Genomic DNA, 47,267 nt, shown 5'->3' on the forward strand with positions numbered 1-47,267 from the left:
CCCTTCAAGCCCCATCTGCCGCCCGGCCAATACGTCCCTTGACACCCCTCCGAAGCAGATGTGTGCGCACGCTAGCCCCATTCCGGGTAGGGGTGAGGGGCAGCGTAAACGTCGAATATGATCACTCCAACGCTCGTGCTGCCCCTCATCCGCCTGCCGGCACCTTCTCCCCGTGGAACGGGGAGAAGGGATACTCTGGCAACCTTCCCGCTCTTCGGTTAGCCTCCGCGAATTCCTTGGCGGAGGATGAACCTTTTTGGGCTGTTCAGCGACAGAGCAGGCAGGAGCCAGGCGGCTCGACCGGCCATGACGGCGGCGACGGAGACCGATCGCGCGCTTGTCGACCGGGTCGCGAAGGGCGACCGGGCCGCCGTGCGGCTCCTGTTCATGCGTCACCACGCGCGGATCTACCGCTTCGTGGCGCGCCAGACGGGATCGGAGATGATGGCTGACGATATCGCGAACGAAGTGTTCCTTGAATTGTGGCGCCAGGCGCCGGGTTTCGAAGGACGCTCCGAAGTCTCGACGTGGCTGCTCGGCATCGCCCGGTTCAAGGCGCTGTCGCTGCTGCGCAAGAAGAAGGAAGACTGGATCGACGATGAGGCCGCAGCCGCGGTGCCCGACAGTGCCGACACGCCGGAAGTCGTCACCATGAAGGAAGACAAGGCCGCCGCCTTGCGGCGTTTCATCGACGCCTTGCCCGAAGAACACCGCACGGTGATCGACCTCGCCTATTTTCATGGACAGTCGGTGACCGAGATCGGCGAGGTGCTCGGCATCCCGGGGGCGACCGTCAAGACCCGGATGTTCTACGCCCGCAAGAAACTCGGCGAGGCCCTCAAGGCCGCCGGTTACGACAGGGGGTGGCCATGAGCGCCGCTGAAAAGATGTCGCGCCGCGACGAAATGGAAACGCTGCTGCCGTTCTATCTGAACGGCTCGCTGGAAGGGGCCGAACTGGAGGCCGTCGAGGAATGGCTGGCCAGCGATCCGGCCGCTCTTGCCGCCCTTGGCGAGGCCGAGGCCGAATTCTCGGGCACATCAGCCGCCAATGAAGCGATCCGCCCGCCCGCCGACGCGCTCAGCCGCTTCGCCAAGACGCTCGAGGCAGAGGCAGGACCGGCGCGGATGCCGGCCGGCTCGTCCTGGCTGGCGCAGGCCTGGGGCCGCTTCATGGCGGTGCCCGCCGGTGTCGCCTGGGCGGCGGCGGCGGTCCTGCTGGCGCTGATCGTGGTGCAGTCGCTGGTGCAGCCCGGCGGCAAAGGCAAGGATTTCGAGATTGCCGGCGCCGAGGACGATCTGGCGAAGATGCCGTTCGCGCTGGTCAAGTTCAAGCCGGATGCGAAGATGTCCGACGTTTCCAGCTTCCTCGGCGGCAAAGGGCTGAAGATCATCGGCGGACCGACCGCCGACGGCGTGTTCCGGCTCGCCATTCCCGCAGCCAACACGGCCGACTACACCAAGGAGCTCGGCCTTATTGCCGCCCAGCCTTTCACCGAGACTGTGATCGAGGGAAGGAAACCGGCTGATGGCGGCTGAGGCGGTCATTCGATTTGCGGCGATCCTGGAGCGGTTCACCGTTTCACCGAAACGTCGATCCGCTCCATCCGCTTTCCTTTTCGCAATTCCGGACGGAAAACCACTACGCACTTTTGCTGGAATTGCTTTGGCGGCGGCGGCGACAATCGCGGCCGTGCCTGCCTCGGCGCAGACCAGCGGGACCAATCCGGACGGCACGAAAATCGACTGTCGCAACGGGGCCAACGCGGCCGGTGCCGATTGCGCCAAGGACGGCAATGGCGCCAAGAACAGGGCCGGCGACGCGGGTCCTGGTCAGGCGGTCTTTCTTCCCGCCCTGATCGTCGATCTTTTTCCCAACCCTGCGCCGGTGCCGGCCCCACGGCCGCAGCCGGCGACGCCGCCGGCCAACAACCAGGCCGGTCCGCCGCCGAGCGGGCCGATCGTGTCGCCGACCGATCTCATCGCCGTTCAGCCGCCGCGCGCCGTCGCCGGTGACTTCGTGCCCGACGAGGTGCTGGTGACGGTCGATGGCGATGCCGGCGCCGTGCAGCAGATCGCCGCCTCCTTTGGCCTCGAAGTGCGCTCGCAGCGCCAGTCCCGGCTGCTCGGCACCACTCTGGTCCGCTTCGGCATTCCTGACGGCCGCCCCGTCGGCGTGGTATTGGCACAGCTTGCCGCCGACGGCCGCACGCAGCGGCGCGAACCCAACCACATCTACTCGCTGCAGCAGGCGGCCGGCATCATAAACTATGCCTTTGACCGCATCGCGCTCGATTCCAGACAGGCCAGCGGCGAGAACGTCCGTGTCGCGGTGATCGATACCGGCATCGACGACAGCAATCCTGCGCTGGCCGGCGTCATCGCCGCGCAATTCGATGCCATGCCCGATGTGCCGATCGAAAAGCGCGACCATGGCACCTCGGTCGACGGGCTGATCGCCGGTGTCGGCGCGCTGGAGGGCATGGCACCGGGCGCCCGCATCTATCACGCCCGCGCCTTCGAAGGCGGCAAGTCGACGATGGACGTCATCCTGTCAGCGCTCGACTGGGCTGCCGAGCAGAACGTCAGCATCATCAACATGAGCTTCGTCGGCCCGAAGAACGACCTGCTCGGCACCGCCTGCCGCAATGCGTGGGCGCTCGGCATGGTGCTGGTCGCCGCCGCCGGCAACAACGGGCCGAAAGCGCCCTATGGCTATCCGGCCGCCTTCGACGGCGTCATCGCGGTGACCGCTACCGACGCCAAGGACGCGCTGATGCCGCAGGCCAATCGCGGCGCCTACGTCTTCATCTCGGCGCCGGGCGTCGAGATGGTGGCGCCGAGCGGCGCCGGTTCGGACGTGGTTACCGGCACGTCATTTGCCGCCGCGATCGTCTCCGGCGCAATCGCCAACCTGATCCATGCCGCGCCCGACCGCTCGGCCGACAACATCGAGAAGGCGCTCGCCACGACTGCCAGGGATCTCGGCCCCAAGGGGCGCGACAACGACTTCGGCTATGGGCTGCTGGATATCAAGGGAGCTGAGGCGGCTAAGGAGTAGTGTGCTGCTTTTAGGAATCCCGGCTAAATCCTTGCCAGCATTGCGAACTGGAATCGGTCGGCAATTAGTATGAGTAGCGAAGACGTGAAATTGATGTGAGCCTCCACATCCATAGTTGTGAGGTCGGGAGAGTCTCCATGAGCGACCGCATGCCGCCAACCGACCAGTTCCTTGTCTAGTCGATTTCGGACCTTTTGCATTGTGGATAGATCGAAGTTGGGAAGGCCGTAGTTTTCAGACAGCCTCGCGAAGTCCAAATTGGAACGAGCTTCGACGATTTTGCCATCAACCGAGTCGAACCCACAGTCGATGCGGGCTTGCAGATTCTTGACGAAAGCCTGGCGCGAATCGAGCGAATGGTTTCTGTCTCGCATGCTTTCAAAATCCGCATGAAACGCGCTGACCAAAAGCATCCAGTCCTGGTCCCGAACCCTACCGCCTTTCTCAACTAAAAATTTCAGGTAAGCGCGCACACATTCATTGTAGAAACCCTCCCAATTGGCATAGGCGAGCACGACAACCGCCTTGGACGCAACGCCGTAGACATCATTGCCCGCGAGTCGGCCGAATGATCTCTTGACCTCGGAGAGTTCCTTCGCTCGTCGCACCCTTGCAGCGTCGATCTCATCAAAGAAGTCGTCCAGTTTAGGCATTCGGGCTGAACCATTGCTCCCCAAATGGAATGGTTCGTTGTAATCTTACGGTCCCGCGTAGCCCGGATGCGCTCATGTCAGCGACCTCCGGCCGTTGCCAGAAGCGCTGGATTCTTTCGGCAACAAACTGGTCTGGATGTCCATGATTCATAATTGCAACCTTGTTCCGACCGATCCCCACCGCAATGGCTTCAAGCGCCCGCAAAGAGAACCGATTGGCGATGCCTTCACCGGCATCTTGCGGCGGGATCAACGCTCCGTTGCCAAGCACTCTATGGAGGGTCTCCACTGTCCAAGTGATCGTTTGCATAACTTCTACGCGATCCTTCCCGGCCAATATGTCAACAATCGTAGCATCAAGGAATTCTTGCACGTCTAAGCTGCGGTCGTAGTCAGCAAACGTATGCACGATTAGCCGCACTATGTATTCCACATCACGTTGCGTGCCCTTTTGTTCATTGGTAATTTGGAAAATGCCCTTAACATCATCCCGCTGCGCGAATGTGCGTATCGCCTGAGTGAACTCGGCATTGGCCAAGACCATGGAACAAGTCCTAACCTCTTGCTCGTTGGCATAAGCACCGCCTCGGTTGAGGCGCTGAAAGAGATCGAACTTGGTCTTTGGATCGCTGGGATGCTTGAGAATCTGGAAATCCACTCGAGCTCTTCGGAAGAACAATTGCAATGCCTTATCGAGCGGCACCTCGTTATCTTCCTTATGCTCCCAAACCATCCCTTCAAGCGATGGCAAATACTTGGTCTTTTGAAGTTTGGATCGACGACTTTCACCGGAGTCGACATCCTTCAACACGCCCATGAACTCGAGGAGAGTGGAAATTCGCTGAAGGCCATCAATCAATTCCCACGTACCATCCTCATTTTCATACACAAACACCGGCGGCACCGGGATCCCGATTAATATTGACTCGACAAAATTAGATTTTCTCTCGTTAGTCCATCGAAACAATCTCTGAAAATCTGGTAGAATATTTAATTCTTTTGAAGTGTACACATTACCCCACTTCTCCGATTGTAATCTGAACAGTGTCTGTATTCACTGCACGCTTTGCGTCGTCAATTTCTTCTTTAAGCATTCGAGTCCCCACTATTCTTAGTCCAAGGGTCTTAGGCGAAAATTCCGAGAAAGGCGATAGTTGGCTGCAGGCTCAGAACGAGGGCGTTCAGGGCGATTTGCGGATCTGCAATAGGTTGCCCTCACTCATTCAAATGATTGACCTTTTGGCACCTAGACCGGCGCCCCGGCGACCGATCCCCTGACCACCAGGTCGACCGGCCAGATCTCGCCACGCGCGCCCTCTTCCAGCCCCGAGATCCGCGCCGCCAGCCGCTCGGCGACACGGGCGCCGGCGAGACGGATGGAGGAGCGCGTCGTCGACAGCGGAACGGAGAAATTTTCGGGTCTCAGCCAGGGAAAGACGTCGTCATGAGCGATCAGCGAGACGTCACCGGGAATGCTGAGGCCAAGGTCGCGCACCGCGCGCACGACGCCCAGCGCCATGATCAGGCTGGAGCAGGCGATCGCGGTGGGCGCGCCATCCTGTTCGAGCAGGCGCCTGGTGGCGCGATAGCCGTTCTCCTCGGTCATGGCGAGGGAGCAGACATGGCGGTCGCCCAGGGTCAACCCGCTCGCGGCGAGCGCGCGGCGCACGCCGCGCTCGCGGTGGATGGCGAAGGTCTCGCGGTCGTCGCCATTGATCAGCGCCAGCCGCCGGTGACCGAGTTGAACGAGCAGCCGCGCCGCCTCGTGGAAGGCGCCCTCATTGTCGATGTCGAGATAGGGATAGTCGAAACCGAAGCCTTCGCTGCGGCCATGGACGATGAACGGAATGCCGAGTGTGTTGACCAGCGCCACGCGCCGGTCGGCCGGCCGTGGCGAGGAAATGTAGACGGCGTCGACCTGCCGGTTGGCGACGATACGCCGGTAGGTCGTCTCCTGGTCGTCGGCGTCGGCCGGCGACAGTACGAGGTCGAGTTCGTGCGCGCGGGCATAGTCGCCGAGGCCGGAGAGAAATTCGACGAAATGCGGATCGATGTCGACGGCCGCACCCGTCGGCAGGACGTAGCCGATCATCCCCGACTTGCCGGTCGCCAGCCGGCGCGCGCTCGGGTTGGGGCGATAGCCATGCCGCTTGGCTGCGTCCATGACGCGCCTGCGCGTCTCCTCGTTGACCTCTGGATAGCCGTTCAGCGCACGGCTTACCGTGGTCTGCGAGAGCGCCAGCATATGCGCGAGTTGCTTGAGATTCACGAGAGGCCTCCTCGCCTCAAAGCGCTTTTAAATTGAATCGACCCAAGCACTGCAAGTGCGCGGCCGTGAGATGATAACCATAAGCGCGCGAGGCGTGAGTTTGAAACAAAAATTGCTGCTGCAGCGCCAGAAACTATGCTGCGGCGCACTTTTGGACTCCAAGCGGCCGAGATTAAATCGACTAGGCTGCCGCCCTCTTGACTTCCGGTCGATTCAATGGCGAGATCGAAGTAGCCAAAGCGCTTTGGAAGACTCTTCGAAAGGTTGCGGTTCCCTTGCGACTGAGTCACAGTCCTGCGGCGTCGGCGGGCGGAATGGAGGTTCCGTCCGGTGCATGTGACCCACTGGGAGGGAATACCGATGAAGAAAATGCTTTTGCTGGGTGTAGCGTTTGCCACGCTTGCCCTGAGCGCGCCCGCGCAGGCCGAACTGAAGTTCAAACCAGGCGAGGATCCGCGTTTTCACTGGGCGAATTACGAAGACCTCAAGAAGGTCGATCTCAAGGGTGAGACCCTGTCGATCTTCGGGCCATGGCGTGGCGAGGACGAGACGCTTGTCCGTTCGGTACTCGATTATTTCTCCGAGGCCACCGGCGCGGAGGTCAAATATTCCTCGTCCGAGAACTACGAGCAGCAGATCGTCATCGACACCCAGGCCGGCAGCCCGCCCAACATCGCCGTCCTGCCGCAGCCGGGCCTCATCCAGGACCTTGCTTCCAAGGGCGTGCTCACCCCGCTGGGCGACGACGTGGCCGCCTGGATCAAGGAGAACTACGCCGCAGGTGACTCCTGGGCCAAGCTCGGCACCTACACAGGCAAGGACGGCAAGTCCGGCTTCTACGCCTTTCCCTACAAGATCGACGTGAAGGGGCTGGTCTGGTACTCCCCCGACAATTTCCAGGAAGCCGGCTACAAGGTGCCTAAGACGCAGGAGGAACTCGCCGACCTCGAAAAGAAGATCATCGCCGATGGTGGCAAACCGTGGTGCATCGGGCTTGGCTCCGGCGGCGCCACCGGCTGGCCGGCGACCGATTGGGTCGAGGACATCATGCTGCGCACGCAGCCGCCGGAAGTCTACGACAAATGGGTGAAGAACGAGATCCCGTTCAACGATCCGGCTGTGGTCAACGCCATCGACATTTTCGGCAAGATCGCCACCGACGACAAGATGGTGGATGGCGGTGCCAAGGCCGTGGCCGCGACCGACTTCCGTGACAGCCCGAAGGGCCTCTTTACCGTACCGCCGAAGTGCTACATGCACCATCAGGCGTCGTTCATCCCTTCCTTCTTCCCGGAGGGCGTGAAGCTCGGCCAGGACGCGGACTTCTTCTACTATCCGCCTTTCGCCTCAAAGCCGGAACTGGGCACGCCGCTGGAAGTGGCCGGAACGCTGGTGATGATCACCAAGGATTCCAAGGCATCGCGCGAATTCATCAAGTTCCTGCAGATGCCGCTCGCGCATGAATTGTGGATGGCGCAGAAGAGCTTCGTCACCCCGTTCAAGGCGGCCAACAAGGACGCCTATGGCAGCGAGGCGCTTAAGAAGCAGGGCGAGATCCTGATCGGAGCGACGACGGTGCGGTTCGACGGCTCCGACCTCATGCCCGGCAAGATCGGTGCGGGCTCCTTCTGGACCGGCATGATCGACCTGGTCGGGGGCAAGTCCGCGCAGGACGTCGCCACCGATGTCCAGAAGAGCTGGGACGCAATCAAGTAGGCCGCTGCGACGCGACCTGAACCTTCCAGATCCTCCTGCTGGATCCGGGCTACGGCCCGGGTCCGACCGGCGCCGCACACCGGATGCCTTAGCGTTTCGATTGTTCCGAACAACTGAAAGTCGGTGCATCCGGTCGCCAGCACTGCCTGGCCGATCATGCGCAGGGAGAGGGACCCATGGCGACTCAGATCTTCTCGGCCATATTTGTCATCATCATCGGCGTCGGCGGCTGTGTCGCCTATTTCTGGGGCGCCAACAAACTGCTCGACCTGATATTCCCCTCGCGCGGGGTCTCCGGCACGGCTGCCGTCAACAATCTGCGCCGGCAGGGATTGGTGCGGCCCTGGCTGTTCGTCGGCCCGGCTCTGATCATCCTGACCATCTACCTGATTTATCCGGTGATCGCGACGCTGTGGCTCTCCGTCTTCGACCGTGGCGGCACCAGTTTCATAGGGCTTGCCAACTATGAATGGGCGTTGCGCGATCAGGATCTGCGAAACTCGATCCTGAACAACATCCTGTGGCTGGCGGTGGTGCCGGCGGCCTGCACCTTCCTTGGCCTGATCATCGCCGTGCTCACCGACAAGATCTGGTGGGGCACGATTGCCAAGAGCCTGATCTTCCTGCCGCTGGCCATCTCCTTCGTCGGCGCCAGCGTGATCTGGAAATTCATCTACGAATATCGTGGTGAAGGCCAGATCCAGATCGGCCTGCTTAACGCCGTCATCCAGCATTTCGGCGGCCAGCCGCAGGTGTGGATATCGCTGCCGTTCTGGAACAATTTCTTCCTGATGATCATCCTGATCTGGATCCAGACCGGCTTTGCCATGGTTATCCTGTCCTCGGCGCTGCGCGGCATTCCGGAAGAAACGCTGGAGGCCGCGGTCATCGACGGCGCCAACCCGTTCCAGATCTTCTGGAAGATCATGGTGCCGCAGATCTGGGGCACCATCGCGGTGGTGTGGACCACAATCACCATCCTGGTGCTGAAAGTGTTCGACATCGTGCTGACCATGACCAACGGCCAATGGAATAGCCAGGTGCTGGCCAATCTGATGTTCGACTGGATGTTCCGCGGCGGCGGCGATTTCGGCCGCGGTGCCACGATCGCCATCATCATCATGATCGCGGTCATTCCGATCATGATCTGGAACATCCGTCAGGCCAACAAAGAGACGGGAGGGCACTGAGATGGCCGTCACCACCGGAAAGTCCTTTGTCGGCCGTTTCGGCGTCCACATCGCGGTGCTCGTCTTCGTCGTGATCTGGACCATCCCCACGCTCGGTATCCTCGTCTCGTCGCTGCGCGACAAGGATCAGATCGTCGCCTCGGGCTGGTGGAATTCCTTTGCCAGTTCGAGCCAGACTGAGGCCGGACGATTGCCGGCCGCCTCGACGCAGACCCAGAAGGACGGCAAATACGTCATCGAAGGCAACATTTTCGGCGATGGCGCCAAGCGCGCGATCAGCGCCTTCGGTGTCAAGGCCGCCGCGCCGACACAGTATCCGGCCGGCACGCCAGCGGATCTCGGTGACGGCGTGACCCTGCAGGTCAACGCCGACGGCAGTTTCGTGCTTGCCTCGCCCAAGCCGTTCGAAGGCGATCGCGGCCAGCGTGTCTATTTCGCCTCCTCGGCTCCGCCGAAATTCACCACCGACAACTATCAGACCGTGCTGTTCTCGGAAGGCATCGGCCGCTCCTTCGTGAACTCGCTGACGGTCACCATCCCGGCGACGGTTATCCCGATCCTGATCGCGGCTTTCGCGGCCTATGCGCTGGCGTGGATGCGCTTTCCCGGCCGCGCGCTTTTGATCGCGGTCATCATCGGCCTGCTAGTAGTCCCCCTGCAGATGTCGCTCATTCCACTGCTCAGGCTCTATAATGGCGTCGGCACTTTCTTCGGCGTGCCGTCAAAGACCTATCTCGGCATCTGGCTGGCGCACACCGGATTCGGCCTGCCCTTCGCCATCTATTTGTTGCGCAGCTACATTGCCGGCCTGCCGCGCGAGATCATGGAATCGGCGCGCATCGACGGCGCCAGCGACTTCGAGATCTTCGTCAAGATCGTGCTGCCACTGTCTTTCCCAGTGCTTGCCTCCTTCGCCATCTTCCAATTCCTGTGGGTATGGAACGATCTCCTGGTGGCGATGGTTTTCCTCGGTACGGCGCCCGACCAGATCGTGCTGACGGCCAAGCTCAATGCGCTGCTCGGCTCACGCGGCGGCAATTGGGAGATCCTGACGACATCAGCCTTCATCACCATCATCGTGCCGCTGATCGTCTTCTTCTCCCTGCAGCGCTATTTCGTCCGCGGGCTGCTGGCCGGCTCGGTGAAAGGAGGTTGAGACAATGCAATCGGCTTTGAAGGCGACTTCGAGACCGGATCCCGCCATCGACCGTGACTGGTGGCGTGGCGCGGTCATCTATCAAATCTATCCGCGCTCCTACCAGGACTCCGACGGCGACGGCATCGGCGACCTGAAAGGCATAGTACGGCGCCTGCCCTACATCGCCGCGCTTGGCGCGGACGCCATCTGGATCTCGCCCTTCTTCAAATCGCCGATGAAGGATTTCGGCTACGACGTGTCGGACTATTGCGACGTCGACCCGATGTTCGGCACGCTTGCCGATTTCGATGCGCTGGTTGCGGAATCGCACCGGCTGGGCCTCAAGGTGATGATCGACGAAGTGCTGTCGCACACCGCCGACATCCATCCGTGGTTCAAGGAGAGCCGGTCGAGCCGCACCAATCCCAAGGCGGACTGGTATGTCTGGGCGGATGCCAGACCCGACGGCACGCCACCCAACAACTGGCTGTCGATCTTCGGCGGATCGGCCTGGCAGTGGGACACCAGCCGCCAGCAATATTACATGCACAATTTTCTCGCCGAGCAGCCGGACCTCAACTTCCACAACCATGAGGTCCAGGACGCGCTGCTCGACGTCACCCGTTTCTGGCTGGGGCGCGGCGTCGACGGCTTCCGGCTCGACACCATCAATTTCTATTTCCACAGCCAGGGGCTGGAAAACAATCCGCCGCTGCCGCCCGAGGAGCGAAACGACCAGACCGCGCCGGCGGTCAATCCCTACAATTACCAGGACCATATCTACGACAAGAGCCGCCCGGAGAACCTTGGTTTCCTCGAGCGTTTCCGCGCGCTGCTCGACGAATATCCGGCAACCGCCGCGGTCGGCGAGGTCGGCGATTCGCAGCGCGGGCTGGACGTGGTCGCGGCCTACACCGCCGGCGGCAAGCGCGTGCACATGTGCTATTCCTTCGACTTCCTGGCGCCGGAGAAGATCAGCGCCGCCAAGGTCCGCTCGGTATTGGAAGCCTTCGGCAAGGTCGCCAGCGACGGCTGGTCGTGCTGGGCGTTTTCCAACCATGACGTGATGCGCCCGGCCTCGCGCTGGGCCGCCAACGAGGCCGACCCGGTCGCCTATCTCAAGGTCATTTCGGCATTGCTGATGTCGCTGCGCGGCTCGGTCTGCATCTATCAGGGCGAAGAACTCGGGCTCGGCGAGGCCGACCTGCGCTTCGAGGACCTGCAGGATCCCTATGGCATCCGCTTCTGGCCGGAATTCAAGGGCCGGGATGGCTGCCGCACGCCCATGGTGTGGGACGGCAGCGCCAAGAATGGCGGCTTCTCCCAGGCAAAGCCATGGTTGCCGGTGCCGGCCAAGCATCTGTCGCAGGCGGTCAATGTACAGCAGGGTGACGAGACGTCACTGCTCGAGCACTACCGGCGCTTTCTCGCCTTCCGCCGCGCCCATCCGGCGCTGGCCAAGGGCGATATCAATTTCATCGAAAGCCAGGGCGACACCGTCGCCTTCACGCGCCGGGCAGGCAATGAGCAGATCGTCTGTGTCTTCAATCTGGGCGCCAAGCCGGCCGAGGTTGACCTTGGCGACCGATCGCTGCAACCTTTGCCGGGACACGGATTTTCGGAGAAGGCAGACACAGGCACCGTCCGCCTCGGCGGCTACGGCGCCTGGTTCGGGCGCATAGACTGAATTTCAAATCACCGGGAGAAAATCATGGCCGATGTCACGCTGCGACAAGTGAAGAAGTCCTACGGCAATCTCAACATTCTCCACGGCATCGACCTCGACATCAAATCGGGCGAGTTCATCGTCTTCGTCGGCCCGTCGGGCTGCGGCAAGTCGACCTTGCTGCGGTCCATCGCCGGGCTCGAGGAGATCACCTCAGGCGAACTCAGGATCGACGGCGAGGTTGTCAACGACGTGCCGCCGTCGAAGCGGGGCATCGCCATGGTGTTCCAGTCCTACGCCCTCTATCCGCACATGACCGTCTACGACAACATGGCCTTCTCGATGAAGATCGGCAAGGAAAGCAAGGCCGAGATCGACAAGCGCGTGCGCCAGGCGGCGGAAATCCTGCAGCTGACCAAGTATCTCGACCGTCTGCCCAAGGCGATGTCGGGCGGTCAGCGTCAGCGCGTCGCCATCGGCCGCGCCATCGTGCGCAATCCGAAAGTGTTCCTGTTCGATGAGCCGCTGTCGAACCTTGACGCCGCGCTGCGTGTCGCCACGCGTATCGAGATCGCCAAGCTCAAGGAATCGATGCCCAACACGACCATGATCTACGTCACCCACGACCAGGTCGAGGCGATGACGCTGGCCGACCGTATCGTGGTGCTGAAGGAGGGCCATATCGAGCAGGTCGGAACACCGATGGAACTCTACAAGAGGCCCGGCAATCTGTTCGTCGCCCAGTTCATCGGCTCGCCGGCCATGAACATCCTGCCGGCGACCGTCGACAGGACCGGCAGCCCGACCGTGATCAGTCATGTCGGCGGACGCAAGGCGACGGTGCCGATCGCGACACCGGCTTCGGCGAAGGGCGCGGCGGTAAGCTTCGGCGTGCGCCCGGAAGATCTCGCGATCGCCAGCGGCACGGACTATCTGTTCGAAGGGACGGTCGACTATATCGAACAACTCGGCGAGGTCCAGCTGGTCTATGTCGACATCGGCAGGACCGACCTGCCCCTGGTGACCAAGCTGCCTGGCAATGTCGAGGTCAAGCGCGGCTCGACGCTGCGGCTGACCGCCGATGCCGGCGACCTTCATATCTTCGACGCGGACGGCCGCTCCTTCGCGCTTCACGAGGTAGAGGCAAAGGCGGCCTGAAACAGGGTTCTGGTGATAAAAAAGAGCCGCAGGCATCGGCCCGCGGCTCTTTTTGTATTCCACATCGGCTATTAACGGCCGAAGAGATTCCGGTCGCTGCCCTGTGGGGCGGACTTCTGTGCGTCACCCGAGGAATTGAGCAGCTTGTAGACAGGCGATCCTTCATTGCGGATCGAGCCGGTATGCGAAGTGTCGACATTGGCGGTCGTCGCCTGCTTGTTGATGTCGGTGCCGCCAACATTGTCGTTGGCCGCATAGGCGCTGCCGGCGGCAATCAGAAGAGCGGCGGCGGTAAGAACAATCTTTTTCATTTCGGGTACTCCGGTATTCGCGAATCCAAGCGGCGGGCAAGCCCGCCGGTTGTCGTTGATATTAGTTGTTGCCGAACAGGTTGCGGTCGGCACCGTGCGTAGGCGTCTGAGCCGCCGGTTCGGACTTCTTGATCGAAGCGGTGTATGAGTTGTCGGTCGACGTGGCGGCCGGCTGGCTAGCGCCATTCGAACCATAATTGTCACTGCCGGCGAAAGCGCTGCCGGAAATGGCCAGAACGGCGACGGCAGCAAGAGCGATCTTCTTCATTTCAAGTCTCCTGAATTCTTCGAATGTCGCCAGGACGGCAGGCCAAACCCGCCGCCTGCTGGAGATCGGCTGTTAGTTGTTGCCGAAGAGGTTGCGGTCAGCACCGTGGGTGGGCGTCTGAGCAGCCGGTTCCGACTTCTTGATCGAAGCGGTGTAAGAGCTGTCGGCAGCAGTGGCCGCGGGGCCATTCGCACCATAGTGATCGCTACCAGCGAAGGCGCTGCCGGAAATGGCCAGAAGGGCGGCGGCAGTGAGAACAATCTTTTTCATTTTGGGTACTCCAGCATTTTTCCGTCCGTCTAGCGGCGTGTCTTGGGATTGAAATCGCGTCGTTCGGACGACCCCGATGTGGGAGAGCCAGCTAGCCGTTTCCAATCACGAAGATGTTCAACGTGGACCATGAATCCACTACTTGAAATTGTACCAAGATCTTCCACGTGCGATTTTTCCGTTGCAATATCAACGCGTTAATTAAAGTCGGTGTCGTCATCACCGACTCTATCGGAGGCTCGGCGTTCACACCGTCCTGCACGCACCGTCAACAGAAACGAACCGTTCGGTTCGATTTTAGAATCTGCTAATAGTCACTTTTCGAAACCGTTAACCCTTTTTGCTTCCACTCCGGGCCGATTCCGACGCCCGGCGCGGCCGTCACCGCGATGATTTTCGCTGTCGCTGCTCGTGACCAGATCGTTGCGCATGGGTGTCGCGCCACATGGATGCAATGTCGCTTTCATGCCGATGTCGCAAGCGCTGTCGTGATTAGATCATGTCATCTCAGGTGCCGCTTCGTGACGACGGGGCGGAGAATTGGGAAGCCGGTCAAAGTCCGGCGCTGCCCCCGCGACGGTGGTGGAGTTCAAGTCGCAACGGGAGACCACTGGGCGCAAGCCTGGGAAGGTGTCGCGACCGTCCGCAAGGACACTCCAGAGCCCGGAAACCAGCCAGAGATCGTAGAACTCGACTGATCGCGGTGGGCGGTCAAGAGGCGGATGCCGCATGCCCGGCGCTTGCCGGCATGCAGCCTTGTCCTTCCTCTCATCCCCTCCGGTTCAGTCATTAGAGCGACGCGCGTCCGTTTGGACGGGCCGATGCGATGAATGCGAGGACAGGACATGGATGCGCGCAACGATATGCTGAGGCTCTTGAACAGCCGCAGAGAGGGCTTTTCGCTGGAACAGCCCTTCTACACCGACCCGGACTACTTCAAGCTCGACATGGAGCTGATCTGGTATCGCGACTGGCTGTTCATCGGCCATGATTGCGAATTGCCGAAGCCGGGAAGCTTCATCACCGTGCAGATCGGCGACTATCCGGTCGTGCTGGTGCGCGACCAGCAGGGCAAGATCAATGCCTTCCACAACTCCTGCCGCCATCGCGGCAGCCGCGTCTGCAACACCGACAAGGGCTTGGCGGCCAAACTGGTCTGCCCGTATCACCAGTGGACCTACGAGCTCGACGGCCGCCTGCTGTTCGCCCGCCAGATGGCCGACGGTTTCGACAAAGGCCAGTTCGGCCTGAAGCCGGTCGCCTGCGAGAGCGTGGCCGGCTACGTCTTCATCTGCCTGGCCAGGGAGCCCGCCGACTTCGCACCGATGCGGGCGATGATCGAACCCTATCTCAAGCCGCACCGGCTGAGCGAAGCAAAGATCGCTTTCCAGAGCACCATCGTCGAGAAGGGCAACTGGAAGCTGGTCTGGGAAAACAACCGCGAGTGCTATCATTGCGCCGGCAGCCATCCGGAGCTTTGCAAGACCTTCCCGGAGGCGCCGACCGTGACCGGTGTACAGGGCGCCGACAGCGATCCTGAGATGATCGCGCACTGGGCGAAATGCGAGGCCGTTGGCCTGCCGAGCAAATTCCGCATCGATCCGGCCGGGCAATATCGCGCCACCCGCGCGCCGCTGCTGCGCGACGCGGTCAGCTACACGATGAGCGGCAAGCGGGCGGTGAAGAAGAACCTCTCCGACAGCGTCTCGGCCGACCGCATCGGCACCCTGATGCACTATCACTATCCGACCACCTGGAACCACATCCTGATCGATCACGCCGTTACCTTCCGCGTGCTGCCGATCAGTGCCACGGAAACGGCGGTAACGACGAAATGGCTGGTGCACAAGGATGCGGTCGAGGGCGTCGATTACGATCTCGCCGAACTCACCCATGTGTGGACCGAGACCAACGATCAGGATCGCCGTATCGTCGAGGAAAACGCCTTCGGCATCCTGTCGCCGGCCTACGAACCAGGCCCGTATTCGGAGCTGCATGAGGGTGGCGTCATCCAGTTCGTCGACTGGTATGCGCGTTTCATTGGTCCGCGCCTCGCCGAGGATGGTCGACCAGCGCTCCGCAGTGTCGCCTGAGAGGCCAAAGGATGAACGCGATGACTGATCTTGGCCTTTACCGCCATCTCGACCAGATGGCGCCCTGGAACGACCGGCTCCAGGTGCTGGAAGTGATTGGGGTCAGCGACGAGTCTCCTGACGTCAAGACCTTCACCTTCCGCTCCGACAACCAGACCTGGTTCCGCTACAAGCCGGGCCAGTTCGTGACGCTGGAACTGCCGACAGATGACGGGCCGCTGATGCGCACCTATACATTGTCATCGTCGCCATCGAGGCCGTTCTCGATCGCGGTGACGGTGAAGGCACAGGCCGGCAGCATTGGTACGCGCTGGATGTTCGATCATCTGGTGCCTGGCTCACACGTCAAGGCCTACGGGCCGGCCGGCGACTTCTCGCTGCACAGCCATCCGGCAGCCAAATATCTGTTCATCTCGGCAGGCTCGGGCGTGACGCCGATGATGTCGATGCTGCGCTGGCTGAACGACTGCGCGCCATGGACCGATGTCAGCTTCGTCAACTGCGCGCGCCGACCCGAAGAGATCATCTTCCGCAAGGAACTCGAACTGCTCGGCGGCCATATGCCCGGCCTGTCGCTCGGCTTCATGATCGAGGAGCGCTCAAGCCGTGAGGGCTGGTACGGCCATATGGGCCGTATCGACGCCATAAGGCTGCCGCTGCTGGCGCCCGATTTTCGCGAACGCGAGATCTTCTGCTGCGGTCCGGATCCTTTCATGCGGGCCGTGCGCGGCATGCTGGAAGCCGCCGGCTTCGACATGACGAAATACCACCAGGAGAGCTTCGCCGCGCCGGTGGTGGAGGAAATCCCGGCGCCGTTCGCAGCGCCCGCACAGGACGGCGCCCCTGTTCCCGCCGAAGCCGCGACAGCGATTCGCTTCGCGCTTTCGGACGTCGATGCCGAATGTGTCGCCGGCCAGACCGTGCTGCAGACGGCGCGCGCCTCGGGCGTGCGGATACCCGCGGCCTGCGAATTCGGCCTGTGTGGAACCTGCAAGGTCAAGAAGGTCTTCGGCGATGTCGAAATGAGCCACAATGGCGGCATCCTCGATCACGAGATCGATGACGGCTTCATCCTGGCCTGTTGCTCCAGGCCGCTGTCGGCGTTGGAAATCGAGGCATAATCGGTTCAAGGCCTCAACCGATCCGGGAAACAGTCGGTGCCTTGCCGGCCCTGGTTGCCTGCGACGCGGTGCCACCGAAAATCCGGCTGAACCGCGCAGACTGTAATGGCGCGATTAACCGCACTTTAGGCAATCCCGGCTAGCTTTCGGTGTCAGTTCCAGTGGCGGGAGCAGCCGGTGATCGATGTCAGCACTGCCGCTGGGCGAGCGGCGCGAGCACCGGTCGTGCCCATTTCGACGCTGCTCGACACAGTGGGCGCGCACGCACGATCGGCTTCTGCTTCCGACCATATTGGCTTGTATTCCTCAGAACCGGATCAACTGCCACCCTTGGCACTGAGGCCGGCACAGCTGTGTTCCCGTCCATGATTTCGTCATTCTGCGTAAAAGTCATCTTTGTTGGGGCGGTCCGATGAGCATGGGAAATGTAAGAAACATCAGTACTGCGACTGGCTTTGCGTCCGCGGTTGGAAGCTTGTCGCCGGTATGGCTTGTTGCGACCGTAGTGGTGTTCTCTTTTTTTATGCCGTGGACCGCCGGCGACAATACCGACGTCAGCTGGCTCATCGTTATCTGCGAAAAGGTTCTGGATGGTCAGAGGCTCTATGTCGACATTCTGGAAACCAATCCGCCTTTCTCCGTGGCCCTCTATATTGGGCCGGTATGGCTGTCCCACAGGCTCGGCATCTCGCCGGAATCCGCAATCGAGTGCTTCATCTATCTGATCTTCTTCGTTTCGATTGCGCTGTCGGCTGTCGTCATCGAGCGAAGTCGAATCTTCGTCGATCTGAAGACGCAATGGATCTATCCCGCATTAGCGGTTTTGCTTCTCATCATGCCTGGGAATGTTTTCGGCCAGCGCGAGCATATCGGTACGATGCTGTTCATGCCGATGCTGTTCCTGATGATGTGGCGGATCGACAACCGCGCAGATGCGCCGGTTCCTCTTGGCCTTGCCGCAGCGGTTGGCTTGGCTGGAAGCGTACTGCTTCTGGTCAAACCACATTGGGCAACTGGTATCATACTGCCCTATTTCTACATCGCTTGGCGCAAACGCTCGCTGACGGCGTGCCTGACGGCTGAAAACGTCGTCATCTTCACGGTTTGCACTGCCTATCTCGTCAGTGTGTATGTATGGTTTCCCGAGTTTTTCGGCACTTTCCTGCAATTGCTGATGCGCTACTATGTCAGCTTGCGAGCCAACATCAACATTTTCGCGGCATTGCCGACTTTCGCCGTCTTCGTCGTTTTCGTGGTTTTCCAGATGCGCAAATCTGTCTGGCGAGACGGCGTTGCGCTGGCGGTGGCGAGTGCCGCCGGCTTTTTTGTGTCCATGCTGTACCTCGGGAAATACTGGCCCAATCACCAGTATCCCTACCAGGCTACGATGCTGGTCGCGATGCTGCTGGCGGTGGCATCACGATGGCGAATAGCGGTTGGCCTCGCAAACCCACAGGCCGCCTCTGAGATCGCCAGTGTCAGGCTCCATGCGGCAGCCGCGCTGGCCGTGGTCGCCGCACTTTCGGTGACGCATCACCAGTTCTACCAGCTGCCTGAGAAAGGTCTGGTCGATGCCATCAACAGCCGTTACGCCTCGCCATCGATCGTTCAGGTCAGTTCCGACCTTTCCGTCGGCAATCCGCTGACGAGAATGGCCAATGGTCGCTGGCTGTCGGCCTATGCCCATGATTGGCTTGGCACCTATGCGCTTTGGGGTTTGATGCGGGGTAAGTATCAAGGCGAAGACGAGCGCATCGCGCGGCAAGACCTTGATAATTATACTCGCTACGTCAATTCCCTGATCCGTGACAACAGGCCCGATATCATCCTGATGGACCGGATGAACAAGAAAAAGTCGACGTGGTCGCTCACGGCGGACTTTCCGCCAATTTGGATCGTGTGGATGCGTCGGAATGCGGATTTCCAAACCCTGATGGACGACTACGTGGAAATCGCGACTGGGGACTACATTGAAGTCTATGCGCGGCGCTCGGATGCCCGCAACTCGCTCACTGAGCTTTCGTCACCCGGCGCAGCGTCAGATTGATCCTGCCGCCGTTTTTGAGCAAAGCCGAGGTTGAAGGATAGATGCGGTCGACGCCGTGGAAGGCGAGGCGGCCCTCGCCGCCAAGCACGACGACGTCGCCGCTCTTCAGCCTGAACGATTTGGTGGCGCCGTCGCGTGTCGTCTGGCCGACCCTGAACAGGCAGTCGTCACCCAGCGAGACGGAGACGACGGGGGCGGAGAAATCGACCTCGTCGCGATCCTGGTGCAAACCCATCTTGGCTTCGGCCGTGTAGAAATTGATGAGGCAGGCCTGCGGCGGATGCGGATAGCCCGACACCTGCTGCCAGAGATCGAGCAAGCCTTCGGGGATCGGCGGCCATGGCTCTCCGGTCACCGGATGCATCGGCTGGTACCGATAGCCCCCTTCCTTGTCGGTGACCCAGCCGAGCGGGCCGCAATTGGTCATGCGCACGCTCATCTCCTTGCCGGTGCGCGGCATGGCCGGCACGAACAGCGGCGCCTGCTGGACGATGCGCCTGACATCCTCGACCAGCGCCTCCTGGGCGATGCGCGGCAGATAGGCCGGCATGTGGCGGACGCCCTTGGGCAGAACGAGCATGGGTTGCCTCGCATGGCGATGGTTGATCGCCGCAACATGCCACTCTCAAACGCGAACGGCGACCCGAAAGCGTCAAACAACGCGACCTTGGTGTGGTGCTTAATCGTTCTCCACCCGGCCGCGCAGTTTCTTGATCGTGCCGCGTCCGGCCTTGCTCTTCAGCCGCCGCTCGACCGCGCCTTTCGAGGGCCGCGTCTTCTTGCGCGGCGGCGGCGGCGGTTCCGCCGCTTTGGCGACCAGCGCCGTAAGCCTTGCCCTTGCATCCGCCCGGTTCTGCTCCTGCGTGCGGAAGCGCCCGGCCTCGATGACGATGACGCCGTCCTTGGTGGCGCGCTGGCCGGCGAGCTTGATTGTCCGCGCGCGCACGCGTTCCGATAGCCCCGCTGCGTTGGCCGCGTCGAAGCGCAGTTGCACCGCCGTCGCCACCTTGTTGACGTTCTGGCCGCCCGGACCGGACGAGCGGATGAAATCCTCGTGCAAGTCGCCCGGGTGGATCACGGCTTCGTCCGATATGATGATGTTGTCGTCGGTCGGCATGCCGCAGTCATGGCGCGGCGGACCGAAAAAGAAAAGGCCCGATCGAAACCGGGCCTTCAATGGTGCCGAGCGGCAATGATGCTCAGCGATTCGGCGGTTACTCCGCCGCTTCCTGCATGCGGGGCGCTGCCCCCATGACGGTTGCATCGACGTGCTGCTCGAATTTCTCGAAATTGATGGCGAACATGCCGACCAGCCTTGCCGCCTGCCGGTCATAGGCTGCCTTGTCCGCCCAGGTCGCCCGGGGGTCCAGAATCATCGGATCGAGAATGGCGCTGTCGACGCCAGGCACGGCTACCGGCACCTCGAAGCCGAAATTGGCGTCGGTGCGGAACACGCCTGTCTTCAGCGAGCCGTCGAGTGCCGCGGCAAGCAGGGCGCGCGTCGCCTTGATCGGCATACGCGTGCCGGTGCCGTAGGCGCCGCCGGTCCAGCCGGTGTTGACCAGCCAGCAATCGGCGCCGTGGCGGGCGATGAGCTCCCGCAGCAGATTGCCGTATTCCGAGGGATGGCGTGGCATGAAGGGTGCGCCGAAGCAGGTCGAGAACGTCGCCTCGGGCTCGGTCACACCCTTTTCGGTGCCGGCGACCTTGGCCGTATAGCCGGAGAGGAAATGGTACATCGCCTGCGCCGGGGTCAGCCGCGCGATCGGCGGCAGCACGCCGAAAGCGTCAGCGGTCAGCATGATGATGTTTCTGGGATGACTGGCGCGCCCGGTCTTCGAGGCGTTGGGGATGAAGTCGAGCGGGTAGGCGCAACGGGTGTTTTCGGTGAGCCGGCCGTCGTTGAAGTCCGGCACGGCTTCGGCATCGAGCACGACATTTTCCAGCACCGTGCCAAAGCGCTGCGTGGTGGCGAAGATCTCCGGCTCGGCTTCCGCCGACAGCTTGATCGTCTTGGCGTAGCAGCCGCCTTCGAAGTTGAAGATGCCGTGCGGACCCCAGCCATGCTCGTCGTCGCCGATCAGCGTACGCGACGGGTCGGCCGACAGCGTCGTCTTGCCGGTGCCCGACAGGCCGAAGAAGATGGCGGCATCGCCGGCGGGGCCCTCATTGGCCGAGCAGTGCATCGGCATCACGCCGTTTTCCGGCAGCAAGTAGTTGAGCATGGTGAACACCGACTTCTTCATCTCGCCGGCATAGGACGTGCCGCCGATCAGCACGATCTTGCGGGTGAGATCGACCGCGATCACAGTTTCGGTGCGGCTGCCGTGGCGAGCAGGGTCGGCGCGGAAGGACGGCAGGTCGATGATCGTCATCTCGGGTACGAACTGCTCGAGTTCGGCGCTGTCCGGGCGGATGAGCAGATTGCGGATGAACAGCGAGTGCCAGGCGAATTCGGTGATCACGCGGGTGGGCAGCTTCAGCTCCGTATCAGCGCCGCCGACCAGGTCCTGCACGTAGAGGTCCTTGTCCGCGGCATGGGCGCGGAAATCGGCGAGCAGCGCGTCGAACTGGGCCGGCGCAATCGCCTTGTTGTTGTCCCACCAGACATGCGGTTCGGTGGCGCTGTCGCGGACGACGAACTTGTCCTTGGGCGAGCGGCCGGTGTGCTGCCCGGTTTCGGCGACCAGTGCGCCATGGGCGGTCAGCCGGGCCTCGTTGCGCCTGATCGATTCCTCATAAAGGGCGGCCGCGCCGAAATTGTAGCGCACCACGCCGGAGGTTTTGAGACCGATACGATCGATCGCACAGGCAGGATTGCGTTGGCCGACTTCCGACATTGATGACCCTTCTTCGAGTTGCCGCATCTTGCTGAAGTATTCCAGCATGCCCGCTGTCCGGGCAAGATGGAAAACCAGAAAAGCCAAATGATATCAAATCATTAATCGATTTAAAAAATTTGAAAGTTGTTTAAATCGTTTATATGTGCAAAAAGTTTCGTGGTTGCCCAAAGGATTGGCCGTGTTCGTTCGTCCAATCCCTGTCGAGGTAGGATTGTGGCCGCCGGCCGCCGCCCGTGACAGCGGACAAGGCCTATGCCACATTTTGTACCTAATTTGTCCTGCAAAAGCCCCTTCTCTGCGAAAGAAGGGACAGCTCATGAGGGAGCCGCTTGAAATGGCAACAATCGCGCTTGTCGATGACGACCGCAACATTCTGACGTCGGTGTCGATCGCCCTCGAATCCGAGGGGTATCGCGTCGAGACCTACACGGATGGTGCGTCCGCGCTGGAAGGCCTGGCGGCGCGACCGCCGAATCTTGCCATCCTCGACATCAAGATGCCGCGCATGGACGGCATGGAGCTTCTGCGCCGGATGCGCCAGAAATCCGACCTGCCGGTGATCTTCCTGACCTCCAAGGACGACGAGATCGATGAATTGTTCGGCCTCAAGATGGGCGCCGACGACTTCATCCGCAAACCGTTCTCGCAGCGCCTGCTGGTCGAGCGGGTGCGCGCCGTGCTGCGCCGCGCCAGTGCCCGCGAGGCTGCGGCAAAGGCGCCTAGCCAGCAGGCCCGCTCGCTCGAGCGCGGCCAGCTCGTCATGGACCAGGAACGCCACACCTGCACCTGGAAGGGCGAGCCGGTGACGCTCACCGTCACCGAATTCCTGATCCTGCATTCGCTGGCGCAGCGTCCCGGTGTCGTAAAAAGCCGTGATGCGCTGATGGATTCGGCCTATGATGAGCAGGTCTATGTCGACGACCGCACCATCGACAGCCACATCAAGCGGCTGCGCAAGAAGTTCAAGGCCGTCGACGACGACTTCGAAATGATCGAGACCCTTTACGGAGTCGGATACCGGTTCCGCGAAGCGTGAATAGGCGGTAGGCAGTAGGAAATAGCCGGTAGTCAGTTTCGAATGGTGCGAGCGGTCACGCGATCCCAGGCATCCATTTCTCCAATCCCTGCTGTCTACCCACCACTTGCTAAGCAGGATCTGCTATTCGATGGCAGTTGAAGCACAACGAAGCAGACCGACGGGCGCCACCAGGCGGCCGTCGCGTATCATGCCGTCCTTCGTTTCGAGGATCACGGTGCCGATGCGCCGCTTCCTCGGCCATCACATCTTTTCCAGCCTGACGCGGCGCATCCTCTTCCTCAACCTCGCCGGACTGGCTGTTCTCGTCACCGGCATCCTTTACCTCAACACCTTCCGCGACGGGCTGATCGACGCCCGTGTCGAAAGCCTGATGACGCAGGGCGAGATCATCGCCGGCGCGATCGCGGCGTCGGCGACCGTCGAGACGGATTCGATCAGCATCGATCCGGAAAAGCTGCTTGAGCTGCAGGCCGGCGAAAGCCTGGGGCCGGGCTCGGACCAGCTCGACAACCTCGACTTCCCGATCAATCCCGAGCGCGTCGCCCCGGTGCTGCGCCGGTTGATCTCGCCGACCCGCACCCGCGCCCGCATCTATGACCGCGACGCCAACCTGCTGCTGGATTCGCGCCACCTCTATTCGCGCGGCCAGATCCTGCGCTACGACCTGCCGCCGGTCGACGAGGAAGAGCCTGACCTTGTCGAGCGCATCCAGAAATTCATCTTCGACTTCTTCCGCAACACCGATCTGCCCGTTTACCACGAACAACCGGGCGGCAATGGCGCCGCGTACCCGGAAGTGATCAAGGCGCTGACCGGCAGCCCCTCGACCATCGTGCGCGTCAGCGAACAGGGCGAGCAGATCGTATCGGTGGCCGTTCCGATCCAGCGCTTCCGCGCCGTACTCGGCGTGCTGATGCTGTCGACCGAGGGCGGCGACATCGACAAGATCGTCGCCGCCGAACGCAAGGCGATCCTGCGTGTCTTTGGCATTGCGGCGCTGGTCACCGCCATCCTGTCAATGCTTCTGGCCTCGACCATCGCCAACCCGCTGCGGCGGCTGTCGGCGGCGGCGGTGCGGGTGCGGCGCGGCGTCAAGAGCCGCGAGGAGATCCCGGATTTTTCCGACCGACAGGACGAGATCGGCAACCTTTCGGTCGCGGTGCGCGACATGACCAACGCGCTCTATGCGCGTATCGAGGCGATCGAGAGCTTCGCCGCCGATGTTTCACATGAGTTGAAGAACCCGCTGACCTCGCTGCGCAGTGCGGTGGAAACACTGCCCTTGGCGAAAAATGATACTTCACGCGCGCGGCTGATGGAGATCATCCAACACGACGTCAAACGGTTGGATCGCCTCATCACCGACATTTCCGACGCCTCCCGCCTCGACGCCGAGCTGGCGCGCGACGACGCCGGAACCGTGGACCTGAAGAAATTCGTCACCGACCTCGTCGCCGTGTCGCGCGAGACCACCCGAAACAAGAAGGCTGTCGAGATCGAACTTCGGGTCGCCAAGCTGCCGCAGGGCGTCAAAGGCTATTTCGTCGTCGGCCATGACCTGCGCATCGGCCAGGTCATCACCAACCTGATCGAGAATGCGCGCTCCTTCGTTCCCGAGGACCATGGCCACATCATCCTGTCGCTGGCGCGCGCTGGCAAGTTCAACATCCTGACCGTCGACGACAACGGTCCCGGCATCCGCGCCGACAACATCGACCGCATCTTCGAGCGCTTCTATACCGACCGGCCGGCCGGCGAGGCGTTCGGCCAGAATTCGGGCCTCGGCCTGTCCATATCCAGGCAGATCGTCGAGGCGCATGGTGGCACGCTGACCGCCGAGAACATCCCCGGCACCAAGCCCGGCGAGATCAAGGGCGCGCGCTTCGTCGTGACGCTGCCGGCCGAAGCGTGACGCCGATCAAAGATTCAATTCGTGAAACCTGAAAACATTCACGCAACGGCGGTCCTGATCGGCGAGCGCGGCGTGCTCGTCAGCGGCGCCTCCGGGTCGGGCAAGACGACGCTGGCGCTGGCGCTCATCGACCATTGCCGGCAGCGCGGAATGTTTTCGCGACTGGTCGGCGACGATCAGCTTTTCGTCGCGGCGCATGCCGGGCGGCTGGTGTGCCGCGCGCCCGCGACCATAGCAGGCTTGGCCGAAGTGCCGCGGCTGGGTCCACGGCCTCTGACGTTCGAAACGGCCTGCGTCGTCGACCTGCATCTGCGCCTGCTGCCGGCTGATGAAATCGCACGTTTCCAGGTGGACGCCAGCACCGACATCGCCGGCTGCGCGGTGCCGCGGATCGATGTGGCCGAGCGCAATATCGCTGCGGCCCTGCCTGCCGTGATGGCGCGGTTGTCGATCTCGCCTTTTTTATGATCCGTCCGGGTTTTTTTCTGCAATGCGTCAAAATGGCGTGGGCCGTCGCAATTTTGGGCTTGTCAACGGGCCGCGCGTCGACAAGATAGCGCTCCCGCCGCCCGGAATGGCTGGCGAGCATAAAATGCGCCTGTGAAGCGGCGATGACGGGAGCCACCAAAGAATGATCGGACTCGTGCTTGTAACGCACGGTCAACTGGCCACCGAGTTCCGACATGCCGTCGAACATGTCGTCGGGCCACAAGACAGTTTCGAAACCGTGGCGATCGGTGCCGACGACGATATGGAGCAGCGTCGCCGCGACATCGTCGATGCGGTGGCCCGGGTCGATACCGGCGCCGGCGTCATCGTGCTGACCGACATGTTCGGCGGCACGCCATCGAACCTCGCGATCTCGGTGATGGAGTCCGGCCGCACCGAGGTGATCGCCGGCATGAACCTGCCGATGCTGATCAAGCTGTCCTCGATCCGCAAGGGCGACAACATGGCCGCCGCGCTCGATGAGGCGCAGGCCGCGGGCCGCAAATACATCAACGTCGCCAGCCAACTTCTGAGCAGCAAATGAGCATGGTTTCATCGGAAAAGGACCAGATCGTCCGCGAGTTTCCGATCGTCAACCAGCGCGGCCTGCACGCACGCGCCTCCGCGAAATTCGTCCAACTCGCCAGCGGCTTCAACGCATCCGTCCACGTCGAAAAAGATGGCGTCAAGGTCGGCGGCACCTCGATCATGGGTCTGATGATGCTGGCCGCCAGCCCTGGATTATCGATCCGCGTCACCGCCAGCGGGCCGGAGGCGCTCGAGGTCATGGACGCCTTGGAACAACTCGTTGCCTCCCGATTCGGCGAGGAATGCTGATCCCGTGCGCCGCCAAGGCATGTCCGAGAGACATGCAGGGATAAAGATTTCTTTATATCCCATTGTCGTCTGGATGCCGATCTGCTAGTCAGGCCGGCAATTCGCGCCCTTCGATGCGCCTGCCAGCGCGGGCGCATCCGCAACCAATTCGCAAGCATAACAATTCGCATCGGAGTACTGCCATGACGGATAGCAAGGATTATGTGATCGCCGACATCTCGCTTGCCGGCTGGGGCCGCAAGGAACTCGATATAGCCGAAACCGAAATGCCGGGCCTGATGGCCTGCCGCGAGGAGTTCGGCGCCAAGCAGCCGCTCAAGGGTGCGCGCATCACCGGCTCCCTGCACATGACCATCCAGACCGCGGTGCTGATCGAAACGCTGAAGGCGCTTGGCGCCGATATCCGCTGGGCTTCCTGCAACATCTTCTCGACCCAGGATCACGCCGCGGCAGCTATCGCAGAGGCTGGCATTCCGGTCTTCGCCGTCAAGGGCGAGAGCCTCGAACAGTACTGGGACTACACCGACCGGATCTTCCAGTGGGCCGATGGCGGCCTCTCCAACATGATCCTCGACGATGGCGGCGACGCCACCATGTATATCCTGATCGGCGCCCGCGCCGAAGCCGGCGAGGACGTGCTGTCCAATCCGCAGAGCGAGGAAGAGGAATATTTCTACGCCCAGGTCAAGAAGCGCCTGAAGGCCTCGCCCGGCTTCTTCACCAAGCAGAGGGAAGCGATCCGTGGCGTCACCGAAGAGACGACCACCGGCGTCAACCGGCTGTATCAGCTGCAGAAGAAGGGCCTGCTGCCCTTCCCGGCCATCAACGTCAACGACTCGGTCACCAAGTCGAAGTTCGACAACAAATATGGCTGCAAGGAATCGCTGGTCGACGGCATCCGTCGCGGCACCGACACGATGATGGCCGGCAAGGTCGCGGTCGTCTGCGGCTATGGCGACGTCGGCAAGGGTTCGTCGGCCTCGCTCAAGGGCGCCGGCGCCCGCGTCAAGGTCACCGAAGTCGACCCGATCTGCGCCCTCCAGGCGGCGATGGACGGCTTTGAAGTCGTCACGCTGGAGGATGCGGCTCCGACCGCCGATATCGTCATCACCACCACCGGCAACAAGGATGTCGTCACCCTCGACCATATGCGGTCGATGAAGGACATGGTGATCGTCGGCAACATCGGTCATTTCGACAACGAGATCCAGGTGGCGTCGCTGCGCAATTTGAAATGGACCAACGTCAAGCCGCAGGTCGACATGATCACCTTCCCGGACGGCAAACGGATGATCCTCTTGTCGGAAGGCCGCCTGCTCAATCTCGGCAACGCGACCGGCCATCCGAGCTTCGTCATGTCGGCTTCCTTCACCAACCAGGTGCTGGCCCAGATCGAGCTGTTCACCAAGGGCGAGCAGTACCAGAACCAGGTCTATGTCCTGCCCAAGCATCTCGACGAAAAGGTCGCCCGCCTGCATCTCGACAAGCTCGGCGCCCGCCTGACCGAACTGTCGGGTGAGCAGGCCGCCTATATCGGCGTCACGCCGCAAGGTCCATTCAAGCCGGAACACTACCGCTATTAACCAAATCTAAATTTACTACCAGATATTGAGGCCGGGCGATTGACTTTTTGCCCGGCTTTATTTTTGCGCAAGACCAGCCTTCACGGCGATTCGGCGAGGGTTTATTGTCACGTGATTCGCGACGCTTCCAGCCCAAGAGGGGATCAGAGAGGCGCGTTTCAGGGCGGTCCTGCATTCAGGCGGCGGAGAGGACCAAGACATGCCGGGGCAATACCCGCACGGAGCGGGACGGGCCGTTTCCGGCGGCCATGACGATTCGGGGGCCACAGGCTCCGCAACACGGCGCGGGCGTCTTTCATGGCGTGGCCGCGCTGGACTGTTGCTTGCCGGCTCCACGCTTGCCTGTCCGTTGGCTAGCGCGGTGGCACGTGCCCAAGGCGCTGGCGTGTCGGCAGCGGGTCTATCAATCAGCACGATCGAGGTGATGCAGCTTGCCGTGTTTGTCGGCGTGACGGGCGCGGCCTTTCTGTCGGCCATCGTTCTCATCCGCGAACGGGCCCGCACCTCGGCGGAAAATGTCGAACTGAGAAGCCGCATCGCCGATATCAACGCGGCGCTGCGTCGTTCGGAAGCGTTACTCAATCTGCGCGACCAGCGTGTGGTCGTCTGGGCTGCCGAGAACAAGAAGCCCGAACTCATCGGCACCTTGCCGGTCGAAAGCGGCGCGCCCGAGGAACGGGCGGCATTCCTTGCCTTCGGCCGCTGGCTGATGCCGCGCTCGGCGGCAGCGCTCGAGCATGCCATCGCTGGTTTGCGCGAAAAGGCGAGGCCCTTCGACCTCATCATCGAATCCCAAGCCGGCGCTCCGCTCGAAGTGCACGGCCGCAAGAGCGCGGCGCACATACTGGTGCGGTTTGTCTCGCTTTCCGAGACACAGCGCAGCCAGGCCCGACTGAAGATCGACAACCAGCGGCTGGCCGCCGATCATGACACGATGATCGGTCTGCTCGAGGCGCTGAAGATGCCGGCATGGCTGCGCGACGAGCACGGGCGGCTGAAATGGGTCAACCGGGCCTATGCCGACGCGGTCGAAGCCGAGAGCCCGGAAGCCGCCGTCCGTGATGCCAAGGAGTTCCTCGGTGGCCAGGCACGTGAGACAATCGCCGCGCAACACAGATCGCACCCGGTTTTCGAGCAGTCGCTTTCGACGGTGATCGAGGGCGACCGCCGGGTGTTCACGGTGACCGACTTCGCCGGCGCCGACGGTTCGGCCGGCCTTGCTTGCGACACCAGCGCCATCGAGACCATTCGCGGCGAATATGAGCGCACGGTGCGCAGCCACGCCGACACGCTCGACCAGCTCAACACCGCGGTCGCCATCTTCGACACCGACGAGAAGCTGCGCTTCTTCAACCAGGCGTTCCAGAAACTGTGGGGGCTTGACAGTGGCTTCCTGCACAGCGCGCCCGACAATGCCTTGCTGCTCGACCGGCTGCGCAGCGAGGGCAAGATCGCCGAACAGCCCGAATGGCGCCGCTGGAAGGAAGGCCTGCTCGGCGCCTACCGCGCCGTGGAATCGCAGGAACACTGGTGGCATCTGCCCGACGGCAAAACCATTCGCGTCGTCGCCAACCCGCAACCCAAGGGCGGCGTCACCTGGGTGTTCGAGAACCTGACCGAGAAGATGGACCTGGAGAGCCGCTACCGCACCGCGGTGCGTGTCCAAGGCGAAACGCTCGACAACCTCGCCGAAGGCGTGGCGGTGTTTGGCCCTGACGGCAGGCTTCGGCTGTCGAACCCGGCTTTTGCCGCGCTATGGGGACTGGAGGCAGACGCCGCCAAGCCCAATGTGCACGTCTCCACGATCCGTGACCTTTGCGACCGGCAGACGGCGGACAGCCCCTGGCCCGGTTTCGTCGCCGCCATCACCGGTTTCGACGACGAGCGCCGCGACCGCCATGGCCAGACCGAGCTCAACAACGGCACCGTGCTGCGGTACGCCATGATCCCCTTGCCCAACGGGCAAGTGATGATGACCTTTGTCGACGTCACCGACAGCGTCCATGTCGAACGCGCGCTCAAGGACAAGAACGAAGCCCTGGAAAAGTCGGACCAGCTCAAGAACGATTTCGTCCAGCACGTGTCCTACGAGTTGCGTTCGCCGCTGACCAACATTATCGGCTTCACCGAACTTCTGTCCTTGCCGACGACCGGCCCGCTCAATCAGAAGCAGCGCGAATATGTCGAGCATGTCGGCTCGTCCTCCTCGGTGCTGCTGACCATCGTCAACGACATACTGGATCTCGCAACCGTCGATGCCGGCATCATGCAACTCGATATTTCCGAGGTTCATGTCGACCGCACCATCGCGGCCGCCGCCGAACTGGTTTCCGACCGGTTGCAGGAGCATTCGATCCGTCTCGAGGTCAATGCCGCGGCGGCACCCAGGACGTTCCACGGCGATGAAACCCGCATCCGCCAGATCCTCTACAATTTGCTCAGCAACGCCGCGAATTACGCCCCGGAGGCCAGCACCATCCGGCTCGCCTGCCGCCAGCTTGCGGACGGGGTGGAATTCTCGGTTCATGACGACGGTCCCGGCATGCCGCCGGATGTGCTCGATTCGGTGTTTCGCCGCTTCGAACCGCGCACCAATGGCGGCCGCCGGCGCGGCGCCGGCCTCGGCCTGTCGATCGTGAAGAGCTTCGTCGAATTGCATGGCGGCGGCGTGCGCATCGAAACCGGCAAGGACAAGGGCACGACCGTCATCTGCACCTTCCCCGCTATGCCGGGCATCCGCGCCGCGGCCGAGTAGCGCGTTCGATGACGGAACCGGTGCTGGAGCGTTTGCTCGCCGACGAGACAGAGACAGCGCGGCTGGGCGAGGATCTGGCATTCGCGGTGCGTGCCGGCGACGTGCTGGCGCTCAAGGGCGATCTCGGCGCCGGCAAGTCGACGCTGGCGCGGGCGCTGATCCGGACGCTGGCGGACGATGCCCGCCTTGATGTGCCGAGCCCGACCTTCACGCTGGTGCAAAGCTACGACACGCGCATTCCGGTCCATCATTTCGACCTCTATCGCCTGTCGTCGGCAAATGAGCTCGACGAACTCGGCTTCGAGGAAGCCCTGACGCAAGGCGCGGCTCTTGTCGAATGGCCGGAACGGGCCGAAGGCGAGCTGCCGAAAACGACCGTTCTGATCGAACTCGTCCAGCATGGCGAAGGCCGCCTGGCGCTTCTGTCGGGGCAAGGGGCGGCCTTCGACCGCGCGGCGCGATCTCTGGCCATGCGCGGTTTCCTGGAAAGCGCCGGCTGGGGCGAAGCCCACCGCCGCCATTTCATCGGCGATGCCTCGGCCCGCTCCTACGAGATCGTGACGCTCGCCGGCCAGGAACCGCGAGTGCTGATGAATTCGCCGCGACTGCTGCTCGGCCCTCCGGTGCGTGACGGCAAACCCTATGCGGTGCTTGCCCATACTGCCCAGTCGGTGTCCGCTTTCGTCGCCATCGACCGCGCCTTGAAAGCCCGCGGTGTCAGTGTCCCCGAAATCCTTGCCGAGGACCTGGACCAGGGCTTCCTCCTGCTCGAACATCTCGGCTCGGAAGGGTTTCTCGGCAAGGACGGCGAACCGGTGGCCGCGCGCTACGCCGCAGCGGCCGAACTGCTGGCCATGATGCATGGCAAGAGCTGGCCGCGGCGTCTGGAAGCGGGACCGGGCCGCCTTCACGAGGTGCCGCCCTTCGACCGTGACGCCATGATGATCGAAGCCGACCTGCTGGTCGACTGGTATGTGCCGGCAATATCGGGCGGCCCGGCCAGCGACGATCTGACGACGGGCTACACCAGGGAATGGAACGCGCTTTTCGACCGGCTGCGGGGCAGCGAATACACGCTGATGCTGCGCGACTTCCATTCGCCCAACATCATCTGGCGCGGCGACCGTTCCGGGCATGACCGGCTGGGCATCGTCGATTTCCAGGACGCGTTGATCGGGCCTGCAGCCTATGACGTCGCCTCGCTCGCCATGGATGCCCGCGTCACTGTCTCGCCCGACATCGAGAGACAAACATTGGATGCCTATGTCGCGGCGCGCCTGGCCGCCGGTCCATTCGACACGGACGCTTTCCGCGAAGCCTACGCAATCATGGCAGCGCAGCGCAATTCCAAGATCCTCGGCATTTTCGTGCGCCTCGAAAAGCGCGACAGCAAACCCTATTATCTCAGACACCTGCCGCGCATCCGCGACTATCTGCGCCGGGCGCTGTCCCACCCGGCGCTCGCCAGCCTGAAGGATTTCTACGACACGCATGGGCTGCTGGAGGAACGCGCGCTGTGACAGCAACACCGGATACTGCCATGGTCCTTGCCGCAGGGCTCGGCAAGCGCATGCGGCCGATCACCGACACGATCCCCAAGCCGCTGGTCAGGATCGCCGGCAAGACGCTGCTTGATTGGGGCCTCGACAGCCTGGCCGCCGCCGGCGTCGCCAAGGCCGTGGTCAACGTCCATTATCTTCCCGAGCAGATCGTCGCCCATGTCGCCGCGCGTCGCGCGCCACGGATCATCATCTCCGATGAGAGCGAACGGCTGCTCGATTCAGCCGGCGGTATCGTCAAGGCATTGCCGGAATTGGGACAAAATCCCTTCTACATCCTCAACGCCGACACCTTCTGGATCGACCACGGCCCGCTCAATCTCGGCCGGCTCGCCCTTGCATGGGACGCGGCGAAAATGGATATTCTGCTGATGCTGGCGGACCACCATCAGGCGACAGGACACTGTGGCAGCACCGATTTCCTGGTGGCGCCGGATGGTGCCTTGCGGCGTTCAAAAGGCGATCCGGCAGGCCTGATCTATGCCGGCGCCGCGATCATCCATCCGCGCCTGCTCAAGGACGCACCCGCCGAACCGCATTCGCTCAACGCCTATTTCGACAAGGCCATTGCCGCCCACCGCCTGTTCGGCATGCCGATGCAGGGCCGCTGGATCACCGTCGGCACACCCGATGCCATCGCGCTGGCCGAAACGGCGGTCGCGGGCGCGCTAACCGAGCCGCAATGAGCGGCCCAAGCCGCGTTTTCTCGATCCCCCCTGGAGCGCCGTTTCTGCCGACGCTGGCCGAGGCGCTGCTTGCCGGCCGGCTGATTCCGGGGTTCCGTTTCGGTGGCGATCCGCTCGCCTTGGCCGATGTCACCATCTATGTGCCGACGCGCCGCGCCGCGCGGGCTTTGCGTGGTGTCTTCGTCGACAGCTTGAAGGCACGCGGTGGTGGCGGTTCGGCGATCCTGCCGGTCATCCGTCCGCTCGGCGAGTTCGACGAGGACGAGGCCGCGTTCGACGCCGAGCCGTCGGCTGCAATCGATCTTGCGCCACCGATCGCCGCTACCGAGCGCCTGTTGCTGCTGACGCCGCTTGTGCGGGCATGGAAACGCAGGCTGCCCGCTCATGTCGCGGCCCTCTTCGCCGAGGAAATCGTCATCCCGGCCTCGACCGCCGATGCGATCTGGCTGGCGCGCGATCTCGCTGCATTGATGGACGAGATCGAGACGGAAGGCACCGACTGGAGCAAGCTCGCCGATCTGGTGACCGGCAACCTTGCCGGATGGTGGCAGGTGACGCTCGAATTTCTCGGCATCGTCACCGATGCCTGGCCGAAATTTCTTAAAGAGAGCGACCGCTCCAATCCGGCCGCGCACCGCAGCGCGCTGATCCGCACCGAGGCAGCGCGGCTGCGGCGCAATCCGCCGGCCGGGCCGGTCATCGCCGCTGGGTCCACCGGCTCGATACCCGCCACGGCCGAATTGCTTGCCGCGATAGCTGGCTTGCCGGGCGGCGCCATCGTGCTGCCCGGGCTCGACCGGACGCTGGACGAAGCGTCCTTCCAGGCGCTTGTCGCCCGTGGCGCGCGCCCGGCCGTGCTTGGCCATCCGCAATATGGCCTGGCCAGGCTGATCGGCAAGATCGGCATGCTGCGCTCGGATGTCGAGGAGATCGGCACGGCCGAGCCGCAGCTTGCGCTTCGCGCCGCCCTCGTCGGCGAGGCGCTGCGGCCGGCCGAGACCACCGAATTGTGGGCCGAGACCCGCAACAGGTTTTCGGCAGCCGAGATTGCCGGCGCCTTTGCCGATGTGACGCTGCTCGAAGCGGCCAGCGAACGCGACGAAGCCATTGCCATCGCCGTTGCGCTCAAGCACGCGGTCGAGGCGCCGGGCCAGAGGGCGGCTCTCGTCACCGGCGATCGCGCGCTGGCGCGGCGCGTCTCGGTCGAGCTCAAACGCTTCGGCGTCGTCGCCGACGATTCCGGCGGCACGCCGCTCGCCAACACGCCCGCGGCCAGCCTGCTCCGGCTGACGCTTGAGGCGGTATTCCGGCCGGGGGACCCGGTCGGCCTGCTGTCGTTGCTCAAGCATCCGCTGCTCGGCCTCGGTCTCGAACGCGCTACTGTGCGCCATGCGGCGGAACTGGTCGAACTGGTGGCGCTGCGCGGCGGCACGGGCCGCCCCGACATTGCCTTGCTGCCGGACTTGTTCGAGGCCCGCCTCACAGGCCTCGGCGATGACAGCCGGCCGCCCTTCTGGTTTGCCCGTCTCACCGTGCGCTCCATCGAGGATGCACGAACCCTCCTCGCACGGCTGGCGCAGGCGCTGGCGCCGCTTTCGGCCTTTCGCGGCCAGCCGGATGCCGATCTTGCGGCGCTGGTCAAAGCCAGCGTGGTGGCCCTCGAGGCTCTCGGCCGCTCCGCCGATGGCGGTCTTGGAGACCTCTACGCCGGCGATGCCGGCGACAAGCTTGCCGAGCTGCTGCGCGGGCTTGTGTCGGCTTCGGCGTCGCTGTCGTTCGTCGCGAGCGAATGGCCCGATGTCATGGGCGCGCTGATCGCGCCCGAGACGGTCAAGCCGGCGCAGGGTACCGACAGGAACATCGCGATCTGGGGCGCGCTCGAAGCGCGGCTGCAGGATGTCGACACGATGGTCATCGGCGGCCTCAATGAAGGCGTTTGGCCGCGCAAACCCGAGAGCGACCGCTTCATGTCGCGGCTGATGAAAACCGGCATCGATCTCGAGCCGCCCGAACGGCGCATCGGCCTCGCCGCGCATGATTTCCAGATGGCCATGGGCGCTAAGAAAGTGGTGCTGGCGCGCTCGGCCCGCGCCGGCGACGCGCCCGCCGTGCCATCGCGCTGGCTGCAGCGGCTGCTGACCTTCATCGGCAACGACCAGGCGGCAACACTGCGCCGGCGCGGCGACGAGTTGCTCGCCTGGGCGCGCGCACTCGATACCGGCCCGAAGCTGGATTTCGCGCCGCGACCGCAGCCGAAGCCGCCGCTGCCGGTGCGCCCAAGCCATTTCTCGGTCACCGAGATCGAAACCCTGCGCCGCGATCCCTATGCCGTCTATGCAAGGCGGATACTCGGCCTGATGCCGCTCGATCCGCTCATCCGCGACCCTGGTGCTGCCGAACGCGGTACACTGTTCCATGCCATCCTGCATCTGTTCTCGTCGCGCGTGGCCGATCCACGGGCGCCAGACGCGCTCGCCGGCCTCATCGCCGCCGGCCGCGCCTGTTTTGCCGAGGCTGCCCTTCCGGCCGATGTCGAGGCGGTGTGGTGGCCGCGCTTCGAGAAGCTCGCCGCCAACATCATCGAGTGGGAGCGCACGCGCGCCGATGCGGTGGTCCGGCGCCATGCCGAGGAGCGAGCCGGCAAGACCATCGTCGACCAGTCCGGCGTGACACTGTCCGGCTACGCCGACCGTATCGATCTGCTGGCCGGTGGCATGGCCGACATACTGGATTACAAGACCGGCTCCTCGCCATCAAAGGCGCAGGCGCATATGCTGCTGGCCCCGCAACTGGCGCTGGAGGGCGCGCTGCTCAGGCGCGGCGCCTTCAAGGATCTGGGCGCGCGCGAGCCCTCGCAGCTGGCCTTCGTGCGGCTGAAGCCCAATGGCGAGGTCTTCGAGGAGTCCATACTCGAACACAACCGTCAGCCGCGGAGCGCGACCGACCTCGCCGAAGAGGCTTGGGCGCGGCTGGAGAAACTGCTGATCCATTATGCCAAACCGGAGACCGGCTATCTGTCGCGCGCGCTGCCGTTTCGCGAAGGCGAGACGGATGGCGACTACGACCATCTCGCTCGCGTGCTCGAATGGTCGGCCGGCGGCGATGCGGGTGATGAAGGAGGGGAGGCATGAAGAAGGCCTATCCCATCCCGAGCGACACCGCTTCAAGCCAGGCTCGCGCCGCCGATCCCGGTAATTCCGCCTGGGTGTCGGCCAATGCGGGATCGGGCAAGACCCATGTGCTGGCCCAACGCGTCATCCGGCTGCTGCTCAATGGCACCGATCCGTCGAAGATCCTGTGCCTGACCTATACGCGCGCCGCCGCCGCCAACATGTCGAACCGGGTCTTTTCCACGCTGTCGGACTGGACGGCGCTCGGCGACGCCGAGCTGGCCGTGAAGATCGAGGCGCTCGAAGGGCGCCGGCCCGACCGCGACACGATGCGCCGCGCGCGCCGCCTGTTCGCCGAGGCATTGGAAACCCCCGGCGGACTGAAAATCCAGACCATCCACGCCTTCTGCGAATCCGTGCTCCACCAGTTCCCGCTGGAAGCCAATATCCCCGCCCATTTCGAAATGCTCGACAGCCAGATGGAGGCATCGCTTTTCGCCACCGCGCGCCGCGAGATGATTTCGGCCGCCGGCGACAGGGACCTGGCCGACGCCTTCGCCACCGTGCTGGAACGCGGCGGTGAAGCCGGCCTCGATGCCCTGCTCGGCGAGATCGTGCGCAAGCGTGACGGGCTGCGGCCTTTCCTCGATGCGGTCGGGCTTGATGGCTTCCAGCCCTTGTTCGATGAATTCCATTTCCGCCCCGGCCAGACCGCCGAGGGCATAGCGGCCTCGGTGTGGCCGCTGCCGGGCTTCCTGCCCGACTATTTTGCCGGCTTTGTCCAGGCCGCCGAATCCACCGACGCCAGATCGGTGCTGAACAACATCCTGCCCTATGCGCGCCAGGCCTTCGCCGAGAGCGATCCGATTCGCCGGCTGCAATTGCTTGCCAGAGCCTTCCTCAAGACCGATGGCGCGCCCTACGATCCGGCAAATGCCTTCAAGAAAGCGCTGACCGATCTGTTGCCGGACCTCGCCGATCGATATCGCTCGGCGTCGGGCGCCATCATCGAAACCGTCGACCGGCTGGCGCTGTTCCGGATGCTGGAAGGCACGCGCGCGGCGCTCACCATCGCCGACTGGCTGATCGCCCGCTATGAAGTGCTGAAGCGTGGGCGCGGCTTTCTCGACTTCAACGACCTGATCACCCGCACGGTCAACCTGTTGGCGCGGCCCGATGCCGGTCCGTGGGTGCAGTACAAGCTCGATCAAGGCATAGACCACATCCTGCTCGACGAGGCGCAGGACACCAGTCCTGACCAGTGGGAGGTGGTGAAGCGGCTGGCCGAGGAATTCTTTGCCGGCTTCGGAGCGCGCGACAGGATCCACCGCACTGTGTTTGCCGTCGGCGACGAGAAGCAGTCGATCTATTCCTTCCAGGGTGCGGCGCCCGACTCCTTCGCCGATAGCCGGTTGTTGTTCGCCGGCCGGGTGCGCGACGCCGAAGCGGCGTTCGCCGACCTCAAGCTGACCTGGTCGTTCCGTTCGACCGATGACGTGCTGGCCGCCGTCGACCGCGTCTTTGCCGATCCTGTCGTTCGGCGCGGCATCAGCCACGATCCCGATCCGCTGAGCCACAAGGCCATCCGCACCGATGCGCCCGGCTATGTCGAGGTGTGGCCGTCGATCGGCGCCGATATCGTCGACGAGCCCGACGACTGGACGCAGGCTATCGACCATGCCCATGCCCCCGCGGTGCGCGTTGCCGAGAATGTCGCGGCCACCATCGCCGGCTGGATCGGCAGCGGCGAGATCATCGAAGGCCGCGGCAAGCGGCTGCGGCCGGGCGACGTGCTGGTGCTGGTGCGCAAGCGCGACAGCTTTGTCCACGCCCTGACCCGGGCCCTCAAACGCCGCGACATTCCGGTTGCTGGCGCCGACCGGCTGAGCCTGCCCGGCCATATCGCGGTCAAGGACCTGATCGCGCTCGGCCATCTCCTGATCCAGCCGCAGGACGATTTGTCGCTGGCCGCAATCCTGCGCAGCCCGGTCTTCGACCTGCCGGAGGAGGCGCTTTTCACGCTCGCCGCGCAGAGGCCGCCCGGCCTCTCACTGGCCGCGTCGCTGCGCCAGCACGCCGGCGAAAGCGACGCCCTCGCAGCGGTCGTCGAACAGCTCGACATCTGGGCCAACGAGGCGGCCTTCAAACCGGTGTTCGAGTTCTATGCCGGCCTGCTGGCACGCGATGGCGTGCGCCGGAAGATGATCGCCCGGCTCGGGCCGGAAGCCGGCGATATTCTCGACGAGTTCCTGAGTTTCTGTCTTGCCGAGGAGCGGACTGGCCTGCCAGGGCTGGAGGCCTTCCTGTCGACGCTCGAGAATGCCGGGCCCGAGATCAAGCGCGAGATGGACCAGACCCGCGACGAGGTCCGCGTCATGACTGTGCATGCGGCCAAGGGCCTGGAAGCGCCGGTCGTGTTCCTGGTCGATGGCGGCTCCGCCCCGTTCAGCGACCAGCATTTGCCGCGCCTGATGCCTTTCGACGGCTCAGGCCGACATTGGCCCGGCAAGGGCTATCTCTGGCGGTCGGCCAGCGATGTCGCCAACGGCTTTTCGAGAACGGCCGCCGCTCGCGCCCGAGAGCTCGCCGACGACGAGTATCGCCGGTTGCTCTATGTCGGCATGACCCGCGCCGAGGACCGGCTGATCGTCTGTGGCTATCACGGCAAGCGGGCACCGAATGCCGGCACCTGGCATTCGATCGTTAGCCGCGCGCTGACCGGCGCGCCCGAAAGCGAACAGCGTGCGCATCCCGCCAGCGGCGAGCCGGTGCATCGTTTTCATGTCACCAATCTGCCACCGGTCGCGACGAGCTCCGGTGAGCAGGCGCGGCAGGCCGATGCGTTCGGCCCGTTGCCATCGACCTTGTTCCGTGCCTTGCCGCCCTTCGAGGACCTGCCGCGTCCCCTGTCCCCGTCGGGCGCCTCGGCGCTGATCGATGAGGGCAAGGAAGCCGTCGTCGACAAGGCTTCGCCGGTGCTGGACGGCGACGCCGAGCCCGGTTTTGCCGTGCTGCGCGGGCTCGCGCTGCACAAGCTGCTGCAGATGTTGCCTGGCATGGCCGAGGACGGACGCAAGGGCGCGGTCGAGCGCTACCTGGCGCGCGTCGGTGCAGGCTGGCCCTCGTCAGAGCGGGAAAAAGCCCTGGCATCGGTTATTGCCATACTTGCCGATCCTAGCCTCGGTCAGCTGTTCGCGCCCTCCTCTCGAGCCGAGGTCGCAATCATGGGCAGTCTGGAGGTAAGGGGAAAAAAGCGCTCCATTTCCGGCAAGATCGACCGTTTGGCGGTCACCGCGGACACGGTCTTGATCGTCGACTACAAGACCAACCGGCCCGCACCCGCCTCTCTCGCCGAAGTCCCGCCGGCCTATCTGCTGCAGCTCGCGCTCTATCGCGCCCTGCTGCAGCCGCTTTATCCCGGGCGGGAGGTCAAGGCGGCCCTCCTGTTTACCGAAGCGCCAAGGCTGATCGAACTGCCGGCCCGGTCCATGGATGACGACCTTGCCCGACTCACGGGAGCGTGACACAAGACCTGCTTGAAGAAGGGCGCGACAACCACCACATTTGGGTGCGACAAAGAACTCTCGAAAGGATTTTTCCGCATGGGTGCCACCGTCAAGGTCGACAAGAGCAATTTCCAGGCCGATGTGCTCAACGCCAAGGAGCCGGTCGTGGTCGATTTCTGGGCGGAATGGTGCGGCCCGTGCAAGATGATCGCGCCGGCGCTCGAAGACATCGCAGTCGAACTCGGCAGCAAGGTGAAGGTCGCCAAGCTGAACATTGACGAGAATCCCGAGCTTGCCGCGCAATTCGGCGTGCGCTCGATCCCGACACTGATGATCTTCAAGGGCGGCGAAGTGGCCGACATGAAGGTCGGTGCCGCGCCCAAGACCGCGCTGTCGCACTGGATCAACGGCAACCTCGCCTGAGGTTCTTAAAAACCGGATCGATAAGCCCGGCCTCGCGCCGGGCTTTTTTGTTGGCGTCATCGGTGAACTGCTCTGGCCCTCACACAAGGGCTTTCCATGTCTTCTGTTGTGAGCAGAAGCAGGGAGAGAAAAATGACCGGATCCGCCAAGGCCACCGTCTTCATCGACAATGAGCGCGTCATCGTCACCGAATACCGCTTCCAGCCCGGTGACAACACCGGTTGGCACCGCCATGGCCACGACTATGTCGTCGTGCCGCTGATGGACGGCAAGGTGAAACTATTGACCAAGGACGGTGAATCCTTCGCCGAGATGAAGAAGGGCGCGCCCTATTTCCGCAAGGAAGGCGTCGAGCACGACGTCATCAACGCCAATGAGGGCGAATACGCCTTTATCGAGATCGAGCTGAAGTAACCGGCGTCTCGACGGCTGATTGCACATGGGAAATCTGGAAATCCCATGCGCACGGATGCGCATGCCATCAGCAGCCGTCTTGATGGCTGGAGCGGATTGGCACATATCTCTTTCAAACCGGAGTTTGAAATGGCCGAATCACAGCTCTCAGTCCGCAGTGCAAAAGCACGCGATCTGGCTCATCGCCTTGCCGTCGCGAGAATCGCTCTATAGCCGATGTGGTCGAACGCGCGCTCGAAGCCTACGAGATACGGGAAGCGGGCCGAGAACCCGCATCCACCTTCTATGCCCGCCTGACTGCAAGCAGCGGCGCCGACATTGATCTGGAGAAAGTCATCCGCGAAGGCCACGGGCGACGAAGCCGTTCAGGAGACAGCACTCAGGTCGGCGGCGTGCCGTTTTCGGCCAGCACCGCGCCGGCCAGATAGAGCGAGCCGCCGATCAGGATGCGCGGCGGCGGGCCGTCCCAGGTGTCGCGCAGCAGCATCAGCGCGCTGGCGACGGAACTGACCGGCTCTGCCGACAACCCGGCTTCCGTGGCGCGGATCGCCAGTTCGTCGTTCGGCACGCCGGCGTCGCTCATGCTCACCGGCACGGTGTAGACATGCCGGACCAGGCCTTTGAAGGCGCGGAAATAGCCACTCTGGTCCTTGGTGTTGATCATGCCCGAGATGAGGAAGAGCGGGCGCGGGTTCTTTTCTTCCTGCTCGGCCAAGGCTTCGGCGACGACCACCCCGGCGCCCGGATTGTGGCCGCCGTCGAGCCAGATGTCGGCGCCCTTTGGCGCGAGCTCCGCCAGCCGGCCTTGCATCAGCTTCTGCATGCGGCCGGGCCAGGCGACACTGGTCATCGCTTTTTCGGCGGCGCGGTGGCTGATCTCGAAGCCGGCCGCCTTGATCGCGGCGATCGCCGCGGCCGCATTGGCGAACTGGTGACGACCCGGCAGCCGCGGCGACGGCAGGTCCATCAGGCCGTCCTCGTCCTGGTAGACCATGCGGCCGTTTTCCTCGAAGGCCAGGAAATCCTGGCCGTAGACGAAGGTCGGGCATTCCAGCCGCTCGGCGGTTTCGATCAACACCTGCAGCGCCGTCTCGCTTTCCTGCGCGCCGATCACCACGGGGCAGCCGCGTTTCATGATGCCGGCCTTTTCAGCCGCGATCAGTTCGACACGGTCGCCGAGATAGGCCTCGTGGTCCATCGAGACAGGCATGATCACCGACACGGCCGGCCTGGCGATGACATTGGTGGCATCGAAGCGGCCGCCGAGACCGACCTCGATGATGGCGGCTTCGGCGGGATGCTCCGAAAACAGGATGAAGGTGACGGCGGTGAGGATCTCGAAGACGGTGATCTTCTGGCCTTCGTTGGCCATGGCGACGCGGCCAATGGCCTCGGCGAAGACATCATCGTCGACCAGCCTGCCACCGCCTTCGGCGGCAAGCCGGTAGCGCTCGTGCCAGTTGACCAGATGCGGCGACGTGTGCACGTGCACGAGACGCCCGGAAGCCTCCAGCAATGCCCGTGAGAAGGCGGCGCAGGAGCCCTTGCCGTTGGTGCCGGCGATATGGATGACCGGCGGCAGCAAGTCCTGCGGATTGCCCAGCCGCTCCAAGAGCCGCGTGATGCGTTCGAGCGAAAGGTCGAAGCCTTTCGGGTGAAGCGCCATGAGGGCTTCGATTTCGCGGTCGGCGGCGAGCGTCGTCATGACAGAATCCTGGCGCATGGCCCGAGAACCAGAATCAATCCCGGAATAGCCATGGCAATCAAAAGGCTACAGCGCGCCATGGACATGACGCAATCATTGTTCGCGGCGGCTGGTGTCGCGTCAGGCCTGCGGCCTGGATTCGCCGGCAACCACGGCTGGCGGCAAGATTTCCGGTTCCAGCGGCTTTTCAGCCTCCGGCATCTTGAGCAGCATCTTCAACAATCGTGCGATGGTTTCGCGCAGTTCGAGCCGCGACACCACCATGTCGACCATGCCGTGCTCCATCAGATATTCGGAGCGCTGGAAGCCGTCCGGCAGTTTCTCGCGGATGGTCTGTTCGATGACGCGCGGCCCGGCAAAGCCGATCAGCGCGCCGGGCTCGGCGATGTGCACATCGCCAAGCATGGCGTAGGAGGCGGTGACGCCGCCGGTGGTCGGGTTGGTCAGCACGACGATATAGGGCAGGCCGGCTTCCTTCAGCCGTTCGACGCCGACCGTTGTGCGCGGCAATTGCATCAGCGACAGGATGCCTTCCTGCATGCGGGCGCCGCCGGAAGCGGCGAACAGGACCAGCGGCCGCTTGCGCTGCAGGGCGACCTCGAAAGCGTGCACGATGGCATCGCCCGCCGCCATGCCGAGCGAACCGCCCATGAAGGCGAAATCCTGCACCGTCACCACCACCGGCAGGCCGTCGATGGTGCCGAGCGCGTTGACAATCGCATCTTCCAGGCCGGTCTTGGCCTTGGCGTCCTTAAGCCGGTCGGTGTAGCGCTTCTCGTCGCGGAACTTCAGCGGATCCTGCACGACCTTCGGGTTCTCGAGCTGCTCGTACTTGCCGTCGTCGAGGAAGTATTTCAGCCGCTCCTTGGCCGAGATCTTCATATGATGGCCGGAGGACGGGATGACGAACTGGTTGGATTCCAGATCCTTGTGGAACACCATCTCGCCGGTCTCGGGATCCTTGATCCAGAGATTCTCGGGCATGTCGGTGCGCCGGCCGAGCATCGAATTGATCTTCGGGCGAACGTAATTGGTGATCCAGTTCATCGCTTCGGCTCCTGTCCTGACGAAGAGTTGTTAATGCATGCCGCCCAAAAGTGGGAACCGGTTTTGGGATATCGGCATGCACGAAACCAGAGGTAGGAGAACTATTCGGCGGCAGCAAGGCGGGCCGAACGCACGCCTTGTGCAAGGCCGCTGACCAGCGTGGCGACGGCCTCGGCCGGATCGGCGGTCTTTTCACCCTTCGGCCCCAGCACATTGGCGACCGCATTGACAATCGCGGTGCCGACGACGACGCCATCGGCATTGGCGCCGATCACGCGCGCCTGCTCGGCGGTCTTGACGCCAAAGCCGACGCAGACCGGCAGGTCGGTATGGCTCTTGATGCGCTTTACGGCGGCGGCCACCTTGCCGGTGTCGGCCAGCGCCGAGCCGGTGATACCGGTCATGGAGACGTAGTAGACGAAGCCGGATGTGTTCTGCAGCACCTTGGGCAGCCGCTTGTCGTCGGTGGTCGGCGTCGCCAGGCGGATGAAGTTGATGCCCGCCTTCAGCGCCGGAATGCAGAGTTCGTCGTCCATCTCGGGCGGCAGGTCGACGACGATCAGCCCGTCGATGCCGCTGGCCAGCGCGTCTTTCAGGAAACGGTCGACGCCGTAGATGTAGATCGGGTTGTAGTAACCCATCAGCACGATCGGCGTTTCATTGTCGCCTGCTCGGAACTCTGCCGCCATCTTCAGGGTCTTGACCAGCGTCTGGCCGCCTTTCAGCGCGCGCAGGCCCGCCGCCTGGATCGCTGGGCCGTCGGCCATCGGATCGGAAAACGGCATGCCGAGCTCGATGACATCGGCGCCGGCCGTGGGCAGCGCCTTCATGATCGACAGCGAGGTGTCGTAGTCCGGGTCGCCGCCCATGAAATAGGTGACGAGCGCCGGGCGGCCTTCGGTCTTCAGCTTCGCCATGCGGCGGTCGATGCGGGTCGTCATGATCAGATCTCCATGCCCAGCATCGAGGCCACCGTGTGCACGTCCTTGTCGCCACGGCCCGAAAGGTTGACGATGACGATCTGGTCCTTGTCCATGGTGGGAACGATCTTCACCGCATGCGCGATGGCGTGCGCGGATTCCAGCGCCGGAATGATGCCTTCGACGCGCGTGGTCAACTTGAAGGCTTCCAGCGCCTCGTCATCGAGGATCGGCACATATTCGACGCGGCCGGAATCGCGCAACCACGAATGCTCCGGCCCGACGCCGGGATAATCCAATCCGGCCGAGATCGAATGCCCATCCATGATCTGGCCATCCGCGTTCTGCAGGAGATAGGTGCGGTTGCCGTGCAGCACTCCGGGCGAACCGGCATTCATCGAGGCGCAATGCTCGATGCCGTCGAGACCGCGACCGCCGGCCTCGATACCGATGATGCGCACATCCTTGTCATCCAGGAAGGGGTGGAACAGGCCTATGGCGTTGGAGCCGCCGCCGACAGCGGCGATGATGGTGTCCGGCAGCCGGCCTTCCTGTTCGAGGATTTGCGCGCGCGCCTCCGAACCGATCACCGACTGGAAGTCGCGCACCAGCTCCGGATAGGGATGCGGGCCCGCCGCGGTGCCGATCAGGTAATAGGTGTCCTCGACATTGGTCACCCAGTCGCGCAGGGCTTCGTTCATGGCGTCCTTCAGCGTGCCGTGGCCAGCAGTGACCGGCCGCACTTCGGCGCCAAGCAGCTTCATGCGGAAGACATTGGGGCTTTGGCGGGCGACGTCGGTGGCGCCCATATAGACCACGCAGGGAAAGCCGAAGCGGGCCGCGACGGTGGCCGACGCCACGCCATGCTGGCCGGCGCCGGTTTCGGCGATGATGCGCTTCTTGCCCATGCGCTTGGCGAGCAGGATCTGGCCGAGGCAGTTGTTGATCTTGTGCGAACCGGTATGATTCAGGTCCTCACGCTTGAAATAGACCTTGGCGCCGCCCCCGAGGCCCTTTGCCGAAGAAACCTCACGAAGATGCTTGGTCAGCCCTTCCGCGAAATAGAGCTTCGACGGCCGCCCGGCATAGTGGGTCGAAAGATCGGTCAGCTCGGCTCTGAAATCCGGATCGTTCTTGACCTCGTTCCAGTTCTTTTCCAGATCGAGGATCAGCGGCATCAGCGTTTCGGCGACGAAACGGCCGCCGAAAATGCCGAACATGCCCTGCTCGTCGGGTCCGGTGCGGAAGGAATTGGGTGTCGCCGGCTTGTTCATCGCCGATCTCCTGCATCTTTGTTTGAGCATGTCCTTGTCGGAAAACCGGTTCCACTTTTCCGGGACATGCTGCTTATCTGGTCTTCTGAGCATGTCCTTGTCGGAAAACCGGTTCCCACTTTTCCGGGACATGCTCTGGTTTAGGGCTTCAGGCGGCGCGGTCGTCGCGTGCTGCCCGGAACGGCCCGGAAAAACTGTTCGATCAGCCCCGGATCCTTGACGCCCGGCGCGCTTTCCACGCCCGACGAAATGTCTATTCCGGGCGGGTTTGCAAGCCGAAGGGCATCGCCGATATTGGCGGCGTTGAGCCCACCGGAAAGCATGTAATCGACGCCGGCGTCAAGGCCGGCGAGGATGCGCCAGTCGAAGGCAACGCCATTGCCGCCCGGCAGTTCGGAGCCTTTCGGCGGTTTGGCATCGAACAGGAAGCGGTCGGCAACGCCGATGAACGGCTCTATCCGGCCGAGGTCGGCAGCCTCGCCGAGCGGCAACGCCTTCATCACCGGCAAGCCATGGCGGGCCTTCAGTTCGGCCACCCGTCCGGGTGTTTCCGAGCCGTGCAACTGCAGCATGTCGGGCTGCATGGCCGTGACGATCTCGTCCAGGAAGGCGTCGCTGGCATCGACCGTGACGGCGACCGCCAAAGCCTTGCCGCGCGCCGTTTCGCGCAGGCGGCCGGCTTCAGCCGGCCCGACATAGCGAGGGCTTCTAGCGAAGAAAATAAAGCCGACATGGCTGGCGCCGCCGGCCAGGGCCGCGGCCATAGCCTGGTCGGTCTTCAAACCGCAGATCTTGATGTCGAGCGCCATGGCGCGGGAATTGGCACGAAAAGCGATGAGAGTCGAGAAAAAGCATGCTGTTTGCCGGCAAGGCCAAAGGCGCTACCTATTGATGGAGGGCACGTTGATGAACAGCATGCCGGGCGGGAGAACAACCATGAGCGATACAACCGACCCAACCGTTGCCGAACTGAAGCAGAAGATCGCGCAAGCGCGTGAGGTCATTGCCCACCTGATGGACAAGGCCGCCTTCAACGGCGCCGAAGCACACCGCGCGCTGGAGTATTTCGGCAGCGACGCCTTCGACCGCAATTTCCTGCCCTGGCCGCATCATGGAAATGAGGGGCTGAGGCCGGAGGAGCTCAATGCGGCGAATGACGATTGAGGCCGTCCATATCGGTGTGGGTAAGCTTGCGAAACTCGAACTACTGCAATCCGCGGGGCCGATCCGTGTAAAGAAGCTGGTGTTCCTCACTAGCCTCGGCCCAACTGGAGGGCAAAACGATTGATTCTTGCCGCGCCTGGTCGAATGCTGCCCGCATCTGCCTGGCACACCGCGCGGCGGGAACGCGGCCAACGCCGGTTCCCATCCCGGGGAAGGCAATCGTCCGGACATGCTCCCGCACCTTCGCCCCGGAAAGGGCCTCGGTATGGAACGTCCCATGCCGGACCAGTAGCAAGGTCGCCCGGGTGAGGAACGGGTTGACGGTGTTTTGATCGAGCACCATCGGCACCCGCATGGTCGGTGCTGCGATTAGATAGGGATGGTTGTGATTTCCCGTCGAGACGATTTCCGCGGCTCCAACCAGGAGCTCCCCATAGTGATAGTCGACAATGACTCGGCGCAGTCGAAGCTGGAGATCCCAGCCAAAACGCGAGAGTACTGAGCATCAATGCCACCATCCATAAAGCCATAGCTGTTGGCGGGGCTGACAAGCGCGTCCGCCTCAACGTCGAAAATAGACCCCCTATGAATTTGCACATTGGCTACGCCGCGAAATTCCTTCGCCCAGGCGTCAGCTAGGTTCGGTTCCATCGCCGTCAGGATCAATTTCAAAACAATCCTCCCTTCATGAGCGAGCGCCAACTTTCCTTATGCGGATCGATCCCGTAGGTTAGCTAACCGCAGGCGCAGGCAAACTTCATGTCACGAAAATCAAGTCGCGCATTGCCTCCGCCAAATTATTGTCCCCGAAACCCTCGTCAAACTCTATGTAAAACGGGCTAAATTCCGGCGCTGGCTGCGGCAATGGAAGATCGAGTTAATCGAAAGGCCAACACGGAGTGGTTTGAGCTCTTTCCTGGAACCGGGTGCGCTCCGTTTCCTGCACCGCTGGAGCATAAGCATCAGCGACGCGGCGCAGACCCTAGGTGTTTGATCCCGAGCTTTAATGGTGCGATATTTTCTTCCGACTGGAAGGATGCG

General features: G+C 63.0%; 39 protein-coding genes, 2 pseudogenes and 1 riboswitch. Of the genes and pseudogenes, 26 read left to right on the forward strand and 15 right to left on the reverse strand.

What is annotated here, in order from left to right:
• Positions 1-306 precede the first annotated feature (306 nt).
• Genes FJ548_RS27225 through FJ548_RS27235 form a run of 3 tightly spaced genes read left to right on the forward strand, consistent with a single transcriptional unit; the run spans position 307 to position 3,060 of the window.
• Positions 307-873, forward strand: a complete 567-nt coding sequence (locus FJ548_RS27225; RefSeq protein ID WP_140690811.1) for a sigma-70 family RNA polymerase sigma factor — start codon at positions 307-309, stop codon at positions 871-873.
• The gene (locus tag FJ548_RS27230; protein WP_140606709.1) at positions 870-1,538 is read left to right on the forward strand and encodes an anti-sigma factor; all 669 of its coding nucleotides are present in this window, start codon (positions 870-872) and stop codon (positions 1,536-1,538) included. The genes FJ548_RS27225 and FJ548_RS27230 overlap by 4 nt, the downstream gene beginning before the upstream one ends.
• Positions 1,528-3,060, forward strand: coding sequence for a S8 family serine peptidase (locus FJ548_RS27235; protein ID WP_246678786.1), 1,533 nt, complete (start codon positions 1,528-1,530; stop codon positions 3,058-3,060). Before FJ548_RS27230 ends, FJ548_RS27235 begins: the two co-directional genes overlap by 11 nt.
• 23 nt (positions 3,061-3,083) lie before the next feature.
• On the opposite strand, the gene FJ548_RS27240 is transcribed toward FJ548_RS27235, so the two are convergent.
• The 3 genes from FJ548_RS27240 to FJ548_RS27250 all read right to left on the reverse strand — a co-directional run bounded on the left by FJ548_RS27240 (position 3,084) and on the right by FJ548_RS27250 (position 5,982).
• On the reverse strand, positions 3,084-3,713 hold the full coding sequence (locus tag FJ548_RS27240; RefSeq protein ID WP_140779519.1) for an MAE_28990/MAE_18760 family HEPN-like nuclease: 630 nt from the start codon (positions 3,711-3,713) through the stop codon (positions 3,084-3,086).
• Positions 3,706-4,725, reverse strand: a complete 1,020-nt coding sequence (locus FJ548_RS27245) for a DUF262 domain-containing protein (protein ID WP_210242706.1) — start codon at positions 4,723-4,725, stop codon at positions 3,706-3,708. Before FJ548_RS27245 ends, FJ548_RS27240 begins: the two co-directional genes overlap by 8 nt.
• A gap of 234 nt (positions 4,726-4,959) precedes the next feature.
• Positions 4,960-5,982: a substrate-binding domain-containing protein gene (locus FJ548_RS27250; RefSeq protein WP_140779520.1), complete on the reverse strand. Its 1,023-nt coding sequence runs from the start codon at positions 5,980-5,982 to the stop codon at positions 4,960-4,962.
• A gap of 360 nt (positions 5,983-6,342) precedes the next feature.
• Between FJ548_RS27250 and FJ548_RS27255 the strand changes: the two genes are divergently transcribed.
• From FJ548_RS27255 to ugpC, 5 genes are all read left to right on the forward strand, one after another.
• Entirely contained in the window at positions 6,343-7,698 is a 1,356-nt protein-coding gene (locus FJ548_RS27255; RefSeq protein WP_140606705.1) for an ABC transporter substrate-binding protein, read from the forward strand.
• A 176-nt stretch (positions 7,699-7,874) separates the two neighbouring features.
• Positions 7,875-8,888, forward strand: a complete 1,014-nt coding sequence (locus tag FJ548_RS27260) for a sugar ABC transporter permease (RefSeq protein ID WP_140779521.1) — start codon at positions 7,875-7,877, stop codon at positions 8,886-8,888.
• Position 8,889: 1 nt separating this feature from the next.
• Complete coding sequence (locus FJ548_RS27265; RefSeq protein ID WP_140606703.1) at positions 8,890-10,044, forward strand: carbohydrate ABC transporter permease; 1,155 nt, start codon at positions 8,890-8,892, stop codon at positions 10,042-10,044.
• 4 nt (positions 10,045-10,048) lie between these two features.
• Positions 10,049-11,713 (forward strand): alpha-glucosidase family protein, encoded by a 1,665-nt coding sequence (locus FJ548_RS27270; RefSeq protein WP_140606702.1) that lies wholly within the window; start codon positions 10,049-10,051, stop codon positions 11,711-11,713.
• 24 nt (positions 11,714-11,737) lie between these two features.
• On the forward strand, positions 11,738-12,850 hold the full coding sequence (gene ugpC / locus FJ548_RS27275) for a sn-glycerol-3-phosphate ABC transporter ATP-binding protein UgpC (RefSeq protein WP_140606701.1): 1,113 nt from the start codon (positions 11,738-11,740) through the stop codon (positions 12,848-12,850).
• A 71-nt stretch (positions 12,851-12,921) separates the two neighbouring features.
• Here ugpC and FJ548_RS27280 read toward each other — a convergent pair whose 3' ends face one another.
• The 3 genes from FJ548_RS27280 to FJ548_RS27290 form a co-directional block, all read right to left on the reverse strand.
• Positions 12,922-13,161 (reverse strand): DUF680 domain-containing protein, encoded by a 240-nt coding sequence (locus FJ548_RS27280; RefSeq protein WP_140606700.1) that lies wholly within the window; start codon positions 13,159-13,161, stop codon positions 12,922-12,924.
• 61 nt (positions 13,162-13,222) lie between these two features.
• A complete protein-coding gene (locus FJ548_RS27285; RefSeq protein ID WP_140606699.1) occupies positions 13,223-13,429 on the reverse strand; it encodes a DUF680 domain-containing protein in 207 nt (68 codons plus the stop codon).
• 72 nt (positions 13,430-13,501) lie between these two features.
• The gene (locus FJ548_RS27290; protein WP_140606698.1) at positions 13,502-13,699 is read right to left on the reverse strand and encodes a DUF680 domain-containing protein; all 198 of its coding nucleotides are present in this window, start codon (positions 13,697-13,699) and stop codon (positions 13,502-13,504) included.
• 492 nt (positions 13,700-14,191) lie between these two features.
• A riboswitch (cobalamin riboswitch) is annotated at positions 14,192-14,393 on the forward strand.
• A 151-nt stretch (positions 14,394-14,544) separates the two neighbouring features.
• Between FJ548_RS27290 and FJ548_RS27295 the strand changes: the two genes are divergently transcribed.
• The 3 genes from FJ548_RS27295 to FJ548_RS27305 all read left to right on the forward strand — a co-directional run bounded on the left by FJ548_RS27295 (position 14,545) and on the right by FJ548_RS27305 (position 18,960).
• Entirely contained in the window at positions 14,545-15,792 is a 1,248-nt protein-coding gene (locus FJ548_RS27295) for an aromatic ring-hydroxylating dioxygenase subunit alpha (protein WP_140606697.1), read from the forward strand.
• A gap of 20 nt (positions 15,793-15,812) precedes the next feature.
• Entirely contained in the window at positions 15,813-16,913 is a 1,101-nt protein-coding gene (locus FJ548_RS27300) for a hybrid-cluster NAD(P)-dependent oxidoreductase (RefSeq protein ID WP_140606696.1), read from the forward strand.
• 412 nt (positions 16,914-17,325) lie between these two features.
• On the forward strand, positions 17,326-18,960 hold the full coding sequence (locus tag FJ548_RS27305; RefSeq protein WP_140606695.1) for a hypothetical protein: 1,635 nt from the start codon (positions 17,326-17,328) through the stop codon (positions 18,958-18,960).
• On the opposite strand, the gene FJ548_RS27310 is transcribed toward FJ548_RS27305, so the two are convergent.
• The 3 genes from FJ548_RS27310 to FJ548_RS27320 all read right to left on the reverse strand — a co-directional run bounded on the left by FJ548_RS27310 (position 18,923) and on the right by FJ548_RS27320 (position 21,800).
• Positions 18,923-19,540, reverse strand: coding sequence for an alpha-ketoglutarate-dependent dioxygenase AlkB (locus FJ548_RS27310; protein WP_140606694.1), 618 nt, complete (start codon positions 19,538-19,540; stop codon positions 18,923-18,925). The two genes, FJ548_RS27305 and FJ548_RS27310, sit on opposite strands and share 38 nt — an antisense overlap.
• Positions 19,541-19,639: 99 nt before the next feature.
• Complete coding sequence (arfB, locus tag FJ548_RS27315) at positions 19,640-20,077, reverse strand: alternative ribosome rescue aminoacyl-tRNA hydrolase ArfB (RefSeq protein WP_140606693.1); 438 nt, start codon at positions 20,075-20,077, stop codon at positions 19,640-19,642.
• Between the two features lie 97 nt (positions 20,078-20,174).
• Positions 20,175-21,800, reverse strand: coding sequence for a phosphoenolpyruvate carboxykinase (locus FJ548_RS27320; RefSeq protein WP_140779531.1), 1,626 nt, complete (start codon positions 21,798-21,800; stop codon positions 20,175-20,177).
• 337 nt (positions 21,801-22,137) lie between these two features.
• Between FJ548_RS27320 and FJ548_RS27325 the strand changes: the two genes are divergently transcribed.
• The 14 genes and pseudogenes from FJ548_RS27325 to FJ548_RS27395 all read left to right on the forward strand — a co-directional run bounded on the left by FJ548_RS27325 (position 22,138) and on the right by FJ548_RS27395 (position 40,544).
• Positions 22,138-22,839 carry a response regulator transcription factor gene (locus FJ548_RS27325; RefSeq protein WP_010912942.1) on the forward strand — a complete coding sequence of 234 codons (702 nt, stop codon included), beginning with the start codon at positions 22,138-22,140 and terminating at the stop codon, positions 22,837-22,839.
• A 130-nt stretch (positions 22,840-22,969) separates the two neighbouring features.
• Complete coding sequence (locus tag FJ548_RS27330) at positions 22,970-24,754, forward strand: sensor histidine kinase (RefSeq protein ID WP_140606692.1); 1,785 nt, start codon at positions 22,970-22,972, stop codon at positions 24,752-24,754.
• A gap of 21 nt (positions 24,755-24,775) precedes the next feature.
• A complete protein-coding gene (locus FJ548_RS27335; RefSeq protein WP_181168923.1) occupies positions 24,776-25,222 on the forward strand; it encodes an HPr kinase/phosphorylase in 447 nt (148 codons plus the stop codon).
• A 163-nt stretch (positions 25,223-25,385) separates the two neighbouring features.
• On the forward strand, positions 25,386-25,787 hold the full coding sequence (locus FJ548_RS27345; RefSeq protein WP_140690825.1) for a PTS sugar transporter subunit IIA: 402 nt from the start codon (positions 25,386-25,388) through the stop codon (positions 25,785-25,787).
• Positions 25,784-26,080 (forward strand): HPr family phosphocarrier protein, encoded by a 297-nt coding sequence (locus FJ548_RS27350; protein ID WP_140606689.1) that lies wholly within the window; start codon positions 25,784-25,786, stop codon positions 26,078-26,080. The genes FJ548_RS27345 and FJ548_RS27350 overlap by 4 nt, the downstream gene beginning before the upstream one ends.
• 182 nt (positions 26,081-26,262) lie before the next feature.
• The gene (ahcY, locus tag FJ548_RS27355) at positions 26,263-27,663 is read left to right on the forward strand and encodes an adenosylhomocysteinase (RefSeq protein ID WP_140779522.1); all 1,401 of its coding nucleotides are present in this window, start codon (positions 26,263-26,265) and stop codon (positions 27,661-27,663) included.
• 199 nt (positions 27,664-27,862) lie between these two features.
• Entirely contained in the window at positions 27,863-30,418 is a 2,556-nt protein-coding gene (locus FJ548_RS27360; RefSeq protein WP_140779523.1) for a PAS domain-containing sensor histidine kinase, read from the forward strand.
• 8 nt (positions 30,419-30,426) lie between these two features.
• Positions 30,427-31,938, forward strand: coding sequence for a tRNA (adenosine(37)-N6)-threonylcarbamoyltransferase complex ATPase subunit type 1 TsaE (gene tsaE, locus FJ548_RS27365; RefSeq protein WP_140779524.1), 1,512 nt, complete (start codon positions 30,427-30,429; stop codon positions 31,936-31,938).
• Between the two features lie 20 nt (positions 31,939-31,958).
• The gene (locus tag FJ548_RS27370) at positions 31,959-32,663 is read left to right on the forward strand and encodes a nucleotidyltransferase family protein (protein ID WP_246671398.1); all 705 of its coding nucleotides are present in this window, start codon (positions 31,959-31,961) and stop codon (positions 32,661-32,663) included.
• On the forward strand, positions 32,660-35,794 hold the full coding sequence (gene addB, locus FJ548_RS27375; protein WP_140779525.1) for a double-strand break repair protein AddB: 3,135 nt from the start codon (positions 32,660-32,662) through the stop codon (positions 35,792-35,794). Before FJ548_RS27370 ends, addB begins: the two co-directional genes overlap by 4 nt.
• Positions 35,791-39,297 carry a double-strand break repair helicase AddA gene (gene addA / locus FJ548_RS27380; RefSeq protein ID WP_140779526.1) on the forward strand — a complete coding sequence of 1,169 codons (3,507 nt, stop codon included), beginning with the start codon at positions 35,791-35,793 and terminating at the stop codon, positions 39,295-39,297. Before addB ends, addA begins: the two co-directional genes overlap by 4 nt.
• A 78-nt stretch (positions 39,298-39,375) precedes the next feature.
• Positions 39,376-39,702 carry a thioredoxin gene (gene trxA, locus FJ548_RS27385; protein ID WP_140606682.1) on the forward strand — a complete coding sequence of 109 codons (327 nt, stop codon included), beginning with the start codon at positions 39,376-39,378 and terminating at the stop codon, positions 39,700-39,702.
• A gap of 132 nt (positions 39,703-39,834) precedes the next feature.
• Positions 39,835-40,116, forward strand: a complete 282-nt coding sequence (locus tag FJ548_RS27390; protein WP_140606681.1) for a cupin domain-containing protein — start codon at positions 39,835-39,837, stop codon at positions 40,114-40,116.
• Positions 40,117-40,245: 129 nt separating this feature from the next.
• A pseudogene (locus tag FJ548_RS27395) lies at positions 40,246-40,544 on the forward strand (plasmid stabilization protein).
• Here the strand turns inward: FJ548_RS27395 and FJ548_RS27400 are convergent.
• From FJ548_RS27400 to FJ548_RS27420, 5 genes and pseudogenes are all read right to left on the reverse strand, one after another.
• Positions 40,496-41,821 carry a folylpolyglutamate synthase/dihydrofolate synthase family protein gene (locus tag FJ548_RS27400; protein WP_140690835.1) on the reverse strand — a complete coding sequence of 442 codons (1,326 nt, stop codon included), beginning with the start codon at positions 41,819-41,821 and terminating at the stop codon, positions 40,496-40,498. The pseudogene FJ548_RS27395 and the gene FJ548_RS27400 sit on opposite strands and share 49 nt — an antisense overlap.
• Positions 41,822-41,941: 120 nt before the next feature.
• Positions 41,942-42,868, reverse strand: a complete 927-nt coding sequence (gene accD, locus FJ548_RS27405; RefSeq protein ID WP_140779527.1) for an acetyl-CoA carboxylase, carboxyltransferase subunit beta — start codon at positions 42,866-42,868, stop codon at positions 41,942-41,944.
• 101 nt (positions 42,869-42,969) lie between these two features.
• Complete coding sequence (gene trpA, locus FJ548_RS27410; RefSeq protein ID WP_140779528.1) at positions 42,970-43,809, reverse strand: tryptophan synthase subunit alpha; 840 nt, start codon at positions 43,807-43,809, stop codon at positions 42,970-42,972.
• Between the two features lie 2 nt (positions 43,810-43,811).
• Complete coding sequence (trpB, locus tag FJ548_RS27415) at positions 43,812-45,062, reverse strand: tryptophan synthase subunit beta (protein ID WP_140779529.1); 1,251 nt, start codon at positions 45,060-45,062, stop codon at positions 43,812-43,814.
• 148 nt (positions 45,063-45,210) lie between these two features.
• Positions 45,211-45,871: pseudogene (locus FJ548_RS27420) on the reverse strand (phosphoribosylanthranilate isomerase).
• A 127-nt stretch (positions 45,872-45,998) separates the two neighbouring features.
• On the opposite strand from FJ548_RS27420, the gene FJ548_RS27425 reads away from it, so the two are divergent.
• Entirely contained in the window at positions 45,999-46,226 is a 228-nt protein-coding gene (locus tag FJ548_RS27425) for a hypothetical protein (RefSeq protein ID WP_140606675.1), read from the forward strand.
• A gap of 369 nt (positions 46,227-46,595) precedes the next feature.
• Here FJ548_RS27425 and FJ548_RS30165 read toward each other — a convergent pair whose 3' ends face one another.
• The gene (locus FJ548_RS30165) at positions 46,596-46,898 is read right to left on the reverse strand and encodes a hypothetical protein (RefSeq protein ID WP_210241942.1); all 303 of its coding nucleotides are present in this window, start codon (positions 46,896-46,898) and stop codon (positions 46,596-46,598) included.
• Between the last annotated feature and the right edge of the window lie 369 nt (positions 46,899-47,267).

It is taken from the genome of Mesorhizobium sp. B2-4-17, assembly GCF_006441275.1.
Taxonomy (GTDB): domain Bacteria; phylum Pseudomonadota; class Alphaproteobacteria; order Rhizobiales; family Rhizobiaceae; genus Mesorhizobium.

Bases quoted from the DNA above. Each gene is read 5' to 3' on its own strand.
- FJ548_RS27295 (WP_140606697.1), top strand. From the start codon at position 14,545: ATGGATGCGCGCAACGATATGCTGAGGCTCTTGAACAGCCGCAGAGAG.
- FJ548_RS27270 (WP_140606702.1), top strand. From the start codon at position 10,049: ATGCAATCGGCTTTGAAGGCGACTTCGAGACCGGATCCCGCCATCGAC.
- ugpC (WP_140606701.1), top strand. From the start codon at position 11,738: ATGGCCGATGTCACGCTGCGACAAGTGAAGAAGTCCTACGGCAATCTC.
- FJ548_RS27235 (WP_246678786.1), top strand. From the start codon at position 1,528: ATGGCGGCTGAGGCGGTCATTCGATTTGCGGCGATCCTGGAGCGGTTC.
- tsaE (WP_140779524.1), top strand. From the start codon at position 30,427: ATGACGGAACCGGTGCTGGAGCGTTTGCTCGCCGACGAGACAGAGACA.
- FJ548_RS27325 (WP_010912942.1), top strand. From the start codon at position 22,138: ATGGCAACAATCGCGCTTGTCGATGACGACCGCAACATTCTGACGTCG.
- FJ548_RS27240 (WP_140779519.1), bottom strand. From the start codon at position 3,713: ATGCCTAAACTGGACGACTTCTTTGATGAGATCGACGCTGCAAGGGTG.
- FJ548_RS27290 (WP_140606698.1), bottom strand. From the start codon at position 13,699: ATGAAAAAGATTGTTCTCACTGCCGCCGCCCTTCTGGCCATTTCCGGC.
- FJ548_RS27345 (WP_140690825.1), top strand. From the start codon at position 25,386: ATGATCGGACTCGTGCTTGTAACGCACGGTCAACTGGCCACCGAGTTC.
- FJ548_RS27285 (WP_140606699.1), bottom strand. From the start codon at position 13,429: ATGAAGAAGATCGCTCTTGCTGCCGTCGCCGTTCTGGCCATTTCCGGC.
- FJ548_RS27280 (WP_140606700.1), bottom strand. From the start codon at position 13,161: ATGAAAAAGATTGTTCTTACCGCCGCCGCTCTTCTGATTGCCGCCGGC.
- FJ548_RS27225 (WP_140690811.1), top strand. From the start codon at position 307: ATGACGGCGGCGACGGAGACCGATCGCGCGCTTGTCGACCGGGTCGCG.
- FJ548_RS27390 (WP_140606681.1), top strand. From the start codon at position 39,835: ATGACCGGATCCGCCAAGGCCACCGTCTTCATCGACAATGAGCGCGTC.
- arfB (WP_140606693.1), bottom strand. From the start codon at position 20,077: ATGCCGACCGACGACAACATCATCATATCGGACGAAGCCGTGATCCAC.
- addB (WP_140779525.1), top strand. From the start codon at position 32,660: ATGAGCGGCCCAAGCCGCGTTTTCTCGATCCCCCCTGGAGCGCCGTTT.
- FJ548_RS27255 (WP_140606705.1), top strand. From the start codon at position 6,343: ATGAAGAAAATGCTTTTGCTGGGTGTAGCGTTTGCCACGCTTGCCCTG.
- FJ548_RS27400 (WP_140690835.1), bottom strand. From the start codon at position 41,821: ATGACGACGCTCGCCGCCGACCGCGAAATCGAAGCCCTCATGGCGCTT.
- FJ548_RS27230 (WP_140606709.1), top strand. From the start codon at position 870: ATGAGCGCCGCTGAAAAGATGTCGCGCCGCGACGAAATGGAAACGCTG.
- FJ548_RS27370 (WP_246671398.1), top strand. From the start codon at position 31,959: ATGGTCCTTGCCGCAGGGCTCGGCAAGCGCATGCGGCCGATCACCGAC.
- FJ548_RS27320 (WP_140779531.1), bottom strand. From the start codon at position 21,800: ATGTCGGAAGTCGGCCAACGCAATCCTGCCTGTGCGATCGATCGTATC.
- FJ548_RS27260 (WP_140779521.1), top strand. From the start codon at position 7,875: ATGGCGACTCAGATCTTCTCGGCCATATTTGTCATCATCATCGGCGTC.
- FJ548_RS27350 (WP_140606689.1), top strand. From the start codon at position 25,784: ATGAGCATGGTTTCATCGGAAAAGGACCAGATCGTCCGCGAGTTTCCG.
- trpA (WP_140779528.1), bottom strand. From the start codon at position 43,809: ATGACGACCCGCATCGACCGCCGCATGGCGAAGCTGAAGACCGAAGGC.
- FJ548_RS27330 (WP_140606692.1), top strand. From the start codon at position 22,970: ATGGCAGTTGAAGCACAACGAAGCAGACCGACGGGCGCCACCAGGCGG.
- ahcY (WP_140779522.1), top strand. From the start codon at position 26,263: ATGACGGATAGCAAGGATTATGTGATCGCCGACATCTCGCTTGCCGGC.
- FJ548_RS27305 (WP_140606695.1), top strand. From the start codon at position 17,326: ATGAGCATGGGAAATGTAAGAAACATCAGTACTGCGACTGGCTTTGCG.
- trxA (WP_140606682.1), top strand. From the start codon at position 39,376: ATGGGTGCCACCGTCAAGGTCGACAAGAGCAATTTCCAGGCCGATGTG.
- FJ548_RS27425 (WP_140606675.1), top strand. From the start codon at position 45,999: ATGAGCGATACAACCGACCCAACCGTTGCCGAACTGAAGCAGAAGATC.
- trpB (WP_140779529.1), bottom strand. From the start codon at position 45,062: ATGAACAAGCCGGCGACACCCAATTCCTTCCGCACCGGACCCGACGAG.
- FJ548_RS27360 (WP_140779523.1), top strand. From the start codon at position 27,863: ATGCCGGGGCAATACCCGCACGGAGCGGGACGGGCCGTTTCCGGCGGC.
- FJ548_RS27265 (WP_140606703.1), top strand. From the start codon at position 8,890: ATGGCCGTCACCACCGGAAAGTCCTTTGTCGGCCGTTTCGGCGTCCAC.
- addA (WP_140779526.1), top strand. From the start codon at position 35,791: ATGAAGAAGGCCTATCCCATCCCGAGCGACACCGCTTCAAGCCAGGCT.
- FJ548_RS27310 (WP_140606694.1), bottom strand. From the start codon at position 19,540: ATGCTCGTTCTGCCCAAGGGCGTCCGCCACATGCCGGCCTATCTGCCG.
- FJ548_RS27300 (WP_140606696.1), top strand. From the start codon at position 15,813: ATGACTGATCTTGGCCTTTACCGCCATCTCGACCAGATGGCGCCCTGG.
- accD (WP_140779527.1), bottom strand. From the start codon at position 42,868: ATGAACTGGATCACCAATTACGTTCGCCCGAAGATCAATTCGATGCTC.